Origin of the sequence: Pseudomonas sp. 2FG (assembly GCF_005502935.1) — a bacterium.
In the GTDB taxonomy this organism is placed as follows: domain Bacteria; phylum Pseudomonadota; class Gammaproteobacteria; order Pseudomonadales; family Pseudomonadaceae; genus Aquipseudomonas.
This window is the reverse complement of the sequence record NZ_SCMP01000005.1, coordinates 1-56,935: the sequence shown is the minus strand read 5'-3', so window position 1 is coordinate 56,935 and position 56,935 is coordinate 1. Positions and strand designations below refer to the sequence as shown.

Annotated in this window: 52 protein-coding genes and 2 pseudogenes (1 of these 54 cut by a window edge); 26 read left to right on the top strand and 28 right to left on the bottom strand. The window is 58.9% G+C overall.

The window, feature by feature from the left end; translation table 11 throughout:
* Window positions 1–416 carry the 3' end of an aldo/keto reductase gene (locus FFS13_RS06855; protein WP_137818355.1) on the top strand. The gene continues 592 nt to the left of window position 1, outside the view, so 416 of the gene's 1,008 nt are visible here — the last part of the coding sequence; the start codon falls outside the window, past its left edge; the stop codon is at window positions 414–416.
* A 390-nt stretch (window positions 417–806) separates the two neighbouring features.
* Here the strand turns inward: FFS13_RS06855 and moaA are convergent, their stop codons facing one another.
* Window positions 807–1,799 (bottom strand): GTP 3',8-cyclase MoaA, encoded by a 993-nt coding sequence (moaA, locus tag FFS13_RS06850; protein WP_137818354.1) that lies wholly within the window; start codon window positions 1,797–1,799, stop codon window positions 807–809.
* 996 nt (window positions 1,800–2,795) lie between these two features.
* On the opposite strand from moaA, the gene FFS13_RS06845 reads away from it, so the two are divergent.
* The 7 genes from FFS13_RS06845 (at window position 2,796) to FFS13_RS06815 (ending at window position 12,339) form a co-directional block, all read left to right on the top strand.
* A complete protein-coding gene (locus FFS13_RS06845) occupies window positions 2,796–3,455 on the top strand; it encodes a winged helix-turn-helix transcriptional regulator (protein WP_218568601.1) in 660 nt (219 codons plus the stop codon).
* Window positions 3,456–3,975: 520 nt separating this feature from the next.
* Window positions 3,976–5,622: a GMC family oxidoreductase gene (locus FFS13_RS06840; RefSeq protein WP_137818353.1), complete on the top strand. Its 1,647-nt coding sequence runs from the start codon at window positions 3,976–3,978 to the stop codon at window positions 5,620–5,622.
* 67 nt (window positions 5,623–5,689) lie between these two features.
* Window positions 5,690–7,309 (top strand): GMC family oxidoreductase, encoded by a 1,620-nt coding sequence (locus FFS13_RS06835; protein WP_137818352.1) that lies wholly within the window; start codon window positions 5,690–5,692, stop codon window positions 7,307–7,309.
* A 299-nt stretch (window positions 7,310–7,608) separates the two neighbouring features.
* Window positions 7,609–8,871, top strand: coding sequence for an NADH:flavin oxidoreductase/NADH oxidase family protein (locus tag FFS13_RS06830; RefSeq protein WP_137818351.1), 1,263 nt, complete (start codon window positions 7,609–7,611; stop codon window positions 8,869–8,871).
* 132 nt (window positions 8,872–9,003) lie between these two features.
* Window positions 9,004–9,849 carry an alpha/beta fold hydrolase gene (locus FFS13_RS06825; RefSeq protein WP_137818350.1) on the top strand — a complete coding sequence of 282 codons (846 nt, stop codon included), beginning with the start codon at window positions 9,004–9,006 and terminating at the stop codon, window positions 9,847–9,849.
* A gap of 156 nt (window positions 9,850–10,005) precedes the next feature.
* Entirely contained in the window at window positions 10,006–10,386 is a 381-nt protein-coding gene (locus FFS13_RS06820) for a helicase (RefSeq protein ID WP_137818349.1), read from the top strand.
* Between the two features lie 84 nt (window positions 10,387–10,470).
* Complete coding sequence (locus tag FFS13_RS06815) at window positions 10,471–12,339, top strand: autotransporter domain-containing protein (RefSeq protein WP_137818348.1); 1,869 nt, start codon at window positions 10,471–10,473, stop codon at window positions 12,337–12,339.
* A gap of 9 nt (window positions 12,340–12,348) precedes the next feature.
* Here FFS13_RS06815 and FFS13_RS06810 read toward each other — a convergent pair.
* From FFS13_RS06810 to FFS13_RS06800, 3 genes are all read right to left on the bottom strand, one after another.
* Window positions 12,349–13,529 (bottom strand): IS3 family transposase gene (locus tag FFS13_RS06810; RefSeq protein ID WP_137818347.1). Its coding sequence is split into 2 segments (ribosomal slippage): window positions 12,349–13,274 and window positions 13,274–13,529, totalling 1,182 coding nucleotides; the frame shifts between segments, so codons are not numbered across the junction.
* 330 nt (window positions 13,530–13,859) lie between these two features.
* A complete protein-coding gene (locus FFS13_RS06805; protein ID WP_137818346.1) occupies window positions 13,860–15,227 on the bottom strand; it encodes a DUF1329 domain-containing protein in 1,368 nt (455 codons plus the stop codon).
* A gap of 29 nt (window positions 15,228–15,256) precedes the next feature.
* Entirely contained in the window at window positions 15,257–17,011 is a 1,755-nt protein-coding gene (locus FFS13_RS06800; RefSeq protein WP_137818345.1) for a DUF1302 domain-containing protein, read from the bottom strand.
* A 417-nt stretch (window positions 17,012–17,428) separates the two neighbouring features.
* Between FFS13_RS06800 and FFS13_RS06795 the strand changes: the two genes are divergently transcribed.
* From FFS13_RS06795 to FFS13_RS06785, 3 genes are all read left to right on the top strand, one after another.
* On the top strand, window positions 17,429–18,256 hold the full coding sequence (locus FFS13_RS06795) for a hypothetical protein (protein ID WP_137818344.1): 828 nt from the start codon (window positions 17,429–17,431) through the stop codon (window positions 18,254–18,256).
* Between the two features lie 42 nt (window positions 18,257–18,298).
* Window positions 18,299–18,871: a TetR/AcrR family transcriptional regulator gene (locus tag FFS13_RS06790; protein ID WP_137818343.1), complete on the top strand. Its 573-nt coding sequence runs from the start codon at window positions 18,299–18,301 to the stop codon at window positions 18,869–18,871.
* A gap of 170 nt (window positions 18,872–19,041) precedes the next feature.
* Window positions 19,042–20,043 carry an NADP-dependent oxidoreductase gene (locus FFS13_RS06785; protein ID WP_137818342.1) on the top strand — a complete coding sequence of 334 codons (1,002 nt, stop codon included), beginning with the start codon at window positions 19,042–19,044 and terminating at the stop codon, window positions 20,041–20,043.
* A gap of 133 nt (window positions 20,044–20,176) precedes the next feature.
* Here the strand turns inward: FFS13_RS06785 and FFS13_RS06780 are convergent, their stop codons facing one another.
* The 9 genes from FFS13_RS06780 to FFS13_RS06740 form a co-directional block, all read right to left on the bottom strand.
* Window positions 20,177–20,881 carry an NAD(P)H-dependent oxidoreductase gene (locus tag FFS13_RS06780; protein WP_137818341.1) on the bottom strand — a complete coding sequence of 235 codons (705 nt, stop codon included), beginning with the start codon at window positions 20,879–20,881 and terminating at the stop codon, window positions 20,177–20,179.
* Window positions 20,882–21,024: 143 nt separating this feature from the next.
* A complete protein-coding gene (locus FFS13_RS06775; RefSeq protein WP_137818340.1) occupies window positions 21,025–21,483 on the bottom strand; it encodes a DUF2147 domain-containing protein in 459 nt (152 codons plus the stop codon).
* 100 nt (window positions 21,484–21,583) lie between these two features.
* Window positions 21,584–22,585: an NADP-dependent oxidoreductase gene (locus tag FFS13_RS06770; RefSeq protein ID WP_137818339.1), complete on the bottom strand. Its 1,002-nt coding sequence runs from the start codon at window positions 22,583–22,585 to the stop codon at window positions 21,584–21,586.
* A 114-nt stretch (window positions 22,586–22,699) separates the two neighbouring features.
* Window positions 22,700–23,086 carry a hypothetical protein gene (locus FFS13_RS06765; protein ID WP_137818338.1) on the bottom strand — a complete coding sequence of 129 codons (387 nt, stop codon included), beginning with the start codon at window positions 23,084–23,086 and terminating at the stop codon, window positions 22,700–22,702.
* A gap of 89 nt (window positions 23,087–23,175) precedes the next feature.
* Window positions 23,176–24,162, bottom strand: a complete 987-nt coding sequence (locus FFS13_RS06760) for an MDR family oxidoreductase (protein WP_137818337.1) — start codon at window positions 24,160–24,162, stop codon at window positions 23,176–23,178.
* Window positions 24,163–24,202: 40 nt separating this feature from the next.
* Complete coding sequence (locus FFS13_RS06755) at window positions 24,203–25,012, bottom strand: oxidoreductase (RefSeq protein ID WP_137818336.1); 810 nt, start codon at window positions 25,010–25,012, stop codon at window positions 24,203–24,205.
* A 130-nt stretch (window positions 25,013–25,142) separates the two neighbouring features.
* Window positions 25,143–25,745 carry a TetR/AcrR family transcriptional regulator gene (locus tag FFS13_RS06750; protein WP_137818335.1) on the bottom strand — a complete coding sequence of 201 codons (603 nt, stop codon included), beginning with the start codon at window positions 25,743–25,745 and terminating at the stop codon, window positions 25,143–25,145.
* A 411-nt stretch (window positions 25,746–26,156) separates the two neighbouring features.
* Entirely contained in the window at window positions 26,157–27,524 is a 1,368-nt protein-coding gene (locus tag FFS13_RS06745) for a DUF1329 domain-containing protein (RefSeq protein WP_137818334.1), read from the bottom strand.
* Window positions 27,525–27,554: 30 nt separating this feature from the next.
* Entirely contained in the window at window positions 27,555–29,357 is a 1,803-nt protein-coding gene (locus FFS13_RS06740; RefSeq protein ID WP_371922937.1) for a DUF1302 domain-containing protein, read from the bottom strand.
* A gap of 230 nt (window positions 29,358–29,587) precedes the next feature.
* Here FFS13_RS06740 and FFS13_RS06735 point away from each other — a divergent pair, with 230 nt between their 5' ends.
* On the top strand, window positions 29,588–30,271 hold the full coding sequence (locus tag FFS13_RS06735) for a TetR/AcrR family transcriptional regulator (protein ID WP_137818333.1): 684 nt from the start codon (window positions 29,588–29,590) through the stop codon (window positions 30,269–30,271).
* A 204-nt stretch (window positions 30,272–30,475) separates the two neighbouring features.
* Here the strand turns inward: FFS13_RS06735 and FFS13_RS06730 are convergent, their stop codons facing one another.
* The 6 genes from FFS13_RS06730 to FFS13_RS06705 all read right to left on the bottom strand — a co-directional run bounded on the left by FFS13_RS06730 (window position 30,476) and on the right by FFS13_RS06705 (window position 38,472).
* A complete protein-coding gene (locus FFS13_RS06730; RefSeq protein WP_137818332.1) occupies window positions 30,476–31,816 on the bottom strand; it encodes a DUF1329 domain-containing protein in 1,341 nt (446 codons plus the stop codon).
* A 189-nt stretch (window positions 31,817–32,005) separates the two neighbouring features.
* Entirely contained in the window at window positions 32,006–33,190 is a 1,185-nt protein-coding gene (locus FFS13_RS06725) for an acetyl-CoA C-acyltransferase (RefSeq protein ID WP_137818331.1), read from the bottom strand.
* A gap of 95 nt (window positions 33,191–33,285) precedes the next feature.
* Window positions 33,286–35,007: a GMC oxidoreductase gene (locus FFS13_RS06720; protein WP_137818330.1), complete on the bottom strand. Its 1,722-nt coding sequence runs from the start codon at window positions 35,005–35,007 to the stop codon at window positions 33,286–33,288.
* Between the two features lie 54 nt (window positions 35,008–35,061).
* Window positions 35,062–36,531, bottom strand: a complete 1,470-nt coding sequence (locus FFS13_RS06715; protein ID WP_137818329.1) for a class I adenylate-forming enzyme family protein — start codon at window positions 36,529–36,531, stop codon at window positions 35,062–35,064.
* 43 nt (window positions 36,532–36,574) lie between these two features.
* The gene (locus tag FFS13_RS06710) at window positions 36,575–37,501 is read right to left on the bottom strand and encodes an alpha/beta hydrolase (protein WP_218568600.1); all 927 of its coding nucleotides are present in this window, start codon (window positions 37,499–37,501) and stop codon (window positions 36,575–36,577) included.
* Window positions 37,498–38,472: an enoyl-CoA hydratase/isomerase family protein gene (locus FFS13_RS06705; RefSeq protein ID WP_137818328.1), complete on the bottom strand. Its 975-nt coding sequence runs from the start codon at window positions 38,470–38,472 to the stop codon at window positions 37,498–37,500. The genes FFS13_RS06710 and FFS13_RS06705 overlap by 4 nt, the downstream gene beginning before the upstream one ends.
* 393 nt (window positions 38,473–38,865) lie before the next feature.
* Between FFS13_RS06705 and FFS13_RS06700 the strand changes: the two genes are divergently transcribed.
* The 3 genes and pseudogenes from FFS13_RS06700 to FFS13_RS06690 all read left to right on the top strand — a co-directional run bounded on the left by FFS13_RS06700 (window position 38,866) and on the right by FFS13_RS06690 (window position 41,444).
* On the top strand, window positions 38,866–39,714 hold the full coding sequence (locus FFS13_RS06700) for an SDR family oxidoreductase (protein ID WP_137818327.1): 849 nt from the start codon (window positions 38,866–38,868) through the stop codon (window positions 39,712–39,714).
* A 156-nt stretch (window positions 39,715–39,870) separates the two neighbouring features.
* A pseudogene (locus FFS13_RS06695) lies at window positions 39,871–40,545 on the top strand (haloacid dehalogenase type II); the annotation flags it as partial.
* A gap of 350 nt (window positions 40,546–40,895) precedes the next feature.
* The gene (locus tag FFS13_RS06690; RefSeq protein ID WP_137818325.1) at window positions 40,896–41,444 is read left to right on the top strand and encodes a hypothetical protein; all 549 of its coding nucleotides are present in this window, start codon (window positions 40,896–40,898) and stop codon (window positions 41,442–41,444) included.
* Window positions 41,445–41,485: 41 nt separating this feature from the next.
* Here the strand turns inward: FFS13_RS06690 and FFS13_RS06685 are convergent, their stop codons facing one another.
* Window positions 41,486–42,115: a hypothetical protein gene (locus FFS13_RS06685; RefSeq protein WP_137818324.1), complete on the bottom strand. Its 630-nt coding sequence runs from the start codon at window positions 42,113–42,115 to the stop codon at window positions 41,486–41,488.
* 410 nt (window positions 42,116–42,525) lie between these two features.
* Here FFS13_RS06685 and FFS13_RS06680 point away from each other — a divergent pair, with 410 nt between their 5' ends.
* Complete coding sequence (locus FFS13_RS06680; RefSeq protein WP_137818323.1) at window positions 42,526–42,891, top strand: STAS/SEC14 domain-containing protein; 366 nt, start codon at window positions 42,526–42,528, stop codon at window positions 42,889–42,891.
* Window positions 42,892–43,062: 171 nt separating this feature from the next.
* Here the strand turns inward: FFS13_RS06680 and FFS13_RS06675 are convergent, their stop codons facing one another.
* Window positions 43,063–43,971: a CAP domain-containing protein gene (locus tag FFS13_RS06675; RefSeq protein WP_137818322.1), complete on the bottom strand. Its 909-nt coding sequence runs from the start codon at window positions 43,969–43,971 to the stop codon at window positions 43,063–43,065.
* 178 nt (window positions 43,972–44,149) lie between these two features.
* Entirely contained in the window at window positions 44,150–44,491 is a 342-nt protein-coding gene (locus FFS13_RS06670) for a hypothetical protein (protein WP_137818321.1), read from the bottom strand.
* A 226-nt stretch (window positions 44,492–44,717) separates the two neighbouring features.
* Between FFS13_RS06670 and FFS13_RS06665 the strand changes: the two are divergent.
* Window positions 44,718–44,780, top strand: a pseudogene (locus tag FFS13_RS06665) (transposase); the annotation flags it as partial.
* Between the two features lie 87 nt (window positions 44,781–44,867).
* Here FFS13_RS06665 and FFS13_RS06660 read toward each other — a convergent pair.
* Window positions 44,868–45,284 carry an HPF/RaiA family ribosome-associated protein gene (locus FFS13_RS06660; protein ID WP_137818320.1) on the bottom strand — a complete coding sequence of 139 codons (417 nt, stop codon included), beginning with the start codon at window positions 45,282–45,284 and terminating at the stop codon, window positions 44,868–44,870.
* Window positions 45,285–45,700: 416 nt separating this feature from the next.
* Between FFS13_RS06660 and FFS13_RS06655 the strand changes: the two genes are divergently transcribed.
* Together FFS13_RS06655 and aqpZ are read left to right on the top strand one after the other, a co-directional pair.
* Complete coding sequence (locus FFS13_RS06655; RefSeq protein ID WP_137818319.1) at window positions 45,701–45,982, top strand: peptidylprolyl isomerase; 282 nt, start codon at window positions 45,701–45,703, stop codon at window positions 45,980–45,982.
* Between the two features lie 446 nt (window positions 45,983–46,428).
* Window positions 46,429–47,118 (top strand): aquaporin Z, encoded by a 690-nt coding sequence (gene aqpZ, locus FFS13_RS06650; protein WP_137818318.1) that lies wholly within the window; start codon window positions 46,429–46,431, stop codon window positions 47,116–47,118.
* 201 nt (window positions 47,119–47,319) lie between these two features.
* On the opposite strand, the gene FFS13_RS06645 is transcribed toward aqpZ, so the two are convergent.
* From FFS13_RS06645 to FFS13_RS06625, 5 genes are all read right to left on the bottom strand, one after another.
* Window positions 47,320–48,219, bottom strand: coding sequence for a universal stress protein (locus FFS13_RS06645; RefSeq protein WP_137818521.1), 900 nt, complete (start codon window positions 48,217–48,219; stop codon window positions 47,320–47,322).
* Window positions 48,220–48,588: 369 nt separating this feature from the next.
* Entirely contained in the window at window positions 48,589–48,921 is a 333-nt protein-coding gene (locus tag FFS13_RS06640; RefSeq protein WP_137818317.1) for a carboxymuconolactone decarboxylase family protein, read from the bottom strand.
* Between the two features lie 161 nt (window positions 48,922–49,082).
* Window positions 49,083–49,937 (bottom strand): FHA domain-containing protein, encoded by an 855-nt coding sequence (locus tag FFS13_RS06635; RefSeq protein WP_137818316.1) that lies wholly within the window; start codon window positions 49,935–49,937, stop codon window positions 49,083–49,085.
* Between the two features lie 114 nt (window positions 49,938–50,051).
* Entirely contained in the window at window positions 50,052–51,578 is a 1,527-nt protein-coding gene (locus tag FFS13_RS06630; RefSeq protein ID WP_137818315.1) for a serine/threonine-protein kinase, read from the bottom strand.
* 24 nt (window positions 51,579–51,602) lie between these two features.
* Window positions 51,603–52,397 carry a PP2C family serine/threonine-protein phosphatase gene (locus FFS13_RS06625; protein WP_137818314.1) on the bottom strand — a complete coding sequence of 265 codons (795 nt, stop codon included), beginning with the start codon at window positions 52,395–52,397 and terminating at the stop codon, window positions 51,603–51,605.
* A gap of 360 nt (window positions 52,398–52,757) precedes the next feature.
* Between FFS13_RS06625 and FFS13_RS06620 the strand changes: the two genes are divergently transcribed.
* From FFS13_RS06620 to FFS13_RS06590, 7 genes are all read left to right on the top strand, one after another.
* Window positions 52,758–53,459: a YebC/PmpR family DNA-binding transcriptional regulator gene (locus tag FFS13_RS06620; protein ID WP_137818313.1), complete on the top strand. Its 702-nt coding sequence runs from the start codon at window positions 52,758–52,760 to the stop codon at window positions 53,457–53,459.
* A gap of 155 nt (window positions 53,460–53,614) precedes the next feature.
* The gene (locus FFS13_RS06615; RefSeq protein ID WP_305956013.1) at window positions 53,615–53,875 is read left to right on the top strand and encodes a hypothetical protein; all 261 of its coding nucleotides are present in this window, start codon (window positions 53,615–53,617) and stop codon (window positions 53,873–53,875) included.
* 43 nt (window positions 53,876–53,918) lie between these two features.
* Window positions 53,919–54,332, top strand: a complete 414-nt coding sequence (locus tag FFS13_RS06610) for a DUF3010 family protein (RefSeq protein ID WP_137818312.1) — start codon at window positions 53,919–53,921, stop codon at window positions 54,330–54,332.
* 44 nt (window positions 54,333–54,376) lie between these two features.
* Entirely contained in the window at window positions 54,377–54,781 is a 405-nt protein-coding gene (locus tag FFS13_RS06605; RefSeq protein WP_137818311.1) for a GNAT family N-acetyltransferase, read from the top strand.
* 153 nt (window positions 54,782–54,934) lie between these two features.
* Complete coding sequence (gene msrB, locus FFS13_RS06600; protein ID WP_137818310.1) at window positions 54,935–55,459, top strand: peptide-methionine (R)-S-oxide reductase MsrB; 525 nt, start codon at window positions 54,935–54,937, stop codon at window positions 55,457–55,459.
* 2 nt (window positions 55,460–55,461) lie between these two features.
* On the top strand, window positions 55,462–56,124 hold the full coding sequence (gene msrA, locus FFS13_RS06595; RefSeq protein ID WP_137818309.1) for a peptide-methionine (S)-S-oxide reductase MsrA: 663 nt from the start codon (window positions 55,462–55,464) through the stop codon (window positions 56,122–56,124).
* A gap of 275 nt (window positions 56,125–56,399) precedes the next feature.
* Window positions 56,400–56,780: a hypothetical protein gene (locus FFS13_RS06590; protein ID WP_137818308.1), complete on the top strand. Its 381-nt coding sequence runs from the start codon at window positions 56,400–56,402 to the stop codon at window positions 56,778–56,780.
* Window positions 56,781–56,935: the final 155 nt, after the last annotated feature.

Below are 56,935 nucleotides of genomic sequence, written 5' to 3'. Positions count from 1 at the left end.
CCTCGCACGCGCTGGGCCTCGGTATCGTGACCTGGTCGCCGCTGGGCGGCGGCATGCTGACCGGCAAATACAGGCAAGGCGAGACAGGCCGTGCCGAAGGCTTCGCTGGTCGGATATTCCAGCCAGAGAACTCGGCACAGCGTACGCAGATCCTCGACACCGTAATCTCCATCGCGGGCGAGTTCGGCGTCAGTGCAGGCCAGGTCGCCATTGCCTGGGCCGGCACCCACGGGGCGGTTCCGATCATCGGGCCTCGTTCACTTACCCAACTCACCGATAACCTCGGTGCCCTGTCGCTTGAGCTCTCGGCCGAGCAGATCAGCCGTCTCGACACCGTGAGCAGTTTGGTGCCCTCGGCACCGGCCAGGACACCCGTTCCCTGGGCAGTCGGCGACAATCCGCGAGTCGTGGCCTGAGCTAGCTGTGGCGGCGGTGCAGACATCTGCGACAGGGAGAGGACGATGATCCGACAGATATCGTCCACGCCCGAATGTGTTATCCCAAAATCGCTGCGGACACGGCCGCACAGATGCGCGCGGCTGCTTTTGAAGCATTCACACAAGCCAGCGCGGGTTCACTCCTGCAGCTATTTGCATGGCCGCTTGCTCAATTAGCGGCTAGTCCTACTCTCGGTACTAATTGTTCAGGCCTTTAGAGGACTTTTACCGCCAAGTCACCAGCGTGATCACCACAGTGAACCGAACAGCGCCAGTCACGGCGCTACGCGCCATGCCTGGCGCACCACAAAAAAAGACCGCCTTACGGCGGCCAAAAAAAACGAGCTTTAGAAAACCTTCGAACAACACCTAACCGCCCGTGGCGTTCATAAAGCGCAGTACCTGCACTTCTCCGCCCGAACTGAACTCATGTCGCATGGGCTTGCGCAACAGACCAGCCTGAATGGCACAGAGCAATGGTTGGTCGGTTTCCGGATAACGACGCAGCAAAGTACGCAGGTCAATGGCGTGCTCATGTCCCAGACACAGCAACAAGCGTCCCTCTACCGTCAGGCGCACGCGATTGCAACTGGCGCAAAAGTTATGGCTGTGCGGCGATATGAAGCCGACGCGACTCTCAGGAAAATCTTTGAGGCGTACATAGCGCGCCGGCCCACCACTCTGCTCAGCACTATCGAGCAGGCTATAGTGCTCCGCGATGCGCTCACGCACCCAGTCACTGGAACAGTAGCTCTCCCCGCGCGACCGGCCGACCTCACCCAACGGCATTTCTTCGATAAAACTGATGTCTAGCCCCCGACTCACGGCGTAATCGACCAGCCTGAGCACCTCATCGGCATTGCGCCCTCGCATCACCACTGTATTCAGCTTGATGCGGGAGAAGCCAGCCGCAGCCGCCACATCGATGCCGGCCAGCACCTGAGCCAGGTCGCCAGTGCGAGTAATGGCGCGGAAACGCGCCGGATCAAGACTATCGAGGCTAATGTTGAGCCGCTTGACCCCTGCATCGACCAGGGGCTGAGCCATCTTTACCAGTTGCGAACCGTTGCTGGTCATCACCAACTCCCGCAACCCAGGCAGAACAGCGATCTTCTCACACAGACCAACGATCCCCCGACGCACCAGCGGCTCACCGCCGGTGAGGCGAATTTTCTTTACTCCGTTCCCGACAAACAACGCAGCCAGCCGGTACAACTCCTCCAACCCAAGTACCTGCTGACGAGGCAGAAAAGTCATATCCTCGGCCATGCAGTACACGCAACGGAAATCACAGCGGTCGGTCACCGACATACGTAGATAATCGATACCGCGACCGAAGCCATCCTGCAGAATGCTGCCCATTACGCGCCCTCGGCTACCAAGGCGGCATACCACCCTGTGATTACTGCTGCAGTGGTAAGTCCGTGTCCTCCAAGGCGATGCCCTGGGTATTCACCACCACTATCAAGCCTTTGATGCATTGCACCGTCGTCACTTGCCATACGCACTGATCCAGTCCTGCACGAATACTGCCTCAGAGGGCCTGATAACGCTCTGCAGGGTGCTCTTGCCTGATGCCCGAAAGAATGGCTTTCAGTCCCAGCTCATTCCCTTAAGGTGGATCTGGCTAGCGCGGCGCAGGAGATGCGCTCAGCGACAGCGCATCTGCCTCGGTGATCATCACTGAGCCTAATTTCGCCGCACGAACTGATGACACACCTGGCCCATCCTTATCCGGCCGCGCATAGAGATATTTTCTTCACACCACTTTCAGTATACGTTTTGTATAGTACACTAGCAGGAAGAGAATAAAAGCGAGCAGATAGCGCCACATGAAAACGCCTTTGGGATCAGCGGCACAAGGTGCGGAAACGACACCCTCCTCCCCGTCCGCCGCAAAGCGAGCTTCGGTGCCGGGAGAAGGCAAATTTTGCAGCCTTGAACCAACTCGCTCTCTGCGTGTGCTGTCACTGAGCTTTCGGTCATGGCTGGGGACTGACCCCGCCCGACTGCCGATGCGCACTGGCAGGGAGAAGCTCTCCCAGGGCTCTGATGCTCTGCTGATGCTATTAACTCCCGCTGCTGCGCCGCGGCACCAGCAAAAGGTATTCAAATCATTCGGCTACAGCATTAAGGCTGCGGGAGAACGGCGCTCATATTCGAGCCCCCTCATTGCCTGCATTGCTGGATCGCCGGCCACTACAACCCCGCCCCACACCAAACGCGCGAGCTTGCTAGTTACGGTGCCTTGCACCAGTGACCTGGCCGCTATCGAAATTGCATGACCAATTTTCACTTGGTCGGCGGCAACCGCATCCCGCCATGTTTCGGTTGAGGGGAAATTTTGTACAATGAGCCATGCCCAACAAAACTTACGGTCAACTTTGTCCAATAGCCCGGTCGCTAGACGTACTGGGAGATCGCTGGACGCTCCTCCTCATTCGCGAGTTCCTCTTGGGGCCGAAGCGATTCAAGGAGCTGCTCGCAACTCTGCCGGCCATGGGAACGAATCGGTTGTCCGAGCGTCTGGCCATGTTGGTGGAGAACGGCGTCATTCGACAGGCCATGCAGGGGACGTCTCCGGCCACCCCAGCTTACGAGCTGACAGAGCTGGGCGAGCAACTCCGCAAGCCGCTCATCTCGCTGGGGTTCTGGGGGCTCTCTCTACCGGTCGACGAACGGATCGACCCAGCCAGCGCGCGCGCAGAGCTCATTGCACTTTGCCTAACGGGCTCGAACGATCCGGCGGCAAGCGCCGGGCTGCACGAATCCTACGAGTTCCAAGTCGGCACAGAAGTCTTCCATATCCAGGTGGACAACGGGACTCTGCTGGCTCGATCCGGCCCGAGCGCAGAGCCCGCCGACGTCAAGATTCAGTGCGACATAGATACCTTCATAGCCTTGGTGCTAGGCGAGCTCAGCCCATCACGCGCACTGCGCGAGCGCCACGCAACACTGCTGCAAGGGGATCGACCCGCGTTTACGCGGGTATTCAACGTCCTCGAATACACGCCCTAAGACCTCCCTCCCGCCCCAATCTCCTCTGCCGCCCTGAGCATTGGGGGCGGGCAACTATGCATGGGCAGGACAGGCTCAATCATCTACGTCCCGTCACTGGCAGCGCGCCATACGACATAGCCGCGCTCTGCCGGGCACCGCTGCCGGTATCTGACTTCACCGTCACGTCTGCGCTTCGGAAAGTTTCCATTCCCCACAGCCCGGTCCCGGTCGGCGCGGCATATCAAATCGATGTTGTAGCGCCGCCCCTGGCACGGGGCCGCCTTGCCTGCCTCGCCCCCCAGCGGCGGTCAAACATCCGCGACGCAGCCCACCCCACTCATTTGGCGTTACCTACTTGAGCCCGTTGCTGCTCGCTGGAGGACCTGTGTTCAGCAAACCGCATAGGAGCCTGGCTTTTCGCAGGCAACCCGCCGAGCAGTAGCCGCTCACAATAGTGATTGCCCCCTACAAGAATAAGGAGACGCCACATGTCCAGTTTTTTCACGCTTGTACTTAACACCGGCCTGAGGATTGCACAATGAATCCCCCTTACGATTTCGACTACATCATCATCGGCTCAGGTTTCGGCGGTAGCGTGTCCGCCTACCGACTGACAGAAAAAGGCTATTCCGTTGGCGTGATGGAGATGGGCCGACGCTGGACGGCTGAGGACTTCCCAAAGTCCAACTGGGACACTCGCCGCTGGATGTGGCGACCTGGCCTGAAAATGTTCGGTTTCTACAACATGCGCCTGTTTCGCCACGCCATGATCGTAAGTGGCAATGCGGTCGGCGGAGGATCCATCACCTACGCCAATGCCTTGTTAACGCCGCCCGATAGCGTATGGGATGAAGGCTCTTGGGCAGGCCTGGCCGACTGGAAACGAATCATGCCCCAGCACTACGCCATGGCAGAAAAAATGCTCGGCGTGACTGAAAGCCAGATCATGGGCGAGGCCGATCTGCGCCTCAAGAAAATGGCGGATCTGCAGGGCGTAGGCGACACCTTCCATGCGCCACGTGTAGGAACCTTCTTCGCCCCCCCTGGCGAGGAAGGCGGCAAGACCTACCCGGATCCCTACTTCGGAGGTGAGGGCCCGGAGCGAGGAACCTGTACTGGTTGCGGCGGCTGCATGATGGGCTGCAAGCACAACGCCAAGAACACACTCGACAAGAACTACCTTTATCTCGCGGAAAAACGTGGCGCCCAGGTTTTTGCCGAAACCAAGGTGGTGGATGTACGGCCGCTCAACGGTAAAGAGGATGGGAGCGACGGTTACGAAGTCTTCACCGAGTGCTCAACCTCTTGGTTCGACAAGCAGCGCCGCAGCTTCCGCTGCCGCGGCGTGATCTTCGCCGCGTCGTCGCTGGGCACGATGGAGTTGCTGTTCCGGCTCAAGCAAAACGGATCGTTGCCACGCATCAGTAACGACCTCGGCAACCGCGTGCGCACCAATGCGGAGTCCCTTATTGGCATACGTTTTCCTGCAACGGACAAGAGTATGTCACCAGGCCTGGCAGGTGGCGGCAGTTTCTATCTCGATGAGCGCACGCACATTGGCGTCGTCCGCTACCCGGAAGGCTCCGACGCGATAGGCCTAATGATGACCTTGCTGTGCGGTGGGCGTGCCGGATGGACGCGGATTTTTACCTGGCTGTGGACACTGCTCAAGCATCCACTGCAAGCACTGCACGTACACAACCCTATCGGCTTTGCGCGTCAGACCATGCTATTGCTGGTGATGCAGACGGCGGACGCATCACTCAGCATGCGATTCAAGCGCCGCTGGTATTGGCCGTTCACAAAACAACTTGGCAGCGAGGGCGGTCCCATTCCCACCTTCATCCCCGAGGCCAACGCATTTGCTGAAAAGGGCGCCAAGGCACTGGGTGGCATAGCCACGACCATGTTGACCGAGATCCTCTTCAACATTCCCACCACGGCGCACTGCATGGGCGGCTGCGCGATGGCGGACTCACCTGCGCGCGGCGTGATGGACGTGCAAAGCCGCGTGTTCGGCTATCAGAACCTACTGGTCTGTGACGGCTCGATGCTCAGCGCCAACTTGGGCGTGAATCCGAGCCTGACCATTACCGCGCTGACCGAGCACGCCATGTCGTACATCCCGGCGAAAGATGCGCAGAACAGACTCAAATTGAAAGAGCTACACGGCGCGATTGATTAGAGCCGAGCCAATGGGAACTCACCACTCACACATCAACAACACTGACCGTATCACCGAGGAGCCCGCGATGAATCTGCCCTACGATTTCGACTATATCGTCATCGGCTCCGGCTTTGGAGGCAGTGTGTCTGCGTGCCGACTGACAGAAAAGGGCTATTCCGTCGCAGTGATGGAGTTGGGCCGCCGCTGGACGGCCGAGGATTTTCCCAAATCCAACTGGGATGCGCGTCGCTGGGTGTGGCGACCTGGTTTGAAAATGTTCGGCTTCTACAACATTCGCTTGTTTCGCCATGTGCTTGTCATGTGCGGGAACGCAGTCGGTGGAGGCTCCATCACCTACGGCAATGTTCTGCTACCGGCGCCCGACAAGGTGTGGGACGAGGGCCCTTGGGCCGGCCTGAAGGACTGGAAGCAGATCATGCCGCAGCATTACGCCACAGCGGAAAAAATGCTAGGCGTCACCGAGAACAAGATTCTCGGTGAGGCCGACTTGCGACTCAAGAGAATGGCGGATTTGCAAGGCGTGGGCGATACGTTCTACCACGCCCGTGTAGCAACCTTCTTTGCCCCCGAAGGCCAGACCAGCGGCCAGACCCATCCGGATCCTTATTTCGGCGGCGAAGGTCCGGAGCGCGGAACTTGCGTCGGGTGCGGTGGTTGTTTGGTTGGCTGTAAACACAATGCTAAGAACACGCTCGACAAGAACTATCTCTATCTCGCGGAAAAGCGGGGCGCCCAGATTTTTGCTGAGACCAAGGTGGTGGACGTTCGGCCGCTTAACGGTAAAAACGACGGTAGTGATGGTTACGAGGTCTTCACCGAGCGCTCGACCTCCTACTTCGACAAGCGACGGCGCAGCTTCCGTTGCCGCGGTGTTGTCTTTGCCGCATCGTCGTTGGGCACGACGGAATTGTTGTTCCGGCTGAAGAAGAACGGGTCGTTGCCGCGCCTCAGTGACGATCTCGGCAACCGGGTATACACCAATGCCGAATCCCTTCTCGGCGTTCGCTTTCCCGCAACAGACAAGAGCATGTCGCCCGGCCTGACGGTAGGTTCAGGAGTCTATGTTGACGAGCACACGCACATCCAGGCAGGGCGTTTCCCAGAAGGCTCTGACGCGATAGGCCTGATGATGACCTTGCTGTGCGGCGGACGCGCCGGGCGGACTCGGTTATTTACCTGGCTATGGACGCTGCTGACACAACCGCTGAATGCGTTACGCGTGCACAACCCTATCGGTTTTGCGCGTCAGACCATCTTGCTGCTGGTGATGCAGACGATGGATGCCTCACTCAACATGCGGTTCAAGCGCCGCTGGTATTGGCCGTTCGCAATGCAGCTGTGCTCGGAGGCCGGCCCGATTGCCATTCCTACCATCATCCCGGAGGGGATTGCTTTTGTGGAGAAAGGGGCTAAGTCACTAGGTGGAATTCCCATCAGCCTTCAGAGCGATATCTTGTTCAACATGCCTGGCACCGGACACTGCATGGGAGGTTGCGCGATGGCGGACTCGCCGGAGCGCGGTGTGATGGATGCGCAAAACCGTGTCTACGGTTATAAGAACCTGCTGGTCTGCGACAGCTCGATGCTCAGCGCCAACCTGGGCGTGAACCCTAGCCTGACCATTACCGCGCTGACCGAGCACGCGATGTCGTACATTCCTGCGAGGACGACGCCGCCCGTTTGAGAATAGAAACGGTGGCGAATCGACATAGCCAGTACATTTCTGATCCGGCGCACTATTCCTGGAAGCCCAAATTACGCTGGCATGAACGTCTCGCAACCGGACCGGACAAGACTCCACTGAATCACACGAATCCGTCGATCCGGATCGGCATGCCACGCCCCTGCATCCTCTCCCATTGCCAGCTGCTGCCGCCACTACACTATACATTTTGTATAGCATTTGAAGTACATTGAATATATAGTGCCTTGCGACCCTGCCGCGCAGATGAACATTCGCCCCGAAATTTCCGAGAACCCATCATGCCTAATTCCTTCTCGCCTGAAAAAACCCTGCTGACCCAGTCTTTGCAACTCCCGAACGGCAGTGTGCTGCGCAATCGTCTTGCCAAGGCAGCCATGAGCGAGGCGTTGGGTACCTACCACAATCGCCCGACGTTGAAGCTGGTCGAGCTGTACCGACGCTGGGCCGCAGCGGGCCTCGGCTTGATCATCACGGGCAACGTGATGATCGACCGTCGCGCCCTGGGCGAGCCGGGTAACGTGGTGATCGAGGATGAAGCGGATCTGCCTGTATTGCAGCAGTGGGCGCGAGCAGCCACATCCCAGGGGGCTACCATCTGGGCTCAGCTCAACCATCCCGGCAAGCAGGCGACCAAAGGTCTGAATGTCAACAATCTCGCCCCATCGGCCGTTCCATTCCGCGAGGACATGGCATCGCTGTTCGAGACTCCGCGCGAAGCCACCACTGCCGAGATCAAGGACATCATCCAGCGCTTCGGCCGTAGCGCCGCCATCTGCAAGAAAGCCGGTTTTAGCGGCGTGCAGATCCATGGTGCGCATGGCTACTTGATCAACCAGTTCCTGTCACCGCACCACAACAAACGCACTGACGACTGGGGCGGCAGCCCGGAAAAGCGCCGTCGCTTCGTATTGGCCGTTTATGCCGAAATTCGTCAGCAGGTCGGAGACGATTTCACCGTCGCCATTAAGCTCAATTCGTCTGACTTCCAACGTGGCGGTTTCAGTGAAGAAGAATCCATGGAAACGATCCAGGCACTCGCCGAGGCGGGCATCGATCTGATCGAAATCTCGGGGGGGACTTATGAGGCGCCTGCTCTGAGTGGCACGATGCAGGAACAGAAGAAAGCATCCACCGTGGCGCGCGAGGCTTATTTCCTCGAGTTTGCCGAGAAGGTGCGCAGCTCGGTGAAGGTACCCTTGATGGTCACCGGCGGCTTTCGCAGTGCCGCTGGCATGAACGCCGCGCTGCGCTCCGGAGCGCTTGATGTCGTTGGTCTCGCACGGCTATTGGCGATTGACCCTGAAGCCCCTGCAGCCCTGCTGCAAGGACGGGATAGCCCGCAGCGCGTGCGCCAGATCATCACGGGCATCAAGCAGATTGACCGCCTGGCCATCATGGAAGTCTTCTGGTACTCGCTGCAGCTCAAGCGAATCGCCAATGGCGGAGACCCGCGCCCCAACGAAAGCGGGCTGTGGGCCTTAATAAAATCGGTGTTTAAAAGCGGCTGGGGCACATTCCGTACGCGGCGCCTACGGGCATAAGCCCACTGCGCGACGCTCGCCTGAGTGCCCTCAACAAGAGCGTCGCCATAATTACTGTCCGGGCTTAAGCCTTGCCAGCAACATATATGGTTCTCACTTAAAACCTGACAAAACCAACTAGAAGGCCCCAGCATGACCGATACCCACCTCACCGCCCCAACCCGCTTCGTGGAAGTCGATGGCGATAAATTCGCGTACCGTCGCTGGGGCAACACTACGACTGACCAACCCCCATTGTTCTTCCTCCAGCATTTCCGTGGCGGAATGGATCACTGGGATCCGCTCATGACCGATGGTCTGGCCGCAGGGCGTGAAGTCATTCTCTACAATGGCCGCGGGATTGCGTCGTCTTCCGGCAAGCCACGCAACCGAATTGAGCATATGGCCGACGACGCCGCTGCGGTTATTCGTGCACTTGGTCTTGCCAAAGTCGATGTATTGGGTTTTTCGCTCGGCGGGTTTCAGGCCCAAGACCTCACGCGACGTCATCCCGAGCTTGTCCGTAAACTCATGCTGCTCGGCACCGGGCCACGAGGCGGCAATTCAGACTCAGATCCTGGCGTACTGGAAGCAGCACCGCGCCCGGTTCCGACTCTGGAGGACTTCTTGTTCCTGTTTTTCGGTCGATCTGAAGCTGCAAGAAAAGCCGGACACGAATTCTGGGAGCGCCGTCATCTGCGCGTGGAGCAAGACCCACCGAGCTCCCCCGAGGTGATCCAGGCCCAGATCGAAGCAAACATGTATTACTTGCCAAAGCTGGATCCAAAAGATCCTTTCGCTCATTTGCGCGAAATAAAGCAGCCGACGTTCATTCTTAACGGCATTAATGACGTCATGGTCCCTACAATAAATTGTTGGTACATGGCCCAGAACATCCCTAACGCCCAACTGTTTCTATATCCGGATGCCGGCCATGGCGCTCAATTCCAATGCCCTGAGCGCTTCTTAAAGCACGCCATTCAGTTTCTTAACGAGTAACAATCTGTAAAAACTCCTGTTCCCAACCTGGCGAGCAGGAGCCGCAAATGGCGAAGGATGAAGCTAGCGCTTAGGCCATGAGAGCCTTGCACTCAAGCGTAATCATGACTCACTGAAATCCGCACTAATCGCGTACAGCCAGAAGGTATATTTGTAATGCTGAAATTCAAACTCCTGCTCTGGGCCCTGACCAAGTTGCTGCAAAGGGCCGCAAAAAACAACCCTGCCTGCGCCAAGTACATCGAAGATAAAGAGCTGATATTTCAAATTAAAACAGTTGGTGGTGTCGGCCGTTATTACACCATCAGCAACGACAGGATTTTTTCTTCTCCTGGGTTATTTAGAAACCCAAAATTCACCATGACTTTTAGTGATGCCGCCAAGGGCTTCGCCATTTTGTCTGCAAAAGATAGTAAAGAAGCCTTTCTGGCAGGTCTGCAAAGCGGGGATCTGGTCATCCGTGGTGACTTTGTAGAGGTGATGTGGTTTCAAGGATTAACTGAATACTTACAACCCGGCAAAAAGCATCAGAATTAGAACCCGCTACTTACCCTCGATGAAGCTAAATGCTTAGCACGGGGGCGGGCCCCGACTCTTCGCCAGCTCAAAGTTGAGTTATAAATGAAAAACAAGAATAAAAATGGATTGGCTTTACTAACATTCAGCCTGGCAATATTTAACACGTCGGTTAAAGCCGATGGTTATGGGGATTTTTACTTTCTTGGTGATAGCTTAACTGATTGTTGCGTGCTAGGACGGGCCACGCAGGACAATACACCTACCTGGGCAGACCAGTTACCTCCCCTGGTTGGCGCCAGCTACTCTCCCTCGACAAGTAGTAACTATGCCGTCGCTGGCGCGCAGTCAGGAGCTGGATCTATTGGCAGTCCGATTCAAAATGCCGGATTGCAATTCCAGACAGTATCTTTTTTGAATTCCGGAACCACACTGAACTCTAACGACTTAGTTGGCCTATGGATAGGAACGAATGATATTTGGCCATCCGCATATCTTCCCGCCGCTATTCCGGCGTTGAATATTGCAGCTCCACCTATTGGCTACCAGCCGCCTGCCGATGCGCTGACTAACTACATTACCGGCAATGTCCGCACCAGCATCGAAACGCTCCGAAACATGGGGATGAGAAATTTTGTCTTGCTGGCACCGTATGATCTGTCGAAGTCTAATATGGGTCAGATGCTAGGCGCTGATGCGGCGGCTATGTCCCTCGCATCCAGCTACTCTATTGCCTTGCGTGATGCCTACGCAGATATCTATACGCCGGGCGTAAATACCTACTTCTTTGACACCTTGACTTTGCTCGATCGGATCCAGGCCAACCCAGCTCGCTATGGTTTCACTCACTGGCTATCCTCCGATAGCATCTGCGGCGGTGTTGGTATCGCATGTGATGGTGCGGGATTGTCGCGATCGCGACAAGAGCAATATCTTTTTGCTGATTCAATCCACTTAACAAACTCATTTCATACAATTGTTGCTCGCTATGTTGCAAATATCATCAACGCCCGGTCGATACTGCCTGCAACGGCCGACATTGGTCAGTCGTCATCGAAATATTTTGCAGACGGTCTAATGGCAAGAATGCTATGGAACAGTAGCTCTGTAGCGTCGTTTGATAAGCAAAACTCAATCACACCATTCGTCGAAGCTTCGGCTGGGCAAGATAATCGCAATGCCGAATCAGGCAGTCTCGGCGGGACTGTTGGCGGTTATAAAGGAGACGTACGCTCCCTTACAGTCGGTGCCGCGTACCACTTTAATCAGCAATGGACGCTCGGTATTGCAGGCAACTATCAACAAAACCAAGCCACATTAAAAGATGGCCTGGATGCAAAAATCGAGTCGGACAACTACCAGTTGGGCCTCTTCTCCTCCTTCAAGCAAGATTCGATATTTTTCGATACCGCTCTGTCCTATGGTACGAATGACTACAGCATTGATCGCGCAGGGGTATATGACCGTGTAACAGCGGATACCAAAGGCACCTCGCTAACAGCAGTCGTGAGTGGTGGTTATTTCTTTGACATCCGCCACATGAAGGTGGGGCCGATAGCACAACTCACCTATGGGCACACAAAGGTGGACGCCTATCGCGAGCAAGGAGACAGCTTACTGACTCTGGGCGTCGATAAACAAAGGATTGAATCATCTTCGGGGGCGCTTGGCATCCGCACAGCAGGAGCCCTTTCCGTCGTTGGACATCAAGTTCTCGGCTCACTTACATTGACAGCGGAACATGATTTTGAAGGCACATCGCGCGATCTCTCATCGTTCAGTACAAATGCTCCGTCCTTGATAATAAACAGCGGTGGTGGCTATAAGGAAGATCATTTGTACGGTAAGTTGCATGCAGGATTCAGTATGCCGGTCGACAATTCGATTAAGCTTGGTCTGGATGCATCCTCCGTTTTTGCTCGCTCCTATGGGAGTGGTAATAGCATTACAGCTTTCATGAGCATGTCGTTCTGATAGAAATACTCAAGGAACCTGTAGTGGCCAACTAATCCCGGACACGACGTTAAGTTTTTCTTCGGCCCGAGCTGGCGCTAGCCCACCGTTGAATTGATGTGGTCGAATCCAGTTGTACCGATGCATCAAGAAATGGCTGATATCGCGTTGGGCTTCTTGAGCAGTTCTGTAGCCCACGGTCGGTATCCATTCAGTTTTCAAGCTGCGGAACACGCGCTCCATTGGCGCGTTGTCCCAGCAATTTCCCCGGCGACTCATGCTCTGGCGCATTCGATAACGCCACAACCGCTGGCGAAATAAACGACTCGCATACTGCGACCCTTGATCCGAGTGAAACAACAACCCCTGAGGTCTTCCACGTTGTTCATAGGCCATATCCAGCGCCTTGATAACCAGCTCGGCGTCCGGCTTTTCAGACAACGCCCAGCCCACTATCCGGCGCGTGCATAAATCAAGAACGACAGCCAGGTAATGCCATTTCCCCTGGGCCCAGATGTAAGTGATGTCGCCGCACCAAACCTGGTTCGGTGCTGGGACGTCGAACTCCCGATTCAAGATATTCGGGATATCCAACCGTTCAACCGTCGCTCGTTTATAGGCATGAGAGCCTGGTTGCTTGCTGACGAGATCAAGCTCACGCATCAAACTGCGCACTTTGAACCGGCCAAGTTGCTCACCATCTTCACGCATCAACGAGAGAATGCTACGGCTGCCGGCAGCACTGCGGCTTTGCGAAAACAATTCACTCACCCGGCTGCGCAACCGAAGCCGCTCAACATCAGGAGTCCGGCGTCTGAGATGCCGGGAGTAGTAACACGAGCGGGTGACTTCAAACACCTTGCACAGCCAATCAACCGACTCGTGGACGCTCAATTGGTCAATCAGTGCGAACGCTCGTGATCTTCCGACATCAAGAGCGCGGTAGCCTTTTTTAGTATGGATTTCTCTCGCTCAAGACGAGCGATCCGGGCTTCCAGTTCCTGAATTTTCTGCTGTTCCGGCGTCAGCGCTTTGCTCTGCGGCGTAACGCCTTTGCGCTCCTGTTGAATCTGGTCGACCCAGCGGCGTAGTGCCGACTCACCGACGCCGAGTGAGCGACTGGCTTCGATGAAACTGTAGTTTTGCTTGAGTACGAGATCGGCAGCCTCGCATTTGAACTCAGTGGAAAAGACACGGCGTTGCTTGGTCATCTGACACCTCGATCTGGCGAGCATTCTCGCCTAAATGGGTGTCCGGTTTCATTAGACCACTACATGTCTACCGGAGCGGGGGTAGTCCATTTAAGGCTTGGAGGTGTCTACGAAACTAGGGGCGATTCAACGCTGAGGATTGAGCAGGCACATCAGCACCGGCATGCTACGCGAGATAAAGTACACGCCAATAGATCCGCCCTCGGGAAACACTCTTCCCGAGGGCTTTTCGTTTCGTACCTCTGCCGCAGAGTCGCTCTCAAGCTGCTTTAAACAAACTGACTAAAGTGCTCGACCTTAAGGTCATCTGAAACTTTACGCCAGATGTATTTATCGAACGCCTGCTTGGCGCAGCGCTGTCGGTGTGAAATTGCTCTGTGTTGCCGTGAAGTCGAAATTCAAGGAGCGATTAGCTTCGTTTTTCATTCCAAGGGCCAGATAGCGCCCCGAGATCAGATCATATTGAGTTTCAACGTTGTACCATGGCACCTGCTTGTCATAGTAGTACTGGGCATGCGCCTCGGCTACACGCCATAGACTGCCACGACCGTCGTAGTGATCAGCTTCGGCTATCGCCCAAGTATCCTCGTCTATATAGAACTCACGCTTGGCATAGATATGCCGCTCACCTGCTTTCAGAGCGGCTGTCACATGCCATACACGGTGCAGCTCGTAACGAGTCAAATCCTGATTGATATGCCCGACCTTGAGGATCTCATCGTACTTTAGTTTAGGAGAGTCAAGGCGGTAGCTGTTGTAAGGGATGTAGATTTCCTTCTTCCCATTCAACGTCCACTCGTAACGGTCTGGCGCGCCGTTGTATAGGTCTACGTTGTCCGACGTACGCAGTCCATCGCTGGCTGGCGCTGGGCCATCGTATGACACTTGCGGTGCTCGCCGCACGCGCCTCTGGCCGGCGTTGTACAGCCACGCCATGCGTGGCTCTTTCACTTGGTCCAGTGTCTCATGCACCAGCAGTACGTCACCACTCAAGCGCGCTGGCGCGACCACTCGCTGCTTGAAGTAAAGCAGCACGTTGCTAGGCTTACTTGCGTCAAAATCCGTGAGTGCATAATGAAAAGTTATTTCGTCCTGAAAGTAGACTAGGTTGTACGCTCCGTTCGCTTGCGGCATAGCCTGTGTAATCGAACGAGCAACGCTTCCCCCTCGATAATGGGTAATGTGGTTCCAGATCGCTTCTAAGCCACTCTTAGGAATCGGGAAGGCGATAGACTTCTCAAAGCTCTCCAAACCGTTACCGCCCTCAACCAACTTTGTTTTCACCGCGTTCATCTTCACCGCGTCATAGATAGCGTCCGGGAACGCGGCTGATCGATGAGTGGGAAATACTGGAATTTTGTAGCTGCTTGGGTAACGTTTGAACATCGCCTGCTGACCGGGGGTCAGCTTGTCCTTGTACTGATCGACGTTCTGCGCGGTGATGGTGAACAGCGGCTGCTCGTCGGCGAACGGATCGGCCAGGAAGCCTTTGGCATCGACGGCACCGGCGTTCTGCGGCAAGCCGCCCGTCCACTCGGGGATGGAACCATCTGCATTGCCGGCCTTCTCGGCCCCGATCGGGGTCAGCGTGGATCCCAGTTTGGCAGCTTCATCAGCCGATACGGCAGCCATCACGCTGGAGGCCAGCAGAGACAGCGCCAGAGCACCGGATTGCAGCAAGAGACTTATTGTTTTCATGGGTGATCGTTCCTCAATGTTCCAGACGCTTAAAAAATCACGCCAACGCTGAGTGCCACGAAGTCGCGGTCAACGTTGGTGTTGTACTCGCCGCCGAAGAAGTCGGTGTAGGAAAGGCTGGCGGTGTAGGTGTTCAGGTACTCGACATCCAGACCCAGGCTGATGGCCTTGTTGCCCTCGGTGAACGTCGGGCCGTAGCCATCCACGTCATGCGACCAGGAGAGGTTCGGTTTCAGGTTGATGCCAGCGGCGACGTCCGGGTAATCCAGAATGGCTCGGGCGCTGTAGCCCCAGGACGTCGAGGTAAAGAAGCCCTTGTCGTTGCACTCATCAGGATTGTCAGCGTTCAAGGCCGTGCAGAATCCACCGGGGACCTCGCCGCTACCGAAAACTGCATCTCGACCGAAGCGCAGCTCGTTTTGGCTGATGTCGCCGATATGGCTGTAACCGACCTCGCCCACCAAGGTCAGGCGATCCGCGCCCATGACTTGATCGATGAACTGGACAGCGGTGACCTGGGCTTGGGTGAATGGCTTACGGACATAGCCTCGGATCTCATCGCCAGCGGCGGTGGTGGCATGACCACTGGTAAACACGGGGTTCCCCAGAAAGCCCAAAGGCACTACCGCCCCCAAGACCAGGTCGGTCGAGTTCAACTGCAGCGGCATATTGGGCCGATGGCTGATCTCGCCAGAAATGGCTGTTGAGCCCGCCGTGGTGGAGAAGCTCAGGCCGTACAGCCGAATATCTTCGGGATATTCGGCAAAGTACTTGGCGGAAGCCTCGCCGGTTACCGGGTCGGCGGCGAAAGGTGCGGCCCCAACCACGGTGCTGACGATCGGTGTGCGGCTGTGGTAATTCAGGGCATACAGGCCGAACTCGGTATTGTTCAGCTGCTCGGCGAACCAGCGCAACGCTACCCCATACTGCCCGCCATCCCGCGCATCGCGGTCGCCAATGCGGCCCACATAGCGGTAGCCGGCAGCCGGATCGGGATTAAGGTCGGAGCCGGCAAATGCCAGGCGCTGGTCACAACCATCGGCGACCACATCGGTCCCAGTGAAGAAGGTGCCGCAGTTATCCAGTACGGTCTGGTCCCACTCCAGCTGGTAGAACCCTTCGGCGGATAGCGAGTCGGTCAACCCCTGGGACAGGTAGAACATGTTTACCGGGATCAGGCCTTCCTTGATCTCGGCGCCTGGGCGGCGGAAAGCCGCAACGTCAATCGGGTTGATCGCGTTGATACCATTCAGCAGAAAGGTGCTCTCGCCCCAGCTCACCACCTGCTTACCCAGACGCACCGAGCCTGGCTGATCGGCGACGGTGTAGCTGTGGTAGAGGAAGGCGTCGAGGATCTGCGCTCCAGAAGCCTGGGCCGCCTCCTTGCGGTTGTGGTCGTCGATGTCATAGAGCAGACGGTGCTCGTCCTTCAGCTCGAAGTCGTACCAGTACTTGCCGCGGACGAACACACCGGTATCGCCATACTTCAGCTCGAGGTCGTGAATGCCCTTGAAGATCTTCGAGAAGGTCTCGCCCTTCTTGAAATTCAGACGGCCGTCATCGTTGGTCTGCGAGGAAGCCTGACCGCCGTTGCTGGCACCGATCATGTCGGGATCGGCGTCGCGTGCCGACCAGCTGGCGCCCACGGACAGCGAAGAGTCGAGCTTGCCTTCGAGCTCGCCAAGATTGAATTCCACGCCAAATGCCGAGCCAGAAAACACGGATGCCAAGCAGATGGCCTGCGACAGTTTCGTCAGGTGCCAACCGGGTATTTTTCTTGTCATTAAAGCCACTCCACTTGTTTTTGTAATGTGTCTGGGCGATAGCGATTGGGCATGCCTGTTACCCGCTCCGAAGGGCTTTATTTCGCTATACGCTTTGTATAGTATTTAGCTTCGACATCGAATGCAACCGACGTGTTTCCCACAGGGCTGTGAGACGTTTTCGAGCTTCACGACGAGCCCCGCCATAGGAGAGGCAGGCCATAGGTTCACGTCGTTTAGGGAATGAGCCGCCTGCAGCTTTAGTGCTTGAGCACGGCTGCCATCAACGCGGATCTGGAGCGTGCCGCAGATCAACCGCATGTTGGCGACAGCGAGGTGCTAACGCAGGAGGCACTGGTACCAAGGCGCAAGGCGCAAGGCGCAACGATGGTGGCAAGGGCACAGTGATGCCGTAGCCGAGTAGTAAGGAGCAGTGCAATGCGTGAATTGAAACCGGAACTGGGCCGTGCAGAAGCCCAAAGTCGCCAAGCTCGGAATAAGGGAGAGATGAATCGACCTTTCATTGGTCAATCTGTTCGCCAGGTAATACTGCGGGGTATTAGGCTGGCTCCAATGCCCCCCCTCTATGGATTGGTGGTTTGGGCCATTCACGATTACGAGGGGCTACGTCAATTTCTATCGTCGGTGAACAGCATCGAGGTAAGTCAGGCAGTGCTGACTCTCGCCGTAGCTGGATTCATCGTTGGTGCCTTTACGCCTATGTTCATAGTCGCCGCTGCCCCCAAGCTATCCACTAATTCGTCTATGACCGATGAGTCTGAGCAGCAGAATGGCGAAGAATGGTATTGGGACAAGCGGTCAGAGGGCCGAGAGCTGGCGATTCAGGAGGCCATCAATACACGCTGCTCGCCGAATGCAGACAGCCGCTGGTCCATGGGCGACCTAATAAAGGAATTCGACTATCCCGAGAGCAAGGCTGGCTCCGATCTGCTCGACGGTAAAGTGATGCGATTGCTGGGTATTCAGTCCCTCTCGCTGAAGCCAACCCAGAAGCTAGAGGATGCAAAACGCTTGCTTTCTTTGCGGTATCAGGGGCTTGCGTCCAAGTATGAATGGGATGTTGAAATTGAACGCTTGGCATCTGGTTACAAGGCCTTCATTTCTGTGCGGGCGCCCGCAAAGAATCCAGAAATGGGGTCAGGACCCTGGCGGCTCTGCTTGGTCGCAGATGGTGCCTCTGCGGCCCTCGCAGTAACCCTCGCAGCCATCACTCGCGAGACTTGGACATTCTCTACTCGAGCATGAATGTCACATCTTTCTATGACTTCTGAGGGGGAAATGCCAACCATGCGCTACTCACCGGAACACAAAGCCCAGACCCGTCAACGCATCATTGATACAGCCGCACAACTGTTCCGCCGAGATGGCATCGATGCGACGGGTCTACAACCATTGATGAAAACTTTGGGACTCACCCCAGGTGGCTTTTACGCACATTTCAAATCCAAAAATGAGCTCGTCGAAACAGCTCTTCAGCGCGCGGTGGAACAGCGGCAGGCCCGCACGCAAGAAGATGTGACCAGCGAACAGCCACTTGCCGAACTCATCGCGCATTACCTATCCAGCGCACACCGCGCCAACCCTGAAACCGGTTGCCCACTACCAACGATCTCCGCCGAGCTGGGACAACGTGGCCACCCCAGCGCGACCACCGACCGGTTCATCTTGGATCGCCTGGACATGATTGAGTCAAAGCTCGACAGTGAGGATGCCGCAGAGCAGAGCGTGCTGCTACTTTCCAGCATGGTGGGTGCGCTTTTGCTTTCACGCAGCACCAACGACCCACAACTGTCTGACCGCCTGCTGAAAGCCACCCGCAAGTTACTTATCGAACACGTCGAGGCTCAGCCAGGCGCATGAAACTGATACCAGCTTGGCAGGCCTCCGTCTGATCCTGCCGAGTACCTCTCAGCCACAACCTAGAGGTACTCGGCAACAGCTCTGCCATCTGATCAAGCATCGGCTTTGGGGAGCAGCGTTTCAACCAACATTGAATTTCCGAAGGTTCGTCAAAGATGAAAAGTCAAACAATGAAAGCACTCACCTTCAAACGCTATGGCAAGTCGCCCGAGATCGGCTTCGCTGACGTTCCCCGCCCGACGCTGAAGCCCGACGAACTGCTGGTTCAGGTTCACGCTGCGGGTCTGAACCCAATCGACAACATGATTCCGACGGGAACCTTCAAACCCGTCCTGCGCTTCCAACTGCCGGCCACACTGGGCAGTGACCTGGCCGGTGTGGTGGCTGAGGTCGGCAACCGCGTGACTCGCTTCAAGCCAGGCGATGCCGTCTTCGCCAGCATCTTCGACCTTGGCATGGGCTCTATCGCCGAATTCGCGGTGGTACCGGAGAGCGCTGCCGCGCTGAAGCCGGCTAATCTGGACTTTGTGCAGGCAGCCTCGATCCCCATGGTCGGGCTCACCTCGTGGCAAGCGCTGAAGGAACGCGCCAATCTTCGGGCCGATCAGAAGGTATTCATTCCTGCTGGATCCGGCGGTATTGGCACGTTCGCGATCCAGCTGGCAAAACACTTTGGTGCCAAGGTGGGAACTACCACCAGCACGGGCAACGTCGAATTGGTGCGCAGCCTTGGCGCAGACGAGGTGGTCGACTACAAAAAGGAAGAATTCGAGAAAGTGCTGCGCGACTACGACACGGTGCTCGGCACTGTCAGGGGGGACGCGATTGAGAAATCCATCGGCATTCTCAAGCCGGGGGGCATGATTGTCTCGCTCATCGGGCCGCTGGACGCAGCGTTCGCTCGCGCTCGACGGCTGAACTTCTTCCTAGCGTTCGTGTTCGGGCTGATGAGCCGCAAGATCATGCGCCTTGCGAGAAAGCGGGAAGTCGCCTACTCATTTCTCTTCGTGCATCCCGACGGCGATCAACTCACCGAAATCGGCGAACTCCTCAAGGCGGAGCGCATCCAGCCAGTGATCGACAAGGTGTTTCCATTCGAGCAAGCAAAGGATGCACTTGTGTACCTCGCTCAGGGGCGATCCAAGGGCAAGGTTGTCGTCAAGGTGAGATAGCGGCGATCAGTGAATCGCCCGTTCAACAAGCAACCAACTCGCCTTCACCACCACGCCCACTGGCAAATGCGTTACCAGCGAGCGGGCTTAACGTGATGAACCTCAGAAGCCGCCAGTTGCCCTCACCGCGAACCTACGGGCGCAGCGGATACAAAGCGCTGTCAAACGCGGATAGACGCGGAAACACCAATGGCTCCTCGTCGCCAAGATTTTCCAAACGGTGTCTGTACTGAGACAGGAAGTCGCCACGGGCCTCATCGCTGATGTAAGGCACGTGCCAGGCGACAAAGGGTTCGAGCACGTCGAACCCAACGTATGCCAATGTGCCACGTAGGATCGGCCGCAGCATGTCCTGCAACGGCCCGTGAATGGCTCCCTCGCCAAACATATGCTCGCGCCCTCCCAGTGTCACCGTCACCAGTGCTTTTTTTCCGGCGAGGCCGCCTTGATCGTAAAAGCGCTTACCGCCATAGCAGATGCCGGAAACCAGTACCCGGTCGACCCAGCCCTTGAGCATCGCCGGCATCGAGAACCAATAGATGGGAAAGTTCAGGATCAGCAGATCGGCCCATAGCAGCTTGTCCAGCTCCTGCTGGATATCGCCCGACAGTGACTGGCTACCAGCACCCAAACGTTGCTCCAGCGCGTACACCAGGTAGGAGGGATTGGCGCGGGTAGAGAAGTCTGCGGCGCTAGCCACAGGGTTCCAGCTCATGGCGTACAGGTCGCTGACCTGCACCGAATGCCCCTGAGCCTGCAGCGTGGCGCTCGCCTGATCACGTAAAGCCGCGGTAAACGACTGGGGCTCGGGATGAGCGTGGACAATCAAAACGTTCATGATTACTCCTATCAGAGCTCAATACTTGAATCAGCGTCCTGCTTAATTCTCAGGTACAAGCGAGAAAGCACCAGGTAGCAGCCCTGTCATCTGACCGAGCACAGGCTTCGTCATCAGGCCGATAAGTGCCTGGAGTCATGGCCTTATTCTTGACGTGCCCAAGTCTGCGAGCGACCCAGCATTGGCATGCCGATATAGCCGCGCACGCTGAGCTTCTTACCACCGTCGATCACACGGACGTTACTGCTGTATACATTTCCGTTGTCTGGATCGAGGATTTGACCGTCAGCGTACTCGTCACCGTCCTTTACCAGACCAGACAGGATGACCAAGCCGATTACCGGCGCATTCTTGTTGTTCCCCTCGCACTTTTCACACTTCGGGTTCTGGTCTTCATTGGGGGCGGGAAACACTCTTTCGATGCGGCCCTGGAGGGTATCATCCGACTCGGTGATGCGGATCAGCGCCCTTGGCTTGCCGCTGACGTCGTCAATGTTTTTCCACAGGCCAACAGGCGAGGCATCGTCCGCATAGGCGGCTGATGACAGGATGGCTGCAATCAGAGCGAGCCCGAGATAACCCTTTCGGTGAAGATTACGCATTGCAATGGTCTCTAGGTTTGGGGCTATAAGGCTGCCGAACTATGTGCAGCAGCCTCACGCAGCGAGCGAGTACTCGCTCAATATCGAGCAAGATTATTTTTCATTTAACCTTCACGACGACCTTGCCTTTGGCACGACCTGTATCGACGTAGGTCAATGCCTCGTTGGTCGACTCGAATGGGAAGACCTTGTCCACAACCGGGCGTATGACTCCGGAGTCGATGAGAGCAGCGATCTTGCGCAACTGCTCTCCACTCGCTCGCATGAACAGGAAGGAGTAACTCACCTGATGGCGTTTGGCTTTTTTCCTGATTCCAAAGCTCAAAAGGCGCATGACCAGCTTCAGGAACCCGGATAAGCCAGCGCTTTTTGCAAAGTCGAGGTCAGGCGGACCGGAAATCGAGATGAGCCTGCCACCCGGCTTCAGCACGCTTAGGGATTTTTCGAGCGTATCGGCGCCCAGGCTGTTAAGAACTACGTCGTAACCACGCAGGGTCTTCTCGAAATCATCCTTCTTGTAGTCGATGACAATATCCGCACCGAGTTTTTTCACCAGCTCGACATTCGCGGTGCTGGTTGTCGTGGCAACGGTTGCACCCAGGTGCTTCGCCAGCTGAATGGCAAATGTTCCTACTCCGCCGGAGCCTGCGTGGATGAGAACTTTTTGCCCTTTCTTCAGGTTGGCTCTTTCGACCAGCGCTTGCCAGGCGGTCAAACCAACCAGAGGTATGGACGCTGCTTCTTCCATGGAGAGTTTTTCTGGCTTGATCGCCAGGGAGTCTTCTTTGATCGCGATAAACTCTGCGAAAGCCCCGATTCGATCATCATCCGGCCGGGCATAGACTTCATCACCTTGCTTGAAGCGCCGTACTTTCGAACCAACCCGGACCACGACCCCAGCCAGATCGTTACCCAGAACGAGCGGCAGGCGATAAGGCAGTATGAGTTTGAACTCCCCATCTCGAATCTTGGCGTCCAGAGGGTTCACACTCGCAGCGTGAATCTTGACTAATACGTCATGCTCCCCCAGCTTTGGCTCCGGCATTTCGGCAGACTGCAATGCCACCTTTTTTCCATAACGCTTGATTACAAATGCTTTCATCATGCTCTACCTAGTTTAATTTTGAATGAGCGGCTCTCACTGACAGCTGCGCGACTGTACGCAAGCAGTTCCGCACCTGCTGTTTGACTCGGCTGCTGACATGCATACCGCTTTTCAATGGTTGGTTTTTCTGGCACAGCCGACGCAAGAGAACGCCAGAACCAATGCGATTTCGATTAGCACAGCAACCAGGATTCCACGCTCTGCATGCCCCGTGACAAACTCAAAAGCACCAAGTGCCGCAAGTATCAAACCGGTCAGCTGAACCCCTCTGATCAGTGCTGAGCGGGCGGCTGATGGCTCCGCGTTCCTTGCCAAGAAGAACATGACCCCGAACCCTGCATACAAAGCAGCAGCACGTCGACCTACCAGTCCGACAGGGTAGGAGAGTTCTACGCCCCAACTGGACAGCACGAGATCGGGCGCAAACATCCAGGTGAGCGCCAAAGCGAAGAAAAGCAGCGCGGACAGAATCGCGAGAGTTCGGAAATTCAGTTTCATCATTGCGACCTAAGGTTCTGTGACGGGTTGGAGATGGATCAGGCCCGGCGACTTCCTGCCTGTCGCCGAGCAAAGCGGGCGCGACATCGTCACGCGTTGACGTCGACCACGGTGCGACCCTGGACTTTCCCGGCGAACATCCGGCCTACGACCGCGGGCACCTCGGCCAAGCCAACCACCTGAGTCGTGCGCGCGAGCTTGCTCAAGTCCAGATCACGCGCCAGGCGCGACCAGGCCTGGATACGGGCTTCCTGCGGGGCGTTGACCGAGTCAATGCCAGCCAGAGTCACGTTACGCAGGATGAAGGGTAGAACCGATCCAGGAAGATCCGCGCCCTGGGCCAAGCCGCAGGCGGTGACCACGCCGCGATACTGGGTCTGCGCCAGTACATTCGCCAGCGTATAACTGCCGACCGAATCCACCGCACCCGCCCATCTTTCGCGCGAGATCGGGGCGCCCTGCTCCGCCAGTGTCCGGCGGTCGATGATCTCCGCCGCACCGAGACTGCGCAGATACTCCCCCTCGTCGAGACGACCAGTCGAGGCGATGACGCGATAACCGAGACTCGACAAGATCGCAATGGCGATGGAACCGACACCGCCGTTGGCCCCCGTGACGAGGATGTCGCCACGCTGTGGTGTGAGGCCGCCATGCTCCAGGGCCAGTACGGACAGCATCGCCGTGTAGCCGGCCGTACCAATTGCCATAGCATCCCGGGTGGAAAAGACCTCCGGAATCTTGACCAGCCACTCGCCCTTCACCCGCGCCTTCTGTGCGAAGCCGCCGTGGTGGGTCTGGCTCAACCCCCAACTGTTGGCAACCACACGGTCACCAACCTCGATGCCAGGATAAGAGGAAGCCTCAACGGTGCCGGCAAAGTCGATACCGGGAATCAGTGGGAACTGCTTGATGACGTCGGCGTACCCAGAAAGGGCCAACGCGTCTTTGTAGTTCACCGTCGAATAGTCGACTTTGACGGTGACATCTCCGGGCATGAGATCTTGCTCATGCATGTCGACCACATTGGTCGAGATCTTGCCGTCGGTCTGGGTTGCGAGCAGTGCTTTGAAGGTCATCGTTCTCTCCTTAATTGACTGTGCTGCCAAGGGACGCGGTTTAGGCGTCGAGTCCCAGATCCTTGCGAATCCCGCTATCCATCACGCCAGCGGGTGCGAACCTGCGTAGGAAGTGCACGAAGCTGGCGCGTCTACCAGCGGCGTAGCGGAGTTTCGGGCGGGCCGCGAGGGCGGCCTGCAGCACGGTGTCGGCCACGACGCCAGGCGGATCACCAGCCTCGACGAGCTTCTGCATCTTTTTGCCCATAAACGCACGGATCTCGCGGTACTCATCGAGCTTGGCGTCGGGCTCCAGCAGGTTCGCGTCGAACTGGGTGTTCGTGCTCGCGGGCTCGATGACCGAAACCCGGATGCCGAAGGTGCGCAGCTCATGATCGAGTGATTCCGAGTAACCCTCGACCGCATGTTTGGTGGCCGCATAAAGCGCCATGTACGGCATCGGCAAGAAGCCCAGCACGGAGCCGATGTTGATGATGTGGCCACTCCCCTGCTGTCGCATGTAGGGCACGACGGCGCGGGTCATACGGACAATGCCGAAGAAGTTGGTGTCGAAGATCGCTCGGGCCTGCTCAATCGAACTCTCCTCCGCCCCCGCTGGGGCGACACCAAAGCCGGCATTGTTCACCAGCAGGTCGATCCTCCCCTCCAGGCGTATCACCTCTCTGACGACGGCTTCGACAGACTCATCGCTGGTCACGTCGAGCGGCAGCATCTCGAATGGTCGCTGACCCGCTTGAGCTCCCCGCCTGCTAGTGCCATAGACCTTATAGCCTGCCCCCGCGAGTCGCTTTGCCGTGGCTTCGCCAATGCCTGACGAGGCGCCCGTAACGAGCGCTATCTTGCTTTTCATCATGTCCTTCCTCTCGAACCTCATGGAATGCCTCCCAGTGGGGAGGCGGGCTTGGTCACCGCGAGACTGCAGATATGACGCGCATCATATTTTTACTCATAAAAAAGGCCGGCGTGGAGCACAGATCGAATTAGTCTGCACCTGGCGCGAGGTGCTTCAGCGTCGCCTCAAGCAATGCATCGGAGAGTTTCGGGTCATCGACCGCACGCGCCAGCAACAGTGTGCCGACCATCGTGGCCACAGTTACGAGTGCATGCTCGTGTGCGCCTGGCTGTCCCCAGTCAGGCAACTGACGGGCAACAACATCGATCATCTCCTTGATCCGGCAGGTGGCCACGCGCCGCACCTCAGGTGCCTGGCGCGGCATCTCCGAGCCGAGGGCAGCAATCGGACAACCCATCTCAACGCCTTCCAAATGCGCCTTCGAGAGATAGCTACGCACCAGAGCCGACAGGGCCTGCGCTGGTGGTGCCGCAGCGGCGATGTGCGCCGCCGCTGCGACAGCCTCGGCGCCGGCACGGTCAGCAGCCTCGGCGAGCAGAGCCTCGCGCGATGCGAAGTGGGCGTAGAAGCCGCCATGCGTCAGCCCGGCCTCTTTCATGATGTCAGCAACGCCGGTACCGCCGTATCCGCTGCGCCGAATGGCGCGCGCGGCAACCTCAACGATGCGTTCGTGTGTGACTTCTTTACGACCACGAGGAGTTCGTTTGGGTATCTGCATGACGGTCATCATATATAGTTCCACTCAAGGTTGGCAACCCTGCTCTTTACAGAGGTGTAACTATCAATGTGGCTCGGAGTAAAACGGTGCCGCAGTGTCAGGCAGTGGCTTGCCGAAAAAACGCTGCGGCCGGTGCAGCTTGAGCGAACAGAACAGACCAAAGCCACCGTCGAAATGAACACAGTGGGCCGAACCCAAAGCAAGGATCGCTTGCTTCCACGCCACCTGATGACCTGGATCACCTGCTCACTCGATGGAACGCTCGCAGCATCCACGCCAGGCTGATAACTATTGGCCTGCCCCTCCCATGAGAGCTGACCCACAGCACTACCTTGTTGGGCCTCGCGCCCGTAAAGTGGATGCACCCTACCGGGTGCACCACCAAGAAGCTGCTGCGCAGCCCGCCTTAACTCATCTACAAACTCAGCGCACGCCGGTTTGGCGTAGAGCCGCTGGGGTATAGTCGCCCGCCATCGTCGCCCCGCCAAAATCGTAAGACCGTTTCTCCTCGTTCTTCATACCGACAGCCAGGTAACGACCGGAGGTCAGCTCGTACAGGGCTTCCATCGTGTACCAGGGCACTTGCTTGTGATAGTAGAACTGGGAGTGGCCCTCACCGACGCGCCACAGGTCGCCGCGACCGTCATAGTGGTCAGCTTCGGCGATCTGCCAGGTGTCCTCGTCGATGAAGTAATCACGCTTGGCGTAGATGTGACGCGCACCGGGTTTCAAGGTGGCAGTCACATGCCAGACCCGATGCAGCTCGTAACGGGTCAGATCCTGGTTGATGTGACCCGCTCTGACGATGTCGTCGTACTTCAGCTGCGGCGAGTCGAGCTTGTAGCTGTTGTAAGGAATGTAGATTTCCTTCTTGCCGCTCAGCTTCCACTCGTAACGGTCTGGCGCACCATTGTAGAGATCCAGGTTGTCGGTAACGCCAAGGCCGTCGGCGGCAGTACCCGGGCCATCGTAGGCTGCCTGCGGGGCACGGCGCACGCGACGCTGACCGGCGTTGTACAGCCAGGCCAGACGCGGCTCCTTCACCTGATTGATGGTTTCGTGCACCAGCAGCACATCACCGGCCAGCCGAGCAGGCCCGGTCACGCGCTGCTTATAGTAGAACAGCACGTTACTTGCCTCGCTCGGATCGTTTTTGGTGAGGCTGATGGGCCAGGCGAAGTCGTCCTGCATGGTCACCAGGTTGTAGGAGCCATTTACCTGCGGCATGGCCTGGGCCAACAGACGCCTGACAGAGCCGCCACGGTAACGGGTGATGTGGTTCCAGATCACTTCCAAACCATTCTGTGGAATTGGAAAGGCGTAGGAGTTATGGAAGTTCTCCAGACCATTGCCACCTTCGACCAGCCTGGTGTTGACCGCGTTGGACTTGGCTTCAGCCAGCACGCTTTGCGGTACGCTGGCGGAGCGATGGGTCTTGTACACCGGCATTTTGTAGCTGCTCGGGTAGCGCTTGAGCAGCGCAATCTGCCCCGGGGTCAACTTGTCCTTGTACTGATCGAGATTCTGCGCGGTGATGGTGAACAGTGGCTGCTCGTCGGCGAACGGATCGGCCAGGAATCCTTTGGCATCGACGGCACCGGCGTTCTGCGGTAAACCGCCCGTCCACTCGGGGATAGAGCCATCTGCATTGCCGGCCTTCTCGGCCCCGATCGGGGTCAGCGTGGATCCCAGTTTGGCAGCTTCATCAGCCGATACGGCAGCCATCACGCTGGAGGCCAGCAGAGACAGCGCCAGAGCACCGGATTGCAGCAAGAGACTTATTGTTTTCATGGGTGATCGTTCCTCAATGTTCCAGGGCGCTTAAAAATTCACGCCAACGCTGAGTGCCACGAAGTCGCGGTCAACGTTGGTGTTGTACTCGCCGCCGAAGAAGTCGGTGTAGGAAAGGCTGGCGGTGTAGGTGTTCAGGTACTCGGCGTCCAGCCCCAGGCTGATGGCCTTGTTGCCCTCGGTGAACGTCGGACCATAGCCATCCACGTCATGCGACCAGGAGAGGTTCGGTCTCAGGTTGATGCCTGCGGCGACGTCCGGGTAATCCAAAATGGCTCGGGCGCTGTAGCCCCAGGACGTCGAGGTAAAGAAGCCCTTGTCGTTGCACTCATCAGGATTGTCAGCGTTCAAGGCCGTGCAGAATCCACCGGGGACCTCGCCGCTACCGAAAACTGCATCTCGACCGAAGCGCAGCTCGTTTTGGCTGATGTCGCCGATATGGCTGTAACCGACCTCGCCCACCAAGGTCAGACGATCGGCGCCCATGACTTGATCGATGAACTGGACAGCGGTGACCTGGGCTTGGGTGAATGGTTTGCGGACATAGCCATGAATCTCGTCGCCAGCGGTGGTGGCGGCATGCCCACTGGTAAACACGGGGTTCCCCAGAAAGCCCAAAGGCACTACCGCCCCCAGGGTCAGGTCGGTCGAGTTCAACTGCAGCGGCATATTGGGTCGATGGCTGATCTCGCCAGAAATGGCTGTTGAGCCCGCCGTGGTGGAGAAGCTCAGGCCGTACAGCCGAATATCTTCGGGGTATTCGGCAAAGTACTTGGCGGAGGCCTCGCCGGTTACCGGATCGGCGGCGAAGGGCGCGGCCCCGATCACGGTGCTGAAGATCGGCGTGCGGCTGTGGTAGTTCAGGGCATACAGGCCGAACTCGGTACTGTTCAGCTGCTCGGCAAACCAGCGCAGGGCTACCCCATACTGCCCACCATCCCGCGCATCGCGGTCGCCAATACGACCCACATAGCGGTAGCCGGCAGCCGGATCGGGGTTGCGGTCGGAGCCGGAGAATGCCAGGCGCTGGTCACAGCCATCGGCGAGCACATCGGTTCCCGTGAAAAAGGTGCCGCAGTTGTCCAGTACGGTCTGATCCCACTCCAACTGGTAGAACGCTTCGGCGGACAGCGAGTCGGTCAGGCCCTGGGACACATAAAGCATATTGACCGGAATCAGGCCTTCCTTGATCTCGGCTCCGGGGCGGCGGAAAGCTGCAACGTCAACCGGATTGATCGAGTTAATACCGTTCAGCAGAAAGGTGCTCTCGCCCCAGCTCACCACCTGCTTACCCAGACGCACCGAACCTGGCAGCTCGGCGATGTTGTAGTTGTGGTAGAGGAAGGCATCGAGGATCTGCGCGCCGGAAGCCTGAGCCGCCTCCTTGCGGTTGTGGTCGTCGATGTCATAGAGCAGACGGTGCTCGTCCTTCAACTCGAAGTCGTACCAGTACTTGCCGCGGACGAACACACCGGTGTCGCCATACTTCAACTCAAGGTCGTGAATGCCCTTGAAGATCTTCGAGAAGGTTTCGCCCTTCTTGAAGTTCAGACGCCCGTCATCGTTGGTCTGCGAAGAGGCTTGACCGCCATTGCGGGCACCGATCATGTCGGGATCGGCACCGCGTGCCGACCAACTGGCCCCCACGGATAGCGAGGAGTCGAACTTGCCTTCGACCTCGCCAAGATTGAACTCCATCGCGACAGCCTGGGTAGAGCCGCCCAGGGCAACGGCAGTGGCCAGCAGGTGCGGCCTGAAGCTCGCTAGAGTGGAGCCAAAGGTGTTACCAAGCTTCGCCGCGCCCAACAGCGGTGGCGCATACGTCTTCGTCATCTCGTAGATCCTCTGGTGATAAGCCTGGAGGGCAAGGACGCTCTCCATCGGTAATTTCCAGCTCCTGCCGCCATCAGCCCTGCCCTGAGCTTGCTGCCGACCCGAAGCAATAACAACGTTATAGGATGGTCGTGATGCAATCGCCGACTCCCTACCTGGCAGCAGAAATTTGCCAAAAACAATAACACTGTTATTTGATCAACATAACGCCGTTATGGCACCATTGCAATATGTCTACCGATACCTCTCTCCCTGATGTACGCACCCGTCTGGTCGAGGCAGCCATCCGCCTGCTCGCAACGAACGGCCCATCCGAAGTCAAGGCCCGCTCGGTAGCAAGCGAAGCGGGCCTCTCAACCATGGGGGTCTACACGCACCTCGGCGGCGTTCCGGAACTGCTTCAAGCAGTGGCCGACGAAGGATTCAAGCGGCTGACTAGCGTATTCGTGCGGGTTACAGCTACGGAGAATCCGATCACTGACCTGTGTACGATGGTTCTGGCGTGCAGAGACTTCGCACGAAGCAACCCCCACCTGTACGACTTGATGTTCGGTCTCTCCATCGAAGGCAGATACAGCCCCTCACGCTGCCCCACGACGCCAGTTGCTGGCGGACACTCGGCGGCATTTAAGGTGACCTATGCCGTTCTGGTGAAAACCTGCACCCGCCTGGTTGAAGCGAAACACGTCCGCAAGATCGATCCAGCCCTCATTGCGTTACAGCTGTGGAGTGCCGCGCATGGATTCATCATGCTCGAACTCGCTGGTCAATTCGCAGGGGTGGCCAATCCTCCGGCGGAAATCCTGGTGCCGATGTGCAACAACGTGGTTGTCGGCATGGGAGCGACGCGCGCACGCGCAGAGTCCTCTACCGCTGATGTCATTGCCGGGTGGGCAGACCGCGAGAAAAACTGACCAAAGAAGTTCGGTTCACCAAATGCAGCGAACTGCATAACCCCGTCTAGCGCGGGGCCTAGAAACAGAAAACCCCCGGAGAAAATATCTTCCGAGGGTTTTTTCTTTTCCGGCCCAGGCAGGGCAAGCCTTTCAGCTCAGTCCATCAACACGTTAAGCGAACATCTTGCCTCGAGGGCGTTTTTTCATTCAGTCGACGCGGCCTCAGTTACCTTCGCGGCGCAACGCCTGCGGGGTGAAATCGCCCGGGCTGAGCGGCGCGTGGAAGTCGTACATCGGCTCGTTGTTATCCAGGCCATCGGCGAAATAACGCTGGCCCTGGAAGTCGTAGACGGTCTCCAGGGTGCTGCCAAACATCGGCACGTCGTAATAGCTGATCGGATGACTCTCTTGCAGACCAATCAGCTCGCCGTGCTTGTCGTAGAGGTCGACCGCGAGGATCTGCCAGCTGTCCTCATCCAGGTAGAAGCGGCGCTTGGCATAAGGGTGCCTGAAGCCCGTGCGCAGAGCCGCCTCGACCACCCAGACGCGGTGCAGCTCGTAACGCAGCAGCTCGGGGTTGACGCTCTTGGCTTGCAGAATGCTCGCGTAGGGAATGCCTTTCTGGTGCACCGCGTAGCTGTTATAGGGCACCAACAGTTCCTGCTTGCCGAGCAGTTGCCAGTCGTAGCGATCCGGCGCGCCGTTGTAGGAGTCGACCATGTCGGCGGTAACCATGCCATAGGTATCCGGCTGCAGGCTATCGAACGCCAGCATCGGCAGCCGCCGCACGCGCCGCTCACCCCGGTTAAAGCGCCAGGCCTTACGGATCGACAACACCTGATCGAGGGGTTCTTGCACCACCAGGGCCGAACCCGCCAGCTTGGCCGGGGCGATCACCTTGTACTTGTAGAAGAACAGGGTGTTATCCAGATCCTTCGGGCTGACGCCCTCGCGACCGTAGCGAAAGTAGAGGTCGCGCTCGAGCTTGAGCAGGCTGTAGCCGCCGCTGGAGAGTACCGCCGCCTGATTGGTGACGAAGTGAGTCTGCTCGCCACGGTAACGCATGATGTGGTTCCAGATGGCTTCCTGCCCCGTTTGCGGCAGCGGGAAGGGAACCCCGGCGGCAACGCCCTGCACGCCGTTACCACCGGAGATCAGCTCGGCGTTAAGCGCATTGAGACGCGTGGCGTCATAGATGCGTTGCGGCGCCGCCGCACTGCGGCGAGTGGGGAATACCCGCAGGAAGTAGTCGGGGTTGCTCTCCAACAGCGTCTTCAGCCCCAGCGGCAACAGCGCCTGGTATTGGCCGAGGTTCTTGCTGTTGACCACATATTGCACGGTATCGCCGGCATAGGGATCGGGATGGTGCATGCCGGCTTGGTAACCGGCGATGGGTTGCGCCAAACCCGCCCAGGCCGGGATAGTGCCCGCGGCATTGCCGCCACGTTCACCGCCCAGCGGGGTGAGATCGCCACCGAGGCGACTGGCCTGGACAGCATCGACCTTGGCTTGCGCCTGCAGCGCAAAAACCGTCAGCAGCAGAACTGCAATACTTCTCAACACAGCTTTCTCCTCGCAGCGCAGCAAAGCCACGCCGTTTTTTTGTTTTTCTGGCCAGTAGTGTCGTTGTCGTTTAGTGCGAAGAGCAGTCGTCCAGGCGCGACTGTTACCGGTCACAAAAGAGCAGCCCTGACGCTGCCGCCAAAGCCACTCGAAATGCGTACGACTGCTCAAAAGATCGTCAAGAGCTCTTTAGAGCACTTCGAACAGCCCCGCCGCGCCCATGCCGCCGCCGACGCACATGGTGATCACCACATACTTCACGCCGCGCCGCTTACCTTCCAGCAGGGCGTGGCCGACCATGCGCGCACCGCTCATGCCGTAGGGGTGGCCGATGGAGATGGCACCGCCGTTGACGTTCAGCTTGGCCGGGTCGATGCCGAGCTTCTGGGCGCTGTACAGCACCTGGCAGGCGAAGGCTTCGTTAAGTTCCCACAGGCCGATGTCGTCGACGGTCAGGCCGTGCTGCTTGAGCAGTTTCGGTACGGCGAACACCGGGCCGATGCCCATTTCCTCCGGAGCCAGACCGGCCACGGCGATGCCGCGGTACAGGCCCAGCGGCTGGATACCACGCTGGGCGGCCAGGGCGCCGCTCATCAGCACGCTGGCGCTGGCGCCGTCGGACAGTTGGCTGGCGTTGCCGGCGGTGATGCAGCCGCCTTCGATCACCGGCTTGAGCTTGGTCAGGTCACCCAGCACGGTCTGCGGGCGGTTGCCTTCGTCGATGCTGAGGGTGACCTCTTCGAAGCTGACTGCGCCGGTTTCTTTATCCACCAGCTTCTTGCGCGCGCTGACCGGCACGATCTCGTTGGCGAACAGGCCAGCGGCCTGGGCGGCGGCGGTGCGCTGCTGCGACTGCAGGGAGTAGGCGTCCTGGGCCTCGCGGCTGATGCCGTAGCGCTTGGCAACCAGCTCGGCGGTCTGCAGCATCGGCATGTAGGCGTGCTCGGCCATATTCACCACGTTCGGGTCGTAGTCGCTGGCGGCCCACTTCATGTGGGTGTTCTGCACCAGGCTGATCTGCTCCTGGCCGGCACCGACGGTGACCTGCATGCCGTCGACCATAATCTGCTTGGCGGCGATGGAGATGGCCATCAGGCCGGACGCGCACTGGCGGTCGATGGTCTGCCCGCTGACGGAGAGCGGCAGGCCGGCGGCCAGCAGCGACAAGCGCGCCAGGTTGGTCGACGCGGTGCCGCCCTGCATGGCGACCCCCATCACCAAGTCTTCGATTTCGCCCGGCTCGATGCCGGAACGTTCGACCGAGGCACGGATGGCTACAGCGGCCATGCTTGGCGACTTGAGGTCGTTGAAGGCGCCGCGAAAGGCCTTGGCAATCGGCGTGCGGGCGGTGGAAATGATGACGGCATCTTGCATGGCGGTTACCTCGGCTTGTTATCAGAGTCAGTCGCGATGAACCCGACGGCCCAGCGTCGGTACAACTCGACGTGTTTCAGCGTCAATTGGGCTCATTAATGGAGTAGGGGCGGAACCTGGATCGAGGGCACACGCTGCTCGCCTAGAGGGCTGCGCTTAACACTGACCGTGGGCTGCCTCAACACTGCCGCCTCGCCTCGCTCATGCATATTTCCGTTGCTGCCCCGGCCGGCCTCTGGAATCTGCTCCATGGCGTACTCGGCGAGTGCCGTGATGGTCAGAGCTGGATTCACTCCGGGATTGGCTGGCATCGCGGCACCGTCACAGACCAGCATGTTCTGGTAGCCAAACACGTGCAGGTGCTGGTCAATCACACCGTTTGCAGCGTCGGCACCGATAACGGCACCACCCAACACATGGGCCGTGGTCGGGATATCGGCCAGCGCCTCCAGCACATTGCTTTGGGCAATGCCCCCCGTGCGCTGGGCCAGCCACTGAGCAGCCTGATTAGCTACGTCGATGTACGTCGGGTTGGGCTTGTCGCGATGCTGCTTAGTGACGAGACGATAACCACGCCCCAACCAGCGCTTCCTGGGGCGCAGCGCAATCGCGTTGTCCAGCGTCTGCATCACCAGCAGGGTCACCATGTGCCGACTCCAGCCCACCGGCCACACCGTCTTGAGCCATTGCAGCGGATGCAACGCGATGGCGGCTAGCCATTTCAGAGGCCGCGTCAAACGGTTGCCATTGCCGACCAGGACCGTGTACATCAAGCCCATAAAGTCAGCGTGGCGACCGTAGGTGAGAAACTCTATATGGGTATTCTGATCGACGTGGACACTGCTGCTGGCCGTGACATCGTTCCAGGTCTTGAGATCCTCGGGCAAACGCACATTCAAAACCGACTCGCTGTTGGTTCGTACCAACTCACCGAGACGGTCACTGAGCCGTGGCAGCGATCCGCCGAGCTTGCAGTTGGCCAACAATTCGTTAGTCCCCAACGCTCCACCCGCGAAGATCACCCCACGCGCGGTATAGGTCTGGCGATCTCTGGCAAACCAGGCACCGGGACGTTGCGTGATCACACGGTAGCCCTCACTGCCATCGGCTGCCCCGAGCGGGCTCACATCGACGACCTCGCGCTCGGCCATGACCTGCACGCCGCGCTTCTCGGCAAACCATAGGTAGTTCTTCACCAGCGAGTTCACCGCGCCGGTGCGACAGCCCACCATGCAGGCGCCGCAGCGCGTGCATCCAGTCCGATCAGGACCTTCGCCGCCGAAGTAGGGATCCTTGACCGTCTTACCCGGCTCGCCGAAAAACACACCGGTTGGCGAACGGGTAAATCTATCCTCGCCGCCAAAGTGCCGCGCCATCTCTCGGGCCAGTTGCTGATTGGTCGAATCAAACGGCACGGTCTTTACGCCAAGCATGCGCTCGGCCGTATCGTAGTGAGGCTGCAACAGGCCGTCCCAGTTACCCAGCTCGCGCCACTGCGCGTTCGCGAAGAACTCCGGGCGGGCACGGTACAGCACGCCGCCGTATACGGTGCTGCCACCGCCAACAGCCGACTGACTGGGGAAGAACACATGACGGAAGACCTTCATGCGCATCACGCCCTTCAAGCCCAGCGCGGGTGCCCATAAAAATCGTTGTAGTTGCCACGTCGACTTGGGCAGGTCTTCGTCGCGATAGCGCCGGCCACGCTCGAGCACCCCGACGCGATAGCCCTTCTCGGCAAGGCGCAGCGCCGAGACGCTGCCGCCGAAGCCCGAGCCGATCACCAGCCAGTCGAAGTCGAAAACGGTGTTGGTCATGCTGCATTCCCCTTCTACGTGCGAGCTGCTGCCGCCAAATTCCCAAGCAGAGAATTACTGATTGCTCGGCCCGAATTTGGCCCACAGCTCCCGCAGCTTTGGCTTGTCGATCTTGCCCATGGCGTTCTTCGGCAGGCTGTCGATGACGTTGATTGTCGACGGCCGCTTGTAACGCGTCAGCCGGCTAGCGCAATGCTCATCCAGCGCAGCAGCAGAAGCCGTGAACCCAGGACTCAATGCGACGTAGGCGATCACGATTTCGCCGAAGGTCTCGTGAGGAGCACCGATCACCGCCGCTTCGAGCAAGCCAGGGAAATCGCCCAGCGCATCCTCGATCTCCTTCGGATAGATATTTTCGCCACCGCGGATAATCATTTCCTTCGAACGCCCGACTATGGATAAGTAGCCGTCCTCGTCGATACGCCCAAGGTCACCGGTGTGCAGCCAGCCATCGACGATTGTCTTCGCCGTTTCCTCAGGTTTGCCCAGGTAACCACGCATCACGTTAGGGCCCTGCACCAGAACCTCACCGATTTCGCCATTCGGCAGATGCCTGCCATTCGGATCGGCAATTGCGATGCGCTGCCCAATGAACGGCAGGCCAACGGTGCCGGCCTTGCGCACACCGTCGAAGGGGTTGATGGTCGAGGCGCAGGTACCTTCGGACAGCCCATAGCCTTCGATCAGCGGAAAGCCATAACGAGACTCAAAACTCTTGAGCAGTTCAGCCGATGCGGGCGCCGCACCACAGATGCCATAGCGCAGGCTGGACGTGTCGGGTTTGACCTCACTCGGCAACGCGTTGAGCATCGCGTAGATGGTCGGCACGGCGGAGAAATACGTCGGCCGAAGCCGCTCGACATCGCCGAAGAAAGTATTGATGTCAAATCGCTTGCGAATCGTGACGTGGCCGCCAGCTGACAACGATGTGAGAATGCTGACCACGATGCCGTTGACGTGAAACAGTGGCAGCATCAGCAAGCAATGATCCGCCGCCGTGACCTTGATCGACTGACGCCCCATTTCCGCCATGGCTTCGATATTGGCGTGATCGAGCATCACCCCCTTGGGTAGACCGGTGGTGCCGCTGGTATAGATCAGCAGAGCAAGCGCGGCGTGATCATCGAACGCGTCACCGGCGTGCAACCCGCCCTCGTCCAGCGCGGCAACCGACAGGGAGTGCACGTCTGCGACCACGGCTTCACCGCTCTCGTTGACGACCAGCTTTGCCCTCGAATCGGTAATCTGGTGGGTCGCTTCCTTGCTGGTGAGGCTGGGGTTGATCGGCGTAACTGCCGCCCCCAGACGCCAGGCCGCGAACATTGCCACGACGAACTCCACCTGGTTGGGCAGCATGATGGCGATAACGTCACCCGGTCCTACACCGAGATCGGCAAATACCCCCGCCGCAACGAGAACGCGGGAATGGAACTGCCGATTGGACAGGTGGGTGGTGGCATCCGCAATGCACGGCGAGTCGGGGGCCGAGGCCGCGCGCAGGTCAGGAAGTTTGGAAAAGCGCATTCTTGTTCTCTCTAAGAAGTGGGCAGGTAAGGCGTGCTCAGTTCTAGTGACTGGGGGCAGCGAGCAGGTGCTGAGTCAGGAACCGGGTCTGATCCGATACCAGCTGTTCGAAGGCATCGCCCAGATAGAAGGCGAAGTGTCCGGCCTCATACAGCTTGATCACGCCATGCGGTGCCCGGCGTGCCAGGGCAATGGTCTGCTCCGGAGGTGTAACGGTGTCCGTCGTGCTGACGCAGAACAGGATTGGGAACCTCACCTTGGCGGCAGAGCGTCCCGGCCGGTAAGTGGCGATCTCCGGAATCACCCGCGCCGCCACATGGTTGACGAAGGTCAGCCCGTCCGGGATCAGGGCCAGGTAGCCCTCCAAGGCATCATGGGCATTCATCAGGGCCGGCTTGCCGGGTGCTGCGGCAATGGGCACCATCACCGGCGGTCGACCAGACAGCTTGGCCGCGAAGTCACGCAGAATGACCGGCAGCATTTTCATCGACGCGCCCACACCCAGCGCGGCGGCGGAGGCTAAGCCATCGGTAAAGGGGCACTGGCTGATGGCTGCCAGCAGCTCGGGATGCCGGCTGGCTACCGTGATCGCATGGCCACCACCAAATGAGCTGCCCCAGACGGCAACCCGACTGCCATCGACATCGGCGCAGCCTTTGACGAAGTCCAGCGCCGCATCCCAGTCCGCCAGCTGGCGTTTCACCGACATCAGCTGGCGTGGCGTGCCACCGCTGTCACCGAAATAGCGGTAGGTAAAGGCCAGGGTCGCGATGCCCGCGGCGGCAAAGCGCTCCGAAAAAGCGCCGAGGCGCATCTCGCGAACCGCGCCGAGCCCATGCCCAAGTACCACAACCGGCGGTTTCTCTACCCCTTCCGGCAGGTAGAGCCAGGCCGAGCAATAGGCTTCACCCGAATCAAAACGCACATCCCGGCGAGTGAACTGATGGAGAGGTTGTGACATCTGGTTCATTTACTCTCCCTCCCGTTCGGCAACGGCAAGGAACCCAGCTCAAGGGTTTCTGCATAAATAGCGGGGTTGTACAGCGGCAGATCGCCGTCGCGAGCAGTGCGCTCAAGGTATTCGACCATCAATGTTTGTGCGGTCTCGGTCGGCGAGATTTTGATGAACTCGGTGCGCTCCATATGCAGCCCCTCATCCAGGGTTGCGGAACCGCCGAAGTACACGGCACGCTTGATGGCCTCGATGGCGCCTCTGGAGCGGGATCCCAGATAGCGGGCCTGCTCGATGGCGCGATCAAGCAACTGATCCGGAGCGACTACTTCGTCGACATAACCGATCTCGAGCGCTTTTTTCGGCGGCACAGGCCGACCTTCGAGCATCAACATGAGGGCGCGATGAGCACCGACCAGACGCGGCAATCGCTGAGTTCCCCCGCCGCCGGGATGGATACCCAGAAGTATCTCTGGCTGACCAATAAAAAAGTCGCCATCCGCCATCAGACGGACGTCGCAGGCTTGCGCGAACTCGCTGCCAAGCCCTAGCGCAGACCCATTCAGGGCCGCGACAAAAATTACGCCACAGCGATTCATCCGCAGGAAAGTGTCGTGCAGCTTGTCGAGCTGCATGCCACCGCCCAACGGTGTCAGCGTGGCAAGTGCTTCCAGACCCGGCGTTCCACGAACGGCCTTCGAGGTTCGAGCGACTGCAGATGAAGCGTTACGCCCGAGCTTAGGGATACTTGCGCCACCCTCCTGCAGCCAACGCACATCGGCATGACCAATAAAGCGGCCTGGGTGAGTCCCGGTAAATACCACGGCATCGACGGAAGCATCGGACTCCACCTTGTCCAAGAGCACCGCGAGCTCTTCAGCCATCGCCAGGCCCATCATCCCGTGCGGACCTCCGTTGAGCCGCACGATCAGTACAGAACCGCTGGCTTCCACATCAAGGCACTCAAGCGGTGCATGCGTCTTCGTCATCTCTAAGACCCTCAGGTGATAAGCGTGAAGAGCTGCGCGCTCTCCATCGGTGATTGCCAGCCCCAGCCATCATCAGATCGGCTCAGCGCGGTAACCGCTGCCAATCCAATAACAACGTTATTTGACAAACATAACACTGTTATATCACTGTCGCAATATTCCTCCCGTCAGCTCGCTTCGTGAACGTCTCGTGACTGGGTACGACTCCAAACCGCTAGCTACAAGCCGACTGGACAGGCTTGCAGAAGACTGGAGTGCTCAAGGCGCGCAGGGGGGGAAGCAAGCACGAATCCAGACCTCAACCAATACGCGCAGGTCGACACCCACATTGCTGTCTATGACCAGCACTGCGCTCAAGAATGGGGATTTCAGTACATGAAGGAGACAACAGAAATGAAACAGCAGACCAGCGTGGCGCAGAGCAAACAAACAACCCAAAAATCGGTTGAAACTGCTTATCCCAAGTGGCGCCCTGCGATCTTCGTAACAGGCGCCGCATCCGGGATCGGTCGTGCATGCGCCGAGTTGTTCGCCCAACGCGGTTGGTTCGTTGGCCTATACGACGTCAATGCAGACGGCGTCGCTGCGGTCGCCGCAACCCTGGGCGAGGGTAACGCCATCTCCGGCGCTCTCGACGTGACTGATCCCGAAGCATGGCAGAGAGCGCTGGCGGATTTCTGGACTCACAGCGGCCAGCGTCTCGACGTGCTGTTCAACAACGCGGGCATTCTCACAGCAGGGAAGTTCGAAGCCGTTCCCCTGGCCAAGCATAACGCGATGCTTAGCGTGAACGTCCAGGGGATGGTCACCGGATGCCATAGCGCATTTCGCTACCTGCGGGAGACACCCCGCTCCCACGTCATCAACATGGCCTCAGCCACCGCGATCTACGGCCAGCCTGACCAGGTAACCTATTCCGCGAGCAAGTTCGCCGTGCGCGGATTCACAGAGGGGCTCGATCTCGAATGGAGCAAATACGACATTCGCGTAAGCGATATCTGGCCAACCTTCGTCAAGACGGCAATGGCCGAGGGCTTTGGCCCCATCTCCGCCGCCAAATCACTTGGCATTCGGCTCTCGCCGACCGACGTCGCCTCGACCGTGTGGACCTGCGCAACAGCCAAACGATACATCCACAAGACTCATTGGACTGTCGGTCTGCAAGCGGGCTTTTTGTCGATCGCCACGCGCCTCGGACCGCCAGCTCTCACCCGCTGGGTCGTCCAGTATCTGGCGCGATGACCGGAGGGATTCGGTTAATTTTGACTGGGTGGGCTGAGGCCCACTCGGCCAAAACCAACTCTCGTCGCCGGTGCCAAATAACTGGCTACGAAAGCCGTTACATTTACCCAGGACTCTAAAGCCAGCCGTTACTGAAGCTGGGGAGACCTCTTCAGTACAGTTGTTGATTGGCACTCGAGTATTGCGCGTGAAACGCGCACGTTCCTGTCCACGTACCTACCAACAGTCAGCCCTGCGGATTTTGCATTGCAATGGCGCGAGTTGTATCCGCCGGCAATGCGCGAGTGCGTCAGCGGCCAGAGAGGATTCGTTGTTCTAGACACGTTGCACTATCAGACGTTGCAGAAGCTGTTGGGAGTTCACGGCCTAGACGTCAGCCAGATCGCCCCTGATGTGTTGTGGAAGCTCGCCCATGCCTGGCGCCGTCTGGCCCCTTGGCCCGATGTGCCTGAAGGTCTGGCTCAGCTCCGCCAGCGCTTTCCAATTGTGACCTTGTCGAATGCCAATGTGGAGTTGATGGTTGCATTGAACCGGTACAACGGCTTGCAGTGGGATGCCCTTCTGGGCGCGGAGTTCGCGCAAACCTACAAACCGGACCCCGCTGCCTATCTCACCACTGCACAGGCGCTAGGCTTGGAGCCACAGCAACTGTGCCTGGTTGCGTGCCACCACTGTGACCTTGCGGCGGCCAGAGCCTGTGGATTGATGACGGCTTATATTGATCGACCATTGGAATATGGTGGAGCCCCTGCGCCCGACGCAGGCTATGTCCAGAGCTGGGACTGGCAGGCCAACAGTTTCACTGATCTTGAGCGTGAACTGCAGGATTAGGAGCTGGCTAGGCAACAAGCGAGCCGGGCCGCTTATGAGGCAGCCAGATCAGCTCAAGCGCGTCGTCAGGCACGCGAGAAGTACGGCAGCATTGACATCAAACTGCCCCAGTAAGACAAAAGCAAAACGCCCGGGTTATCTCAGCAGCAGGCGTTTTGCGTTGACCGGTTGAGCCCACAGCAACTAGCGGACGCTCCGTGGCAGCCCCATCCTACGCGCCATCAGACGGCACAGAGCTAGCGATTCACCATCGCAACATCAGGCGCACAATCTCCCCGTTCAGCAGGCCGACGATGCGCCATCACTGTGCTATCATCGCGCGCCACTACCCTCCAACCGAAAGGACTCACATGTTAAAGCGCTTTACTGCTATCGCCATCGCCGCCCTTATTCTCCAAGGGTGCGGCATCGCCATGCCACGCTACGAAGCAAACTTCGATAACGTGCAGATACTGAAAAATCAACCCCACCTGGCCAAACTCAATGCACCTACAGTCGCGGCAGACAATGGGCAGGACTCGGTTTCCGTCCGCGCAAATCCTGTGCGCAGCCCGGAAGGCTCAATCAGTAAACATATACAAAAGGCATTGGAAGATGAATTGCGCCTGGCTGGTTTGCTGGAACCGTCAGCCTCGCGCCATCTAGACGTACGTTTGCGTCAGAGCAAACTGGATGCTGCAGTCGGCACCGGCACTGGTGCGATCAGCGCAGACTTCAACCTGCGTGAAGGCGAACGCTCCCTCTACAGCAGCAGCAAGATAGTAACCAGCACATGGGACAGCAGCTTCGTCGGTGCCATTGCGATCCCGGCGGCGGCCAATGCATTCAACCCGCTGGTGCGCAAGCTGTTAGCCGAACTGTATCAGGATCCGCAGTTCATCAACGCGATGAAGCAATAAACCCACGAATAGGCGCGCCGACAAGAGCGCGCCAAACTCAATCAGCCACGCAGCGGCAATACCCCTTGCGCGTACTTCAGAACCTGCTGATCGACCATTTGCTTCAACAAGGCGTTGAGCTGACGGCGAAAACTGTCGCTGACGGCTTCAGCCGGTGTGTACGCCATCATCGGGATGAAGATCAGTCCCATCCAGGTACGCACCGATTCATTGTTCTGCCCAGCCAGAACCGGTTGATTCTGATCGTCGAGAACCTGCAGGGTCATGGTGTATTCATCCTTTGCGGTTGCCGGGATCACCATAAAGGTGAAACCAGAAATGAAACCGCTCACCATTGCCGCACCCGCAGAGCCGCTGTTGTAGACATTCAGCTTGAGGGTGTAATCGCCGGGCTGCTTCTGAAATTCATCGAGCGTGTACCGGCTGAATAATCCTGAGTCGCGCAGAGATGCCTCAAGTTGCGGCTTTAGCGAATCTCTTGCCAGCGGCACTTCGACAGCCTTGGGATCACCCGCCTTACCTTGATAAAAGGTGAAATCAACAAACACGCTGGGGCGCTGCTGGTAGCTGGCCATAGTTGGCAAGGTGGTTTCTGGAACTTGGTTGCCCGGGAAGCTAGCGCAGCCGGCCAGCGTGAAGGCCAACGCCATTCCCAACATCTTCAACTTCATTTTTGATCGTCCTTGTTTACTGAGGAATTCCGCCGGCCTGATCAGTGCCGGCGCGACGGACGCGACACTCTATGCAAAGCTTGCTCTGATGGCAATTTGCCCGTACCGGAACCGTATGCAGGTGCTAAAGGAGACTCTAAAGGGGCAGATTTATTTCTTGGCCATTTCCAATTAACTTTCGCGAGTTTGTAGGGCAGGTTGAGCACATCGGTACCCACCAAACAAAGGGCTCTACGCGTTTTTAATTCTGCGTTTAGTTACCAAGCATCAAACGCACAAACAACACCAAACGCCACATCAGGAGGCCGGATGGAATCGTTGACCAATAGGCCAGAAAGCCGTTTTTCCAGTTAACGTCCGGTAGCAAGCGGCGTATCGTGGGAATTATATCCCCCCGTGGAGGAGTCGCTATGTTCCAGGTAATGCGAAACGGCGAAAACCGCATCGACGTAGAATTTGCCGGAAAACTCGACAGCAATGGCATGAGAGTCGCGCTCGATGAGCTGAGCCAGAAATCCGAAGGCATCGAGCATGGCCGAATGCTTTATCGGGTCGGCGATTTCTCGCTTCCAACGCTGGGCGCAATAGGCGTCGAGTTGTCGCGCATCCCGCAACTGTTCAGGTTTGTTCGCCACTTCGACCGCATGGCAGTCGTTGCCGGCAAGGAATGGGTGAGAAAAACCAGCGAGGTCGAGGGCGCGCTGATTCCGGGTCTGCAGATCAAGGCATTCGATCTGGGCCAGGAGGCGGAAGCCGAGGCTTGGCTGCAACATTAGCCACAGGTGCAAGAGGTTGATCGCTCCCACGGATACCGTGACGCAGAGCGTCACAAACCAGGCTCCCACGCGGGAGCGTGGGAGCCATCGACCGCGGCCAGCTTTATTTTCAGCCGCCAGTAAGGCCTGCTTATTCATCGCCGGGCTGCCGCGGCTGAGGGGTTGCGCTGCCTAACGCGGCAGACCGAACACCTGCGTCCAGTAGATCCCGGCATCGCTCTGCGGATCGACCGCATAGGCGGCGCCCATTTCGCTGAAGTCCGGGTTCATGATGTTGAAGCAGTGCGACGGGCTGCCCAGCCAGCCGGCGACTGTCTGTTTTGCGCTGCCCTGCCCTGCGGCGATGTTTTCGCCGATCTGTTGCCAGGCATATCCATCACGCGTGGCACGCTTACCCGCTAGGCTGCCGTCTTTTCCTGTGTGACTGAAGTAGTTGCGAGCGGCCATATCGCGGCTATGCGCCAGGGCGCTTTGGCCGAGTCGCTCATTCCAACGCAAAGGCGGTGCCGGGTCGAATGCTTGGCTGCCGCAGCGCTGCGGTTGGGCGCGAGCGGCATTGACCAATTGCAGGATATCCCGACCCGCCGCCTGCCAGTCGGGCATGCCACTGGGCAGTAACGGTCGGGCGAGGATCACCTGCCAGGTGTTGGCATTGCGCTGTACACCGACCTCTGCATATTGCGCATCCAGCAGCGTGGCGCAGTAGCGCTGCTGGATCGCCTGGCTAACGGCGCTCACGCTCCCCGGCCCGGATAAGGTAATCACCCGTACCGTGGCAGGCTGATAGCCGACCTGCTGCAATGCGACTTGCAATTGCACACCGGAAGCCAGCTGCACGCGGGCCAGTCGGGCGTCCGGTACCAGCGGGCCCGCCGCCTCGGTTTGCTTGCCGTCGCAGGCTTGCGGCGATTCGCGGTAAGCATTGATCAGCGCGATGAGTTCGTCGCTGTCGCTCGCGGATGCCGATGCCGATGCCGATGCGGCACTGAGCATCACAGCTAGCGCAATCGCGAGCAACGCTAAGCGGTTCAGGCCCTTGGTACGCGCGCTGCGGCACGCTGAATTTGAAGTATCGGGCATGGTTCAAAACCAAAGGAGTCGGAGCGACTAAATCAGTGTGGCAGGAGCCGGCCCGGTAGCTATGAGCGGCACGAAGCAAGCAACGCCGCGAGCCGCGATGGCCACTAGCCCCCCCCCTAAAGCAATACGGCGTCGGCCTGCCTCAGAGAGCAAAGCGTTGCTCCTGAACAGTGCGCGGCTAAGCCAGCTGATCGATCATCACCGCGTTGGTATAGATCAAGCTGCCATCACTCGCCCGATGCCCGACCAAATGGAATTGGCCGCGTTGATCGCTTGCGCTCAAATAGACGCGGAATTTGCAATCGGACAAGGGGCCGCAACCCTCCGGCGTGATCAATTCCAACGTGGTCATATCGACATCGACCATGGCTTCAGGCTCATGGGTCTTCTGCAGGCGTTCTTCGGCCTGCTCTAGATGTAAATGGTCGTCTCCATTGACGTAAAAATGGATCTCCCCCACCGGGGTGGACTTTTTGTCGTCGCTGGTTTTGCACCAGCCTTCGATGGTCAAGGTAGCCATGGCGAGACCTCCTGAAGTGAACGCCCGGGCACTGTCACGCCCTCCTGCTCAACTTTAGACAATTAGCAAGGGGACGTTGCTCCATTGACGCTGTGTTGAGCCTGGTTTGATCGCGCCCACGCACCGCGGTACATCGTGACGCTGGAGCGTGGGCATGCAGCCCTCGACGCTCCAGCGTCCACCCGCCTGATTCAAGGAAGAATCCGATGGCCGTAGCCATTACCTCATCACCGAACCGGACAAACCGCACATCCTCACCCGCACTGTGGTGGAGTGGTTGCCGCTGTTCGATGGTGTCGATCAGCTGACTTAAATGCAGCCAATAAAAAAGCCGCAGGCGGGCTCCTACCCAGCTGCGGCTTTACTTAGCGATCTGTTAAGAGGTGCGGACTTGTTCGTCGGCGAGGAAGTCTTCCTGCAGCAACGCATCCTGCCCTTCAATACCCTCAGCTTCACCGTCGGCCAGATGGGTCGGCGCACGCTTGCTGCGCAGCTTGCCGAACTGGTGGTTCAGCGCATTGCCAAGTTTATCAATGGCCCCTTCTATGGCCTGATCCAGTGACTCGGCTTTATGGGTAACGGAGAGCGGCTGTAGCCCTTTGGGCCGTGCCTCGATCTGGCAGCGCATGTCGTTGGCGCCGGCCTTTATCCCGTTTTCGTCATTGAGATGGACGACAATGCGGGTCAATTCGTCGTCGAAGCGCTCCAGCTTGCTGGCAACACTGGCACTTACCCACTCTACGAGTCGGGCGCTGCCTTCGATGTGGTTATCGCTGTGAACTTGGATTTGCATAAGCTTTCCTTCTTCAACTGTTCGCGAATAGCGCCGCGTGTTGATGCGGCAGGACCAGCCTACGCCATCCGCCACCCATTTGGTCAATGGCTTTCATCGATCCTACTTACTGGTTTCGCCCTTACGGCGAGTTACCTTCTCTTTGCTCGCGCGAAAGAGAAGGTAACCAAAGAGAAAGCGCACCCGTATGGAGGGGCAAGACTTTTTGGTTCCTGTTGGGGCGACTGCCAGAAGGGACCCGCCGCAAGGGCGGAAGCCAAACGATCAGGCGACACAGCTGCGGCGACGTACACCGCATTAAAAACAAAAGCGTGGCGGCCAAGGCCAAGAGCCGCGCTGGGCCGGAAGTCGCCCAGCGCTTGAATACCCGACTAATTCCGGTAGGCTTTGCACCTTCTTTGAAAGGAGTAATCCCCATGGCCAAAGCCACTGCCCGTCACATCCTGGTTGCCACCGAAGCCAAGTGCAACGAACTGAAAGCCGCTATCGAAGCTGGCGCTGACTTTGCCCAAGTCGCCAAAGACAACTCCACCTGCCCGTCCAGCCGCGACGGTGGCAACCTCGGCTCGTTCGGCCCAGGCCAGATGGTTAAAGAGTTCGACACCGTGGTGTTCAGCGCCCCGATCAATGTCGTGCAAGGCCCGGTGAAAACCCAGTTTGGTTACCACCTGCTCGAAGTCACCAGCCGCCAAGACTGATTTTGATCAGTCCCACGCAACAGCGTGACGCAGAGCGTCACAAGCTCGGCTCCCACGCCGGAGCGTGGGAATGCCGCCAGTGACGCTCCGCGTCGCGCGCCACCACCCCACCCAATGATTCAAGGAAGAATCCAATGATTGATCGCGCCCACACAACAGCGTGACGCAGAGCGTCATAAACCGGGCTCCCACGCCGGAGCGTGGGAGCCATCGGCTGATTGACGTTTGATCGTTCCCACTCTCCGCGTGGGAACGATCAGTATCAGTAATCGCGCTCCCACACTTGATAAAGACCATTCACCACATACAGTTAAAAAAGATCGCGAGACCCACCAGAAGTGACGGGGCATGCAGTGCTGCCCCGGTCCAGCGGACTGCGCAAAGCAGCCACTGAACGCTAGCGTCGAGCATCTGAGTTCATCATCAATGTTCATGAGGAACACGATATGAAGCAATACGGAGCGGAGTTTCTGGGGACGTTCTGGCTGGTGCTGGGCGGGTGTGGCAGTGCGGTTCTGGCCGCGGCGTTTCCCGAGGTGGGCATTGGCCTGATGGGTGTGTCGCTGGCGTTTGGTCTGACGGTGCTGACTATGGCATACGCCATCGGCCACATTTCCGGCTGCCACCTGAACCCCGCCGTATCCATCGGGCTCTGGGCCGGGGGGCGTTTCCCGGCGAGCCAGTTGGCGCCTTACATCGTGGCCCAAGTTCTCGGCGGCATTGTCGCAGGCGGCGTGTTGTACATCATTGCCAGCGGGGCCGCAGGCTTCGACGTAACCAAAGGCTTCGCCTCGAACGGCTATGGCGCCCACTCCCCCGGCGGCTACTCGTTGCTGGCGGCCCTGGTGTCGGAAGTGGTGATGACCATGTTTTTTCTGCTGGTGATTCTCGGCGCCACAGACAAACGCGCACCGGCTGGGTTTGCGCCGATTCCCATTGGCCTGGCGCTGACGCTGATCCACCTCATCAGCATTCCCGTGACCAACACCTCGGTGAACCCGGCACGCAGCACCGGTGTGGCGATTTATGTGGGTGATTGGGCGATCGGCCAGTTATGGCTGTTCTGGTTCGCACCGATTGTAGGTGCCTTGCTGGGCGCCCTGGCGTATCGCTTGATCGGTAAAGAGGGCCGCTGAAGCCCACTCGACTCACCCATGTGCAAAGCCCGGCCCTCGCGCCGGGCTTTTTGGTTGCGCCACTCGACACTGTGACGCAGCGCATCACTGGCTGCGTTCCCACGCAGAGCGTGGGAACGCTCAAATCGCGGTGTCCGGCGTCAGTCGGCTACGAGCGCGACTGGCCGCCGAGGAAATCGGCTCAGCGGCCGATCGTCTTCTTCATGTGAGCAGTGGTTTGATCGCCAGGATGCTGCAAGGCACGTGGTACAGAACGTGCTCGGTGGTACTGCCGAGCAGCTTGTCCAGGCCCTTGCGGTGCACGCACCCCATCACGATCACATCGGTCTGGTTGTGGGCAGCGAAATTGGCCATAGCCTTGATCGGCGGCCCCATAATGAAATGCTGGCGCTCAGGTGCTACACCGTAGCGCTCAGCCAGCGCGATGAAAGACTTATGCAGCGAACGGCGTAAGTCATTGGCGAAACCCGGCAAGGTCACCGCGCCAGCCCCCGCATCCGAGAGATGTGTCTGCGATAGATCGTAGGCGTGCAGCAAGTGCAACTCGGCATCGCATTGCAGGGCTAACCCGTTCGCAGCCTCGATGATGCGGTCGTTGAGACCTGTGATCTGCATCTCCGGTTGCGATGGATCGACTGCCGCAACCACCATACGTGGCAGCGGGCACCTGACCTCGCTGACCAGATGCATAGGCACCGGGCACTCACGCAGCAGATGCGAATCCAGCGGGGTAATGAATGCGCGCTTGAGCGCCGGCTCACGCTGCACGTCCTTGATTAGCAGGTCCGGCTGCATTTCTGTCACATGCAGAAGAATTTCCTGCAGCACGTTGTTGGCCCAGGCCACCTCTGTGGTCACCTTGATGCCCTTGCTGCGCAGCAGTTCGGTTTCATCCTTCAACCACTTTTGATGTTCCTGTAGATAGTTTTCGCGAGTTTGCTCAGTCTTGTGTAGCAGTCCCAGGGTGTCGGAGGCTTCGGCGAATGCCGCGATATGCAGTGCTGCACCGCAGGTCTCGGCCAGGGCAACAGCTCGTTGCAGCGCCGCGGAGTGGCGCATGGCTGGATCGGCGATCAGAAACAGTCGTTGATATTGACTCATGAGACACCTCCAAACGTTCTGGGTTTTCCGGCGCCTTGTGCTGATGTAACCGCGGATCCCCTCCGGCAGGGAACCAACTGGCATAGAAAACGCCCCCCGCGACTCTCGGGCGCTTTGATATGCATCAATCCGTCACGCCACCGGGCCACCTGTGGTGCCGCGAATACCTACATTGATCACTATCAATATAGGCCCGCAGCGAGTTAACACAGCGCTGAACTTGCTAGTGCCGCAATGACGGGGGAGCAACCGGGCATTTGCCCACGAGCTAGCCTGGATGTCCGCTGGGGGAAAACCGCTGCGCGGATTTTCCACCCTAGGTAAAAGCATCAGGCCGTGTAGGGTAGAGGCCTGAACCACCTTACCGCCCTAGGTGTTCGGCTCTGCTCGCCCAATCACATCGTCCGCCCAGCTCAAGGCCGCAACGACGGTCGGGAAACCGATCGTGCTGGTGAGAGAGAGCAGCGAGTGATGGATCTGCTCCGGCGTAGCGCCCGCTTCCAGTGCCCGCCGGACATGGCTGTGCACTGCGCCCTCGGAGCGGATGGCCGCCGCGGCGCCGAGCTGGACCAGTTGGATGACCTGTTCGTCCAGCGGCCCGGCATGACGCACCGCCGTGCCTAGCGCCTCCACGGCGCCAAAGTAATCCGGGTACTGTTTCTTGAAGCGCTGATAGGTGTCGAGTTTTCTCTTCCTTTCCATGCTTGTCTCCTCGTACTGGAAGCCCGCCGGGGGGTGCACCTTCAGCTTAGGTAACACGGCGCAGTACCGCGTAATCCGCCTTGCGCGATGGCGTGCAAAGGCGTGCTCAAGTCCATGCAATTGCCCAGCGTGGAAGCGCTCAGCTCGGGGGTGACCTCGGCTCAGAGCATGGCCTTGGCTGCCAGGGCCACAACCATCGCCAGCACAACCGCCAGCACCCCCAGCAATACCTTGTTCAGCGGTTGCTTCGCCGGCACCGCTGGCACACCACTCTTCTGCGCGGCATTGAGCGCCGCCGCCCGCAGCGGATTGGCGGTTGCCGGCTGGCTGGCCGGTTTCGGCTTGGCCGGTTTGGGCAGGTCGATGGCACGCATAAACAGGGTGGCGTCTTCATCTTCGGCCTGGGCCACCTCGACCTTGGGCCCGATCACCAGCAGGGTCACCGAGCCCATGCGTACCTGGTCGCCGGGCTGCAAGGCGGCCGTACTGACTTTCTGGTGGTTGACGAACACGCCGTTGGCGGAGGCCAGGTCCTTGATCTCCAGCACGTCGTCCTTGAGGAAGAACTCGCAGTGCCGGCGCGACAGTTCCAGGTCGCTGAAGCACAGCTCGCACTTCACGGAGCGGCCGAAGGTCATCGAGCCGGTCACATGGTACTTGTGGCCCTGATGCTCGCCCTTGATCACCTGCAGGAACCAGCGCGCGACCGCCTCGGCCTTGGGTTTGTGCTTCGCCGGGTCGACCAGCAGCAGCTCCAGCGTGCCGAGCCGCACCTTGTCCTCCGAGCGCAGTTGGTAGCGCGCGCCGATGCGCTCATCGTTGACGTAGGTGCCGGCCTGGGTGCCGCAGTCGGTCAGGTAGTAGAGGCCGTGCTCCTGGCGGATTTCGGCATGAAAGGGGCTGATCTCCGCATCCGCCAGCACCAGGTTGTTGCGGCTGTCCTGGCCGATGGTGAAGCGTTCATCCACCAGCCAGATGGGCGCCTGGCGGTTGTCCGTGAAGTGAATCCTGAGCATGTTCGATATCTACCTTGAAAAAGTTGCGCCAAGCCAATTCAACCCGTGACCTTATGCCTCAAACCACCTGCACCCGACGCCGCTAGCAGTCACTCAACCGGCGGCTCTGCGCGCTCAATTATCGAAGATCCGATTCCACAGGCGCTTGATGGGGTTCGGTTGCTTTTGCCCTTGGCTGCTCGACGTGCTCGCCGCGCGGGGGCGGGTCGTCTGGGCCCTGCGCACGCGCCGCTGATGGTCAGCGTAGTAGGCAAGCAGCACTTCGTGGTCGGGCTGCACCTCCAGGCCACGCTTGATGTACTCCAGCGCCAGGGCGTACTCGCGTCTGCCGTAGGCGCCTTCGCTCAGGTCGAGGTAGCGTTGCGCCACCTGCTGCAGCCCGGCCAGCGCCTGCTCATGCCCCGGCACCCAACCCAGCACCTGGCGGTAATAGAACACTGCGCTGTCGTCCTCGGGCAGCAGCAGGCGCTCCTCGACGATGCTGCGCTCGGCCAGTTGCAGGGTGTTGGCGATCCGCGCCTCGAGCACCCGCTGCAGGCCAGCCTCGGCCTCGGCATTGGCCGCATCGAGCAGCAGGGCCTGGCGGAAGAAGTAGTCGGCATTGTCCTGCGCCGGCTCGAGCAGCTTGCCTTCGGCCAGACGCTGTTCGCCGCGGGCGAGGAAGTCGGCGATCTTCATCTGCTGCTGGTAGTAATAGCCCGCGCCGCCGGCAACGCCGACCAGCAGCAGCCCGAGCAGCGCCCACAGCAGGCGCGCGAAGGTGCGCCGCCCGCCAGTGGCCGCCGGCTTGCGCGGTTGGTCCAGGTTGAGCTCCGGGGCGATGCGGGTGTGGTCCAGTTCCGCCTCGCTCAGCTCGGCCAGGCTCGCCAGCAGCACCCTGCAGTCGGCGAAGCGCTCGTCGGGGTCCTTGGCCAGCATGCGCTGCAGCAGGTTCTGGTACTGGCTCAGGTGCACCGGCAGGCTGGGCGGCTCCATCTGCACATGGTTCATCACGGTCTCGGTGTAGCTGGCGCCGCGATAGGGATTCGCCCCGCTGAGCATTTCCAGGAGGATGACGCCCAGGCTGTAGATATCGCTGCGCGCATCCAGCGGCTGGCATTGCGCCTGCTCCGGACTGCTGTAGGCCGGGCTGCCGACGGCGACGTTGAACTGGGTGAGCTCAGTGTCCAGCTCCAGCGCCTTGGCGATGCCGAAATCGGTGATCACCGCCGTGCCGTCGTCACGAAAGAGGATGTTCGCCGGCTTGATATCGCGATGCACCAGGCCCTTGTCATGCACCACGGCGAGGCCGCTGGCGATCTGCCGGACTATGGCCAGGGCGCGCTGCGGCTCGAACACCTCGCCCTTGTGCTGGGCCAAATCGCCGCCGGCGACAAACTCCATGGCCAGGTAGTAACGGCCATCGGCCAGTTGGTCGATGTCGTGGATGGTGATGATCGAAGGGTGGTGCAGGGAGGCGACGATATGCCCCTCCTTGATGAAGCGCTTGCTGAACGCCTCATCGTCGGCCTTGAGCAAGACCTTCACCGCCACCTTGCGGTGCAGCGACTCCTGGGTCGCCAGATAGACCTCGGCCATCCCGCCCTTACCCAGCCGGCCGTGCACGCTATAGCCGGGTATTTCAAGCAAGCTGTCATTCATAGGAAGTCAGTGCGCATAGAGTGATTAGGGCTTTCGGGGTTTCAACAACTTGCTGAGAAAACTGCGCGGCGGGGTTTCGACAACCGGCGGTTCCGCCACGCTGCGGCCCAACACTATGCAGGAGATGTTGTCCTTGCCGCCCAGCTGGTTGGCCAGCTCGGTCAGCTGCGCCACCAGCTCATCGAGTGTGCCGGCTGTAGCGCAAAGCTGCTGGATCTGCCGATCGCTCAGCTCGCCAGTCAGCCCGTCACTGCACAGCAGGAGCAGCTCACCCAACTCCAGGGTGCCCCGCACCAGGCCGACCTCCAGCGCCTGTTCGTCCCGACCGAGGCACTGGAGAATGATATTGCGCCGCGGATGGCTGCGCGCCTCGGATGCGCTCATCTCACCGGCATCCATCATCGCCTGCACCCAGCTGTGATCGCGGGTCAACGGGCTGATGCTCTCGGCGCCGACCCGATAGGCGCGGCTGTCGCCGACCCAGGCCACCGCGAAATCGGCTCCGGTAAACCTCACGGCCACCACTGTGGTGCCCATGCCGCGCCCGCCGGAGTCCTGCTCCGCCGCTGCGACTATGGCGGCATTCGCCGCGTGGATCGCCGCGACCAGATCTTCGCCACGCGCGGTCGCTTGCTGCAGGGTTTCCAGCGCGATGGCACTCGCCACCTCGCCACACTGGTGGCCGCCCATGCCATCGGCGATGGCCCACAGGTTCAGCTCCGGACAACAGAGCACGGCGTCTTCGTTGTGCTCGCGAACCCGCCCGGCGACAGACTGCGCCGCGTATCCCAGGGACTCATTGGTGAGCGTCATCGGCATGGCTTCTTATATGACCTTTTGTACTGCCCACTGGCATTGTAGCCCCCAGGGTGATCGGCACGAACCCACCGCGCAGGCGATTGCAACAGCCCTGAATGATGCGACCGCCGCCCGGTGCTGTCATCGCTCCGTGTAGATTTTCGCGCGAAGTGTTAAGCAGTCGAGACTTTGCTCGTTCAGTTCCAGGCCTTGTCTTTGCTTGACTGGGGAATTTGAGTGGTGCCAGCAGGCATGGGAGGGACTAAAATCTGCGGCCTAATCCGTAGGTCTGGTTTTTTGCTGGTTACCGCCCGTATGGGCAGGTGATCGCAAGCGATACGACCGACTCCTCCTCCATCCACACAGATCAAGAGAACAAGCATGGGCGCACAGTGGAAAGCCAGACATAGAGAAGCCGCCGCGAATGCCAAGGGCCGCATTTTCGGCAAGCTGGCGAAGGAAATCATGATCGCGGCGCGCGCCGGCTCCGACCCAGACATGAACCCGCGTTTGCGCCTGGTGGTGGAGCAAGCCAAGAAAGCCTCCATGACCCGCGAAACCCTGGAGCGCGCGATCAAGAAGGGCGCCGGCTTGCTGGGTGAGGCGGTGAACTTCGAGAAGCTCACCTATGAAGGTTTTGCCCCGCATAAGGTGCCGGTGATAGTCGAGTGCCTGACGGACAACATCAACCGCACCGTGGCCGAAATCCGCGTGCTGTTCCGCAAAGGCCAGTTGGGCGCCTCGGGTTCGGTCGCCTGGGACTTCGACTACCTCGGGATGATCGAGGCCGCCCCTACCTCCGCCGATGCCGACCCAGAACTGGCGGCCATCGAGGCCGGTGCCCAGGATTTTGAGCCTGCCGAGAACGGCGCCACGCTGTTCCTCAGCGATGTGACCGATCTGGATACGGTATGCCGCGCACTGCCAGCCCATGGGTTCACCGTACTGTCGGCGCAGCTGGGTTACCGCCCGAAAAATCCGATGACGCTGACTGATGCCGAGCTGGAAGAGGTAGAAGCATTTTTGGACGCCATCGATGCACACGATGACGTGCAGAACGTCTATGTGGGCCTGGCTGGCTAGCGGCTAACACCACGCTCAACGGCGGATAACGCCCTAGGTTATTCGCCTTACCGGCTGGCTGACGAATGCGCCAGCGCACGGGGCCGGCTGGGTATACTGCCGGGCTTAGGCGACTGCCCCACCTAATCACTTCATCTCTACGACCCGGATTTCTTATGACTTCGACTAAACATTCGCCTGATCAAACCACGGTTAGCCAAGGCCAACCGAGCGAAGTGGAAACAACCGCTTGCGTGCCGGCGGATGGTGAAAAGTCAGAGGCTATTCCTGCCTTTGCTTTCCCCTTCTCGCCGGCTGAATTCGCCAATGCGAAAACCAAGGATCAGCCTTGGTATCAGAAAGCCAATAAGTCCAGTCACCATCAAACACCTGGCCGCGCCCCGAATGGCACACGCCGCTCGATGGGCAAGCGCTAAGCTCGGCGACTCAGCCACCGTACACCCAGCAAGTGGAGCCGCGATGATAGTCACCGGGATGCTGTTAAAGGCCAACGAAGCGCGCATCGTGACGCTCGACGGCAGCAGAGCGACGCACGCGCTCATCGCTGAAAAATTCAACAAATTGCAGCTCCCGAAGAACCCCACCCAGGAAGATGTGGCGGCCTTCGCGCAAGCCTTCAGCGCTCACTGCCTGGCCAACAAGGTCGACAGGGTGGTGATCAATCGCCGCGCCACTGCCGGCCAGGGCGCGGGCGGTGCCGGCACCTTTCTGCTCGAAGGGGTGCTGCTGGCAACGTCCCCGGCCGCGGTGTCGTTCGCGCACCCACAAACGCTGAAAGCCACCGACCGGCGTGCAGGTGACAGCAAGCAACACAAGCCCACGACTGTCGACCTCGGCAAGGCCTATGACATTGCCTATGAGGGCCTGGAGTAGCTTTGTTCGCCTGTACGCGTAAGTGGCTGCACGACCCTATCGCCATGACTGACATCCAGTACGGCCCGCTGCCCCAGCTCATGCGGCCTCTGCTCAACAAGTTCTACCGAGCGCATCACTCCCCCATGCGGGCAGGGAGTGCGGAACAACTCTGGGTAGCCAAGCGCAGCGACATTCTCGCCGCCCTCTGCCTCAAGCCGCTTGCTCAAGGCCATTGGCTGACCGGCCTGTTCGTGGCGCCGGCCGAGCGGCGGCAGAACATCGCCAGCACCTTGATCCAGCACGCAGTCGCACAAACCCCAGGGCCTATCTGGCTGTTTTGTCATCCAGAACTGCTGGCCTTCTATCGGCCTCTGGGTTTCCAGCCGTGCCCGGTTCTGCCCGAACCGCTTGCCGACCGACTGGCGCGCTATAGCCAAAGCAAAGCCTTGGTGGCTCTAGCCCGGTAGAAGGCACTGGCGATACAGGCGCAACACGCCGGGCCCCGCTACGCCCCTCACACGCCGCCGTTGGTCGCATGGCCTATCAGTAAAGCCAGCAGGGCCTGTAATACCGCAGCATTTCGGCAGTCTACTTTTTGCACCCTCCTGCGGGAGTTACCCATGAACCGACGCACCTTGCTCCAGGGCTTTACCCTCCTCTTCACGCTGCCGCCCAGCCTCTATTCACGCGCCACAACGGCCGCCACCCAAGCCAACGCCGAAACCAGCGTGGTGCCACTCGACAAACCTCACAGTGCCTGGCGCGCGCTGGTTTCACCGGCCGCTTACGCGGTGCTGTTCGAAGAGGACACCGAACCTCCAGGCAGCAGCCCGCTGAATGATGAACAGCGCGATGGCACCTTCATCTGCGCCGCGTGTCATTTGCCGCTGTTCGACAGTCAGCACAAGTTCGACAGTGGCACCGGTTGGCCCAGCTTCACTCAGGACATTCCCGGCCACACGGCCTTCAGCCGCGACTTCAAGCTGTTCTACCCACGCACCGAATACCACTGCGTGCGCTGCGGCGGGCATCAGGGCCACCTGTTCGACGATGGCCCACCACCGCGTGGCGAGCGCTGGTGCAACAACGGCGTGGCGCTGCGCTTTATCCCAAGGAGCGAACCACTACCGGCACTGCGGAGCTAAGCATGAACAGGCAAACCTCACAGCCAGCGCGCTGGCTAAGGCGCAACACCGCACTGACCCACACGCTGCTGCTGGCAACGCTGCTGGCGACCTGCGGACAGGTGTCAGCGCAAGCCGCCACCGGCAACAGCGCCAGCACCGAAGACGTGGCGGTCCTCGCCGGCGGTTGCTTCTGGTGTACCGAAGCGGATTTCGACAAGGTGCCGGGGGTGCTGTCGACGACCTCCGGCTACATCGGCGGAACGCTCGCTAATCCGACCTATGAACAGGTGTCGTCCGGCACCAGCGGCCATCTGGAGGCGGTGCAGATACGCTTCGACCCGGGCAAAACCAGCTACGCCAAGCTGCTGGAGGCGTATTGGCCGAGCATCGACCCGCTAACGCCCAATCAGCAGTTCTGTGACCAGGGCTCGCAGTACCGCAGCGCAATCTTTTATAACGGCCCGCAACAGCAGCAATTAGCCGAAGCGTCCAAGACGGCGCTGATGGCCTCAGGGCGTTTTTCGCAGCCGATCGTGACCGAGATACTGCCGGCCACCACCTTCTATCCTGCCGAGGACTACCACCAGGATTACTACAGCAAGAACCCCATCCGCTATAGCTTCTACCGTAGCCGCTGCGGGCGCGACGAGCGCCTGGCCGAGCTCTGGGGCAAAAAAGACTGAGTGCTCCTTGTGCCCCACTCGCAAGCACTAGCTGGCTGGCTGGCTGTTACACTGTCCAGCTAGTGTGCTGTCTCAGAATTATTGTTTCGATGACACCGGCTCGTAGGGTGCGCCGTGCGCACCAGGCACCCGGGTGTCAGTGGTGCGCACGGCGCACCCTACACAGGCCAGCCGCAGCCGCTTGAGCAATGATTATTGCGAGACAGCACACTAGTGCGCCGCGCCAGCAGCCGGCCAAAGCTATAGACCCATATTGTCAGCGTGTTAGGAATGCTATGAAAATCGACAAAAAGGCAGCCATCGCTCGCCGCAACCAGCAACTCGGCTCAGCGGTGCTTGGCGTCAACAACACGCATTTCGCGACGATCAATTTGAATAAAAACATCTGGTGGTTCGACATCCCGGTCAGCCGCCTGAAAATCGGGCAATACGAGTTCGTGCATTTATTACTGCACAACCACGTCACCGATGAACTGCACCACCTGCGCGTACCGACCCTGTATTTCCGCAGCCATGAAGATGGCCTGGTCACACGCAATAAAGGCGAACGTAAAGCCACCCTCAGCCTGGAGCTTTCCGCCGACAGGGACTCGCTGTTCCAAGACGTCCGGCCAAACGGTACTGGCGTGCGCTTTGCGGAGTTCGTGCAGCAGTAATGCGGGTCAATGGCTTGGCAATGAAAAAAGGCAGCCTTGAATGGCTAATGCCAGTCAGTTAAGCCCTTTCGCTTGACCTTGGGCCGCAAGAAATCAAAATCCGATGCCTGAATTGGCATCGGATTTTTTATGCGTCTCGCTCGGGCACTGCAACT

Excerpts from the sequence above, each read along its gene's own strand:
- FFS13_RS06785 (WP_137818342.1), top strand. The coding sequence starts at position 19,042 with ATGAAAGCACTCACCTTCAAACGCTATGGCAAGTCGCCCGAGATCGGC.
- msrA (WP_137818309.1), top strand. The coding sequence starts at position 55,462 with ATGAACAGGCAAACCTCACAGCCAGCGCGCTGGCTAAGGCGCAACACC.
- FFS13_RS06765 (WP_137818338.1), bottom strand. The coding sequence starts at position 23,086 with ATGAAACTGAATTTCCGAACTCTCGCGATTCTGTCCGCGCTGCTTTTC.
- FFS13_RS06835 (WP_137818352.1), top strand. The coding sequence starts at position 5,690 with ATGAATCTGCCCTACGATTTCGACTATATCGTCATCGGCTCCGGCTTT.
- FFS13_RS06800 (WP_137818345.1), bottom strand. The coding sequence starts at position 17,011 with ATGACAAGAAAAATACCCGGTTGGCACCTGACGAAACTGTCGCAGGCC.
- FFS13_RS06820 (WP_137818349.1), top strand. The coding sequence starts at position 10,006 with ATGCTGAAATTCAAACTCCTGCTCTGGGCCCTGACCAAGTTGCTGCAA.
- FFS13_RS06680 (WP_137818323.1), top strand. The coding sequence starts at position 42,526 with ATGTTCCAGGTAATGCGAAACGGCGAAAACCGCATCGACGTAGAATTT.
- FFS13_RS06795 (WP_137818344.1), top strand. The coding sequence starts at position 17,429 with ATGCGTGAATTGAAACCGGAACTGGGCCGTGCAGAAGCCCAAAGTCGC.
- FFS13_RS06770 (WP_137818339.1), bottom strand. The coding sequence starts at position 22,585 with ATGAAAGCATTTGTAATCAAGCGTTATGGAAAAAAGGTGGCATTGCAG.
- FFS13_RS06615 (WP_305956013.1), top strand. The coding sequence starts at position 53,615 with ATGACTTCGACTAAACATTCGCCTGATCAAACCACGGTTAGCCAAGGC.
- FFS13_RS06605 (WP_137818311.1), top strand. The coding sequence starts at position 54,377 with ATGACTGACATCCAGTACGGCCCGCTGCCCCAGCTCATGCGGCCTCTG.
- FFS13_RS06710 (WP_218568600.1), bottom strand. The coding sequence starts at position 37,501 with ATGAACCAGATGTCACAACCTCTCCATCAGTTCACTCGCCGGGATGTG.
- moaA (WP_137818354.1), bottom strand. The coding sequence starts at position 1,799 with ATGGGCAGCATTCTGCAGGATGGCTTCGGTCGCGGTATCGATTATCTA.
- FFS13_RS06625 (WP_137818314.1), bottom strand. The coding sequence starts at position 52,397 with ATGCCGATGACGCTCACCAATGAGTCCCTGGGATACGCGGCGCAGTCT.
- FFS13_RS06725 (WP_137818331.1), bottom strand. The coding sequence starts at position 33,190 with ATGCAAGATGCCGTCATCATTTCCACCGCCCGCACGCCGATTGCCAAG.
- FFS13_RS06845 (WP_218568601.1), top strand. The coding sequence starts at position 2,796 with ATGCCCAACAAAACTTACGGTCAACTTTGTCCAATAGCCCGGTCGCTA.
- msrB (WP_137818310.1), top strand. The coding sequence starts at position 54,935 with ATGAACCGACGCACCTTGCTCCAGGGCTTTACCCTCCTCTTCACGCTG.
- FFS13_RS06655 (WP_137818319.1), top strand. The coding sequence starts at position 45,701 with ATGGCCAAAGCCACTGCCCGTCACATCCTGGTTGCCACCGAAGCCAAG.
- FFS13_RS06805 (WP_137818346.1), bottom strand. The coding sequence starts at position 15,227 with ATGAAAACAATAAGTCTCTTGCTGCAATCCGGTGCTCTGGCGCTGTCT.
- FFS13_RS06720 (WP_137818330.1), bottom strand. The coding sequence starts at position 35,007 with ATGACCAACACCGTTTTCGACTTCGACTGGCTGGTGATCGGCTCGGGC.
- FFS13_RS06775 (WP_137818340.1), bottom strand. The coding sequence starts at position 21,483 with ATGCGTAATCTTCACCGAAAGGGTTATCTCGGGCTCGCTCTGATTGCA.
- FFS13_RS06610 (WP_137818312.1), top strand. The coding sequence starts at position 53,919 with ATGATAGTCACCGGGATGCTGTTAAAGGCCAACGAAGCGCGCATCGTG.
- FFS13_RS06830 (WP_137818351.1), top strand. The coding sequence starts at position 7,609 with ATGCCTAATTCCTTCTCGCCTGAAAAAACCCTGCTGACCCAGTCTTTG.
- FFS13_RS06840 (WP_137818353.1), top strand. The coding sequence starts at position 3,976 with ATGAATCCCCCTTACGATTTCGACTACATCATCATCGGCTCAGGTTTC.
- aqpZ (WP_137818318.1), top strand. The coding sequence starts at position 46,429 with ATGAAGCAATACGGAGCGGAGTTTCTGGGGACGTTCTGGCTGGTGCTG.
- FFS13_RS06590 (WP_137818308.1), top strand. The coding sequence starts at position 56,400 with ATGAAAATCGACAAAAAGGCAGCCATCGCTCGCCGCAACCAGCAACTC.
- FFS13_RS06715 (WP_137818329.1), bottom strand. The coding sequence starts at position 36,531 with ATGCGCTTTTCCAAACTTCCTGACCTGCGCGCGGCCTCGGCCCCCGAC.
- FFS13_RS06645 (WP_137818521.1), bottom strand. The coding sequence starts at position 48,219 with ATGAGTCAATATCAACGACTGTTTCTGATCGCCGATCCAGCCATGCGC.
- FFS13_RS06630 (WP_137818315.1), bottom strand. The coding sequence starts at position 51,578 with ATGAATGACAGCTTGCTTGAAATACCCGGCTATAGCGTGCACGGCCGG.
- FFS13_RS06675 (WP_137818322.1), bottom strand. The coding sequence starts at position 43,971 with ATGCCCGATACTTCAAATTCAGCGTGCCGCAGCGCGCGTACCAAGGGC.
- FFS13_RS06690 (WP_137818325.1), top strand. The coding sequence starts at position 40,896 with ATGTTAAAGCGCTTTACTGCTATCGCCATCGCCGCCCTTATTCTCCAA.
- FFS13_RS06760 (WP_137818337.1), bottom strand. The coding sequence starts at position 24,162 with ATGACCTTCAAAGCACTGCTCGCAACCCAGACCGACGGCAAGATCTCG.
- FFS13_RS06750 (WP_137818335.1), bottom strand. The coding sequence starts at position 25,745 with ATGATGACCGTCATGCAGATACCCAAACGAACTCCTCGTGGTCGTAAA.
- FFS13_RS06620 (WP_137818313.1), top strand. The coding sequence starts at position 52,758 with ATGGGCGCACAGTGGAAAGCCAGACATAGAGAAGCCGCCGCGAATGCC.
- FFS13_RS06660 (WP_137818320.1), bottom strand. The coding sequence starts at position 45,284 with ATGCAAATCCAAGTTCACAGCGATAACCACATCGAAGGCAGCGCCCGA.
- FFS13_RS06685 (WP_137818324.1), bottom strand. The coding sequence starts at position 42,115 with ATGAAGTTGAAGATGTTGGGAATGGCGTTGGCCTTCACGCTGGCCGGC.
- FFS13_RS06705 (WP_137818328.1), bottom strand. The coding sequence starts at position 38,472 with ATGACGAAGACGCATGCACCGCTTGAGTGCCTTGATGTGGAAGCCAGC.
- FFS13_RS06745 (WP_137818334.1), bottom strand. The coding sequence starts at position 27,524 with ATGAAAACAATAAGTCTCTTGCTGCAATCCGGTGCTCTGGCGCTGTCT.
- FFS13_RS06790 (WP_137818343.1), top strand. The coding sequence starts at position 18,299 with ATGCGCTACTCACCGGAACACAAAGCCCAGACCCGTCAACGCATCATT.
- FFS13_RS06700 (WP_137818327.1), top strand. The coding sequence starts at position 38,866 with ATGAAACAGCAGACCAGCGTGGCGCAGAGCAAACAAACAACCCAAAAA.
- FFS13_RS06635 (WP_137818316.1), bottom strand. The coding sequence starts at position 49,937 with ATGCTCAGGATTCACTTCACGGACAACCGCCAGGCGCCCATCTGGCTG.
- FFS13_RS06825 (WP_137818350.1), top strand. The coding sequence starts at position 9,004 with ATGACCGATACCCACCTCACCGCCCCAACCCGCTTCGTGGAAGTCGAT.
- FFS13_RS06780 (WP_137818341.1), bottom strand. The coding sequence starts at position 20,881 with ATGAACGTTTTGATTGTCCACGCTCATCCCGAGCCCCAGTCGTTTACC.
- FFS13_RS06815 (WP_137818348.1), top strand. The coding sequence starts at position 10,471 with ATGAAAAACAAGAATAAAAATGGATTGGCTTTACTAACATTCAGCCTG.
- FFS13_RS06740 (WP_371922937.1), bottom strand. The coding sequence starts at position 29,357 with ATGACGAAGACGTATGCGCCACCGCTGTTGGGCGCGGCGAAGCTTGGT.
- FFS13_RS06670 (WP_137818321.1), bottom strand. The coding sequence starts at position 44,491 with ATGGCTACCTTGACCATCGAAGGCTGGTGCAAAACCAGCGACGACAAA.
- FFS13_RS06735 (WP_137818333.1), top strand. The coding sequence starts at position 29,588 with ATGTCTACCGATACCTCTCTCCCTGATGTACGCACCCGTCTGGTCGAG.
- FFS13_RS06755 (WP_137818336.1), bottom strand. The coding sequence starts at position 25,012 with ATGAAAAGCAAGATAGCGCTCGTTACGGGCGCCTCGTCAGGCATTGGC.
- FFS13_RS06640 (WP_137818317.1), bottom strand. The coding sequence starts at position 48,921 with ATGGAAAGGAAGAGAAAACTCGACACCTATCAGCGCTTCAAGAAACAG.